The 55,847-nt window shown below is 60.8% G+C and carries 53 protein-coding genes (2 of these 53 cut by a window edge); 32 read left to right on the top strand and 21 right to left on the bottom strand.

Annotation, left to right across the window (positions count from 1 at the left end):
* The 4 genes from rarD to ACZ0AI_RS20925 all read right to left on the bottom strand — a co-directional run.
* On the bottom strand, positions 1-655 hold the 5' portion of the coding sequence (gene rarD / locus ACZ0AI_RS20910; RefSeq protein WP_463563508.1) for an EamA family transporter RarD. The gene continues 230 nt to the left of window position 1, outside the view; the window shows 655 of its 885 coding nt (coding positions 1-655); its start codon is at positions 653-655; its stop codon lies beyond the left edge, outside the window.
* Between the two features lie 89 nt (positions 656-744).
* Positions 745-1,719 (bottom strand): serine/threonine protein kinase, encoded by a 975-nt coding sequence (locus tag ACZ0AI_RS20915; protein ID WP_463563509.1) that lies wholly within the window; start codon positions 1,717-1,719, stop codon positions 745-747.
* Positions 1,720-1,931: 212 nt separating this feature from the next.
* Positions 1,932-3,896 (bottom strand): methyl-accepting chemotaxis protein, encoded by a 1,965-nt coding sequence (locus ACZ0AI_RS20920; protein WP_463563510.1) that lies wholly within the window; start codon positions 3,894-3,896, stop codon positions 1,932-1,934.
* 227 nt (positions 3,897-4,123) lie between these two features.
* Positions 4,124-5,737, bottom strand: a complete 1,614-nt coding sequence (locus ACZ0AI_RS20925) for a diguanylate cyclase (RefSeq protein ID WP_463563511.1) — start codon at positions 5,735-5,737, stop codon at positions 4,124-4,126.
* Positions 5,738-6,078: 341 nt separating this feature from the next.
* Here ACZ0AI_RS20925 and ACZ0AI_RS20930 point away from each other — a divergent pair, with 341 nt between their 5' ends.
* The 8 genes from ACZ0AI_RS20930 to ACZ0AI_RS20965 all read left to right on the top strand — a co-directional run bounded on the left by ACZ0AI_RS20930 (position 6,079) and on the right by ACZ0AI_RS20965 (position 12,477).
* On the top strand, positions 6,079-7,146 hold the full coding sequence (locus tag ACZ0AI_RS20930; protein ID WP_463563512.1) for a DUF2333 family protein: 1,068 nt from the start codon (positions 6,079-6,081) through the stop codon (positions 7,144-7,146).
* Between the two features lie 3 nt (positions 7,147-7,149).
* On the top strand, positions 7,150-7,683 hold the full coding sequence (locus ACZ0AI_RS20935) for an NUDIX hydrolase (RefSeq protein ID WP_463563513.1): 534 nt from the start codon (positions 7,150-7,152) through the stop codon (positions 7,681-7,683).
* 139 nt (positions 7,684-7,822) lie between these two features.
* The gene (locus tag ACZ0AI_RS20940) at positions 7,823-8,194 is read left to right on the top strand and encodes a translation initiation factor Sui1 (RefSeq protein WP_463563514.1); all 372 of its coding nucleotides are present in this window, start codon (positions 7,823-7,825) and stop codon (positions 8,192-8,194) included.
* Positions 8,195-8,329: 135 nt separating this feature from the next.
* Positions 8,330-10,243, top strand: a complete 1,914-nt coding sequence (speA, locus tag ACZ0AI_RS20945; protein WP_463563515.1) for an arginine decarboxylase — start codon at positions 8,330-8,332, stop codon at positions 10,241-10,243.
* 221 nt (positions 10,244-10,464) lie between these two features.
* On the top strand, positions 10,465-10,884 hold the full coding sequence (locus ACZ0AI_RS20950) for a DUF4174 domain-containing protein (RefSeq protein WP_463563516.1): 420 nt from the start codon (positions 10,465-10,467) through the stop codon (positions 10,882-10,884).
* Between the two features lie 96 nt (positions 10,885-10,980).
* A complete protein-coding gene (locus ACZ0AI_RS20955) occupies positions 10,981-11,430 on the top strand; it encodes a GNAT family N-acetyltransferase (protein ID WP_463563517.1) in 450 nt (149 codons plus the stop codon).
* Positions 11,427-12,041, top strand: a complete 615-nt coding sequence (locus ACZ0AI_RS20960; protein WP_463563518.1) for an FMN-dependent NADH-azoreductase — start codon at positions 11,427-11,429, stop codon at positions 12,039-12,041. Before ACZ0AI_RS20955 ends, ACZ0AI_RS20960 begins: the two co-directional genes overlap by 4 nt.
* 4 nt (positions 12,042-12,045) lie before the next feature.
* Positions 12,046-12,477 carry a carboxymuconolactone decarboxylase family protein gene (locus ACZ0AI_RS20965; RefSeq protein ID WP_463563519.1) on the top strand — a complete coding sequence of 144 codons (432 nt, stop codon included), beginning with the start codon at positions 12,046-12,048 and terminating at the stop codon, positions 12,475-12,477.
* Between the two features lie 191 nt (positions 12,478-12,668).
* Here ACZ0AI_RS20965 and ACZ0AI_RS20970 read toward each other — a convergent pair whose 3' ends face one another.
* A complete protein-coding gene (locus ACZ0AI_RS20970) occupies positions 12,669-13,379 on the bottom strand; it encodes an NUDIX domain-containing protein (RefSeq protein ID WP_463563520.1) in 711 nt (236 codons plus the stop codon).
* On the bottom strand, positions 13,376-13,957 hold the full coding sequence (locus tag ACZ0AI_RS20975; RefSeq protein WP_463563521.1) for an adenylyltransferase/cytidyltransferase family protein: 582 nt from the start codon (positions 13,955-13,957) through the stop codon (positions 13,376-13,378). The genes ACZ0AI_RS20970 and ACZ0AI_RS20975 overlap by 4 nt, the downstream gene beginning before the upstream one ends.
* 99 nt (positions 13,958-14,056) lie before the next feature.
* On the opposite strand from ACZ0AI_RS20975, the gene ACZ0AI_RS20980 reads away from it, so the two are divergent.
* Genes ACZ0AI_RS20980 through nadE form a run of 3 tightly spaced genes read left to right on the top strand, consistent with a single transcriptional unit; the run spans position 14,057 to position 16,752 of the window.
* A complete protein-coding gene (locus ACZ0AI_RS20980) occupies positions 14,057-14,710 on the top strand; it encodes an isochorismatase family protein (protein ID WP_463563522.1) in 654 nt (217 codons plus the stop codon).
* On the top strand, positions 14,703-15,908 hold the full coding sequence (gene pncB, locus ACZ0AI_RS20985) for a nicotinate phosphoribosyltransferase (protein WP_463563523.1): 1,206 nt from the start codon (positions 14,703-14,705) through the stop codon (positions 15,906-15,908). The genes ACZ0AI_RS20980 and pncB overlap by 8 nt, the downstream gene beginning before the upstream one ends.
* 16 nt (positions 15,909-15,924) lie before the next feature.
* Entirely contained in the window at positions 15,925-16,752 is an 828-nt protein-coding gene (nadE, locus tag ACZ0AI_RS20990) for an ammonia-dependent NAD(+) synthetase (protein ID WP_463563524.1), read from the top strand.
* Positions 16,753-16,810: 58 nt separating this feature from the next.
* Here the strand turns inward: nadE and ACZ0AI_RS20995 are convergent, their stop codons facing one another.
* On the bottom strand, positions 16,811-17,575 hold the full coding sequence (locus ACZ0AI_RS20995; RefSeq protein ID WP_463565989.1) for a TOBE domain-containing protein: 765 nt from the start codon (positions 17,573-17,575) through the stop codon (positions 16,811-16,813).
* A 57-nt stretch (positions 17,576-17,632) separates the two neighbouring features.
* On the bottom strand, positions 17,633-18,370 hold the full coding sequence (locus tag ACZ0AI_RS21000) for a double zinc ribbon domain-containing protein (RefSeq protein ID WP_463563525.1): 738 nt from the start codon (positions 18,368-18,370) through the stop codon (positions 17,633-17,635).
* Positions 18,371-18,452: 82 nt separating this feature from the next.
* On the opposite strand from ACZ0AI_RS21000, the gene bioB reads away from it, so the two are divergent.
* The 10 genes from bioB to ACZ0AI_RS21050 all read left to right on the top strand — a co-directional run bounded on the left by bioB (position 18,453) and on the right by ACZ0AI_RS21050 (position 29,387).
* On the top strand, positions 18,453-19,505 hold the full coding sequence (gene bioB, locus ACZ0AI_RS21005) for a biotin synthase BioB (protein ID WP_463563526.1): 1,053 nt from the start codon (positions 18,453-18,455) through the stop codon (positions 19,503-19,505).
* 68 nt (positions 19,506-19,573) lie between these two features.
* Positions 19,574-20,752 (top strand): 8-amino-7-oxononanoate synthase, encoded by a 1,179-nt coding sequence (gene bioF / locus ACZ0AI_RS21010; RefSeq protein ID WP_463563527.1) that lies wholly within the window; start codon positions 19,574-19,576, stop codon positions 20,750-20,752.
* Positions 20,745-21,464 (top strand): alpha/beta fold hydrolase, encoded by a 720-nt coding sequence (locus ACZ0AI_RS21015; protein WP_463563528.1) that lies wholly within the window; start codon positions 20,745-20,747, stop codon positions 21,462-21,464. The genes bioF and ACZ0AI_RS21015 overlap by 8 nt, the downstream gene beginning before the upstream one ends.
* Positions 21,448-22,239 (top strand): malonyl-ACP O-methyltransferase BioC, encoded by a 792-nt coding sequence (bioC, locus tag ACZ0AI_RS21020; protein WP_463563529.1) that lies wholly within the window; start codon positions 21,448-21,450, stop codon positions 22,237-22,239. Before ACZ0AI_RS21015 ends, bioC begins: the two co-directional genes overlap by 17 nt.
* Positions 22,236-22,919, top strand: coding sequence for a dethiobiotin synthase (bioD, locus tag ACZ0AI_RS21025; protein ID WP_463563530.1), 684 nt, complete (start codon positions 22,236-22,238; stop codon positions 22,917-22,919). Before bioC ends, bioD begins: the two co-directional genes overlap by 4 nt.
* A gap of 90 nt (positions 22,920-23,009) precedes the next feature.
* Entirely contained in the window at positions 23,010-23,276 is a 267-nt protein-coding gene (locus ACZ0AI_RS21030) for a hypothetical protein (protein ID WP_463563531.1), read from the top strand.
* 44 nt (positions 23,277-23,320) lie between these two features.
* Positions 23,321-24,064 carry a putative metalloprotease CJM1_0395 family protein gene (locus ACZ0AI_RS21035; RefSeq protein WP_463563532.1) on the top strand — a complete coding sequence of 248 codons (744 nt, stop codon included), beginning with the start codon at positions 23,321-23,323 and terminating at the stop codon, positions 24,062-24,064.
* Between the two features lie 159 nt (positions 24,065-24,223).
* A complete protein-coding gene (locus tag ACZ0AI_RS21040) occupies positions 24,224-26,029 on the top strand; it encodes a phenylacyl-CoA dehydrogenase (protein ID WP_463563533.1) in 1,806 nt (601 codons plus the stop codon).
* 183 nt (positions 26,030-26,212) lie between these two features.
* Positions 26,213-27,502 carry a GGDEF domain-containing protein gene (locus tag ACZ0AI_RS21045; RefSeq protein WP_463563534.1) on the top strand — a complete coding sequence of 430 codons (1,290 nt, stop codon included), beginning with the start codon at positions 26,213-26,215 and terminating at the stop codon, positions 27,500-27,502.
* Positions 27,503-27,608: 106 nt separating this feature from the next.
* A complete protein-coding gene (locus tag ACZ0AI_RS21050; protein ID WP_463563535.1) occupies positions 27,609-29,387 on the top strand; it encodes an acyl-CoA dehydrogenase C-terminal domain-containing protein in 1,779 nt (592 codons plus the stop codon).
* A 315-nt stretch (positions 29,388-29,702) separates the two neighbouring features.
* On the opposite strand, the gene ACZ0AI_RS21055 is transcribed toward ACZ0AI_RS21050, so the two are convergent.
* On the bottom strand, positions 29,703-30,263 hold the full coding sequence (locus tag ACZ0AI_RS21055) for an NADPH-dependent FMN reductase (protein ID WP_463563536.1): 561 nt from the start codon (positions 30,261-30,263) through the stop codon (positions 29,703-29,705).
* A 210-nt stretch (positions 30,264-30,473) separates the two neighbouring features.
* On the opposite strand from ACZ0AI_RS21055, the gene ACZ0AI_RS21060 reads away from it, so the two are divergent.
* From ACZ0AI_RS21060 to ACZ0AI_RS21100, 9 genes are all read left to right on the top strand, one after another.
* Positions 30,474-30,632: a YqaE/Pmp3 family membrane protein gene (locus ACZ0AI_RS21060; RefSeq protein ID WP_042553324.1), complete on the top strand. Its 159-nt coding sequence runs from the start codon at positions 30,474-30,476 to the stop codon at positions 30,630-30,632.
* A gap of 429 nt (positions 30,633-31,061) precedes the next feature.
* Positions 31,062-32,216: a mandelate racemase family protein gene (locus tag ACZ0AI_RS21065; protein WP_463563537.1), complete on the top strand. Its 1,155-nt coding sequence runs from the start codon at positions 31,062-31,064 to the stop codon at positions 32,214-32,216.
* Positions 32,217-32,285: 69 nt separating this feature from the next.
* Complete coding sequence (locus tag ACZ0AI_RS21070) at positions 32,286-33,899, top strand: ABC transporter substrate-binding protein (protein ID WP_463563538.1); 1,614 nt, start codon at positions 32,286-32,288, stop codon at positions 33,897-33,899.
* Positions 33,900-33,964: 65 nt separating this feature from the next.
* Entirely contained in the window at positions 33,965-35,002 is a 1,038-nt protein-coding gene (locus ACZ0AI_RS21075) for an ABC transporter permease (protein ID WP_463563539.1), read from the top strand.
* Positions 35,003-35,318: 316 nt separating this feature from the next.
* On the top strand, positions 35,319-36,929 hold the full coding sequence (locus tag ACZ0AI_RS21080; RefSeq protein ID WP_463563540.1) for an ABC transporter substrate-binding protein: 1,611 nt from the start codon (positions 35,319-35,321) through the stop codon (positions 36,927-36,929).
* Positions 36,930-36,987: 58 nt separating this feature from the next.
* Positions 36,988-37,902: an ABC transporter permease gene (locus ACZ0AI_RS21085; protein ID WP_225835499.1), complete on the top strand. Its 915-nt coding sequence runs from the start codon at positions 36,988-36,990 to the stop codon at positions 37,900-37,902.
* Between the two features lie 9 nt (positions 37,903-37,911).
* On the top strand, positions 37,912-38,751 hold the full coding sequence (locus tag ACZ0AI_RS21090; protein WP_463563541.1) for an ABC transporter ATP-binding protein: 840 nt from the start codon (positions 37,912-37,914) through the stop codon (positions 38,749-38,751).
* 10 nt (positions 38,752-38,761) lie between these two features.
* The gene (locus tag ACZ0AI_RS21095) at positions 38,762-39,526 is read left to right on the top strand and encodes an ABC transporter ATP-binding protein (protein ID WP_042553331.1); all 765 of its coding nucleotides are present in this window, start codon (positions 38,762-38,764) and stop codon (positions 39,524-39,526) included.
* A gap of 234 nt (positions 39,527-39,760) precedes the next feature.
* Complete coding sequence (locus ACZ0AI_RS21100) at positions 39,761-40,495, top strand: oligogalacturonate-specific porin KdgM family protein (RefSeq protein ID WP_463563542.1); 735 nt, start codon at positions 39,761-39,763, stop codon at positions 40,493-40,495.
* Between the two features lie 249 nt (positions 40,496-40,744).
* Here the strand turns inward: ACZ0AI_RS21100 and ACZ0AI_RS21105 are convergent, their stop codons facing one another.
* The 8 genes from ACZ0AI_RS21105 to ACZ0AI_RS21140 form a co-directional block, all read right to left on the bottom strand.
* Positions 40,745-41,488, bottom strand: a complete 744-nt coding sequence (locus ACZ0AI_RS21105; protein ID WP_225835494.1) for a FadR/GntR family transcriptional regulator — start codon at positions 41,486-41,488, stop codon at positions 40,745-40,747.
* 249 nt (positions 41,489-41,737) lie between these two features.
* Complete coding sequence (locus ACZ0AI_RS21110; protein ID WP_463563543.1) at positions 41,738-42,172, bottom strand: type IV pilin protein; 435 nt, start codon at positions 42,170-42,172, stop codon at positions 41,738-41,740.
* Positions 42,169-46,557 carry a pilus assembly protein gene (locus ACZ0AI_RS21115; RefSeq protein ID WP_463563544.1) on the bottom strand — a complete coding sequence of 1,463 codons (4,389 nt, stop codon included), beginning with the start codon at positions 46,555-46,557 and terminating at the stop codon, positions 42,169-42,171. Before ACZ0AI_RS21115 ends, ACZ0AI_RS21110 begins: the two co-directional genes overlap by 4 nt.
* A gap of 16 nt (positions 46,558-46,573) precedes the next feature.
* A complete protein-coding gene (locus ACZ0AI_RS21120) occupies positions 46,574-47,140 on the bottom strand; it encodes a pilus assembly PilX family protein (protein WP_463563545.1) in 567 nt (188 codons plus the stop codon).
* Positions 47,137-47,952, bottom strand: a complete 816-nt coding sequence (locus ACZ0AI_RS21125; protein ID WP_463563546.1) for a prepilin-type N-terminal cleavage/methylation domain-containing protein — start codon at positions 47,950-47,952, stop codon at positions 47,137-47,139. Before ACZ0AI_RS21125 ends, ACZ0AI_RS21120 begins: the two co-directional genes overlap by 4 nt.
* 6 nt (positions 47,953-47,958) lie before the next feature.
* The gene (gene pilV, locus ACZ0AI_RS21130; RefSeq protein ID WP_463563547.1) at positions 47,959-48,504 is read right to left on the bottom strand and encodes a type IV pilus modification protein PilV; all 546 of its coding nucleotides are present in this window, start codon (positions 48,502-48,504) and stop codon (positions 47,959-47,961) included.
* A 2-nt stretch (positions 48,505-48,506) separates the two neighbouring features.
* Complete coding sequence (locus ACZ0AI_RS21135; RefSeq protein WP_463563548.1) at positions 48,507-48,917, bottom strand: GspH/FimT family pseudopilin; 411 nt, start codon at positions 48,915-48,917, stop codon at positions 48,507-48,509.
* 79 nt (positions 48,918-48,996) lie between these two features.
* Positions 48,997-49,515, bottom strand: coding sequence for a GspH/FimT family pseudopilin (locus ACZ0AI_RS21140; RefSeq protein ID WP_463563549.1), 519 nt, complete (start codon positions 49,513-49,515; stop codon positions 48,997-48,999).
* A 109-nt stretch (positions 49,516-49,624) separates the two neighbouring features.
* Here ACZ0AI_RS21140 and thiO point away from each other — a divergent pair, with 109 nt between their 5' ends.
* Entirely contained in the window at positions 49,625-50,722 is a 1,098-nt protein-coding gene (gene thiO, locus ACZ0AI_RS21145) for a glycine oxidase ThiO (RefSeq protein ID WP_463563550.1), read from the top strand.
* A 60-nt stretch (positions 50,723-50,782) separates the two neighbouring features.
* Here thiO and ACZ0AI_RS21150 read toward each other — a convergent pair whose 3' ends face one another.
* The 4 genes from ACZ0AI_RS21150 to ACZ0AI_RS21165 form a co-directional block, all read right to left on the bottom strand.
* The gene (locus ACZ0AI_RS21150; RefSeq protein WP_463563551.1) at positions 50,783-52,123 is read right to left on the bottom strand and encodes a sigma-54-dependent transcriptional regulator; all 1,341 of its coding nucleotides are present in this window, start codon (positions 52,121-52,123) and stop codon (positions 50,783-50,785) included.
* Between the two features lie 4 nt (positions 52,124-52,127).
* On the bottom strand, positions 52,128-53,720 hold the full coding sequence (locus tag ACZ0AI_RS21155) for a two-component system sensor histidine kinase NtrB (RefSeq protein WP_463563552.1): 1,593 nt from the start codon (positions 53,718-53,720) through the stop codon (positions 52,128-52,130).
* Positions 53,710-53,952, bottom strand: a complete 243-nt coding sequence (locus ACZ0AI_RS21160; protein WP_463563553.1) for a PP0621 family protein — start codon at positions 53,950-53,952, stop codon at positions 53,710-53,712. The genes ACZ0AI_RS21155 and ACZ0AI_RS21160 overlap by 11 nt, the downstream gene beginning before the upstream one ends.
* Before the next feature lie 139 nt (positions 53,953-54,091).
* On the bottom strand, positions 54,092-55,093 hold the full coding sequence (locus ACZ0AI_RS21165) for an outer membrane protein assembly factor BamD (RefSeq protein ID WP_463563554.1): 1,002 nt from the start codon (positions 55,091-55,093) through the stop codon (positions 54,092-54,094).
* Between the two features lie 147 nt (positions 55,094-55,240).
* Between ACZ0AI_RS21165 and rluD the strand changes: the two genes are divergently transcribed.
* Positions 55,241-55,847, top strand: partial view of a 23S rRNA pseudouridine(1911/1915/1917) synthase RluD gene (rluD, locus tag ACZ0AI_RS21170; RefSeq protein ID WP_463563555.1) — the 5' portion only. 368 nt of this gene lie beyond the right edge of the window; the window shows 607 of its 975 coding nt (coding positions 1-607); the start codon lies at positions 55,241-55,243; the stop codon falls past the right edge of the window.

The following is a 55,847-nucleotide window of genomic DNA, read 5'->3' on the forward strand; positions in this document are numbered from 1 at the left end:
CCGCCATCAGCCACAAGGCCTCGGTGGTCGTCCAGAATGCCGGCTGGTTGCTCATCGCCGCGGGGTGCAGAAGAATCCAGCCGATGGCCAGCGGCAGCAGCAACCAGGTTTCCACCACCAGCCCCGGCAGTGCAGCGACGGGGGCTTTCTTGCGGATCAGGCCGTAAGCGGCGAAACTCAGAGCCAACGTCAGCGACACCCAGGGCAGGCTGCCGACTTGCCATAATTGTTGCGCGACGCCTGCGGCTGCCAGCGCGACGGCTACCCATTGCAAGCGACGCAAGCGCTCACCGAGGATCAGCATGCCGAGCAGCACGTTCACCAGCGGGTTGATGTAGTAACCCAGGCTGGCCTCAAGCATCCGTCCGTTGTTCACCGCCCACACGTAGACCAGCCAGTTACCGGCGATCAATGAGCCACTGATCGCCAGTACGGCGAAGCGTTTGGGGTGATCGATCAGCTCGCGCAGCCAGCCTGGGTGCTTCCATACCAGCAACAATAACGCGCCGAATACGGCAGACCAGAGCGCTCGGTGAACGATGATTTCCAGCGGTGGAACAGCCTGGATCGCCTTGAAATAGAGCGGAAAGAGGCCCCAGATGACGTAGGCACAAAGGCCCAGGATGTAGCCGCGGCGCAGGTCTGCGGTGGCCATGTAAGTCCTTGATAAGGCGGTGGAGGGTTGCACCATTCTAGTGCTTGAGTTGTCCGTGTGTTCAGCTTTTTATAGCTGGCGCAGGCGGCTCAAAACAATTTCAACGGCTCTTCGTTCAAGGCGGCGATCTGTTCGCGCAGCATCAGGATCTGCTCACCCCAGTACCGCTCGCTGCCAAACCAGGGGAAGCTCTGCGGAAAGGCCGGATCGTCCCAGCGGCGCGCCAGCCAGGCGCTGTAGTGCATCAGCCGCAGGGAGCGGAAGCCTTCGATCAGGGGCAACTCGCGCGGGTTGAAGTCGTGGAACTCCTGATAGCCGTCGACCAGCTCTGCGATCTGGCCAAGCCGCTCGTGGCGTTCGCCGGCCAGCATCATCCATAGATCCTGAATTGCCGGGCCCATGCGGCAGTCATCCAGGTCGACCATATGAAAGGTCTCGTCACGGCACAGTAGGTTGCCTGGGTGGCAGTCACCATGCAGGCGGATCGCTTTCACCGGATTTTCCGCGAACAGCTGATCCAGACGCTTGAGCAGATCACGCGCTACCGACTCGTAGGCGGGCAGCAGGCTCCGTGGTACGAAGTTGCCTTCCAGCAGGGTCGCCAGGGAGGCATGACCGAAGTTGTCTACCCGCAGGGATTCGCGATGGGCGAACGGGCGCAGTGAACCCACCGCATGCATTCGTCCGAGCAGTTGGCCGAGGCGATAAAGCTGATCCAGGTTGCCGGGCTCCGGCGCACGGCCGCCACGGCGCGGAAACAGCGAAAAGCGGAAACCGGCGTGTTCGAACAGGGTTTCGCCATCGCGCTGCAGCGGCGCCACCACGGGCACATCGCATTCGGCCAGCTCGGCAGTGAAGGTATGTTCCTCGCGGATCGCCTCATCGCTCCAGCGATCCGGCCGGTAGAACTTGGCGATCAGCGGGGTTTCCCCTTCGATGCCTACCTGGTAGACGCGGTTCTCGTAGCTGTTCAGCGCCAGCACGCGGGCGTCGCTGAGGTAGCCCAGGCTCTCGACGGCATCCAGAACCAGATCGGGGGTGAGGGCGGCGAAAGGATGAGACATGGGCAGCTCCGTCGGTTGGCCGCAGAGTGTAACGCCTGGGGCCATTCGGCACGGTCACTATTCGTATTGCTTTACCATGAGCACTGGTTTGTTGGGCTGAAACGAATCACCGTTCGGGAGCAATCTTTGCGCCTTTCGAGGCCAGCTGGGCCGTATCGGTAATGGCCCAGGTACCCATCAGGTGAGCTTCAGTCCGTCAGCGCTGCATTGCTCTACACGCGAAATGCCTGCACTGCCTGGTTCAGTTGGCCACTTAGCGCTTGTAGCTCGCCGCTTTGGGCGCGGCCCTGGCTGATGCGCAGCAGGTTGTCGCTGCCCAGTTGATGGATGCGTTCGCTATGGTCGCGAATTTCGCTTACCGCGCCGCCCTGATAAGCGGTGGCGTCGGCGATGCGCCCGGCCATGCTGGTGATGGTGCGGATTGCACTGACGATTTCATCCAGGGCACCGTCTGCCGTACGTGCCTGGTTGGCTGTTGCTTCGGCGTGTTCGACTTGGCTGCGCATTGCCACCAGCGACCCATTCGCCGCTTTTTGAAGGCGCCCGATCACATCCTGAATCTGCGTGGTGGCTGCGCTGGTACGCAATGACAGCGTTCGTACTTCGTCCGCCACTACGGCAAAACCGCGACCCGCCTCGCCGGCTCGGGCTGCTTCGATGGCGGCGTTGAGGGCGAGCAGATTGGTCTGCTCGGCGATGCTGTGGATAACCGTCAGCACGCTGCCAATAGTGCCCGTTTCCTCGGCTAGGCGCTCGATGGACTGGGCGTTGCTTTGCACTTCCTCAACCAGGGCATGCAAGCCAGTCAGGCTGTTGCCGATCACCTGCTGACCCTGTGCTAACGCTCTGTCGGCGTCGTGGCTGGCGGTCGCGGTCTGGCTGGCGTCGTCAGCGACCTGAAGGATGGTCGCTTCCAGTTCGCCAAGTGCGTCACGAATCTGTGCGGTATCGCTGGCCTGGCGTTCGGCGCCGTCGTGCAGGCCGCCGCTGAGATCGGCTAGCGTGTGGCTGGAGGCCGACACCTGGCCGGCGTGCTGGTGGATGGTACCGACCAGATCGACCAAGTAGGCGCGCAGGCGATTCAGCGACTCCTCGATATCACGCAGCTCGCGAGTGTTGGTGGCCAGGTGAATCTCGCGGCTGAAGTCGCCAGCTGCCCACGCCGAGAGTGCCGGCACCAGGCGCTCGAGCAGGCGGCTGAGGCGGCGCTGCAGGGTATCGATGATCAGCGCGATAAGCAGGATCAGTGCGACCATGGCACCAAGGATCAGGCGTACTTCGCCCTGGATACGGCCATGCTCGGCACGCACTTGCGGTTCCAGCGTGGTGAACGACTGCTGCACCGCATCCAGCCGAGTGCGGGTGGCGGCGGCCAACTGGCTGCGCTGCTCAATCAGCGTTCGGGTACGCGCCAGCTCGCCCGGGTAGCGCCCTATCAGGCTGTTGAGCTCACGTTTCAGGGCGATTCCGCGATCTTCCACTTCGTTCTCCTGGCTGTCAGTGTCCAGGCCCATCAGCGAAGCGAAGGCGTTACCGCCTGATGCCGCTTCATCGGTGACGCCGAGCAGTGCCAGGCTGTCGATGGTTTTCGCCAGCTCCTGCAGCGAAAGCACTTCGCGCTCCACGTCCGCGGCCAGTTCGCTGCGCCCGCTGCTGACCAGCTTGTCACGTGCCAGTGCCAGGCGGGCGAGGTGCTGGGAGGCCTCGAACAGCGGGCGGCCATAGGCTTGTGCCGCTTCGCCCTGAGCGTCATCGGCATACTTGGCGATTTGTGATAACGCGCCGGCTATTTCCCGCTCGGACTGGATCAGTAGCCCTTGGGGATCACCGGACAGTTTGCCGGCTGCGAGCAGTTCATCAGCCGTGAAGATTTTCAGGTCATTCAGGCTGTTACCGAGATCGCCTGCGAGGTTGGCAGGCAGTTGGGCGATGTTTTGCTGTAACGCATCGACGCCCTGCAGGGCGGCGCTGTGGCGCAAGGCGTCGCCGCTTTCCAGGTAGCCTAGGATGTTGCCTGCGGCCTCACGTTGGAATTGCTGGGAAAGGCTCAGGTACTGCTCCATCAGTACATAAGGGCGCTCCAGTGCCCGCTGTGACCACCATAGCGTGCAGGCCAAGGCGATACCGACGCCGACCAGCAGCAGGGTGTTGAGATTGGTAAGTGATTTAAGGCGCATGGGACTCGACCGACGACTGAACGGTGATGGCACTGCGCCATGCAGTGCTGCGGTGTCGGTAAGTTATTGCACCTTCATGACAGGGGTGTGACGCCGTGCGCTGGGTCACAAAGAGGGCGCCATCCACATGACGGGCGGCGGTGGTGATGATCCTGCAGGTGTGATCGCGTCAGCCGTTAGCGCGCCATGTGGGGCGTCGAACTGACGTGCCTGATCCAGGCATCACCTCAGTCGTACACCTCGACGCGGTTACGGCCGCCATTCTTGGCGCGGTACAGCGCCTCATCGGCGCGCTGTGACAGGTTCTTGCTATCCAGATCGTCACGTAGTTCGGCGATACCGCAGCTGAAGGTACAACTGAGATCCTGAGGATGCGCGGGGTAATGGATTTCGGCGAAGCGCTTGCGCACTTCATCGATCACCTTGGCGGCGGTGCGTGCGTCGGTATTAGGCATCACCACGGCGAACTCTTCACCGCCATAGCGGCCGATGCAGTCGCTCTTGCGTAGCCGCTGCTTGAGGAACAGCGCCAGGCTCTTGATCACCCGGTCGCCCATGGGATGGCCGTAGTTATCGTTGACCTTCTTGAAAAAGTCGATATCGATCATGGCGAAGCTCAGCGGCTGCAAGTCGCGCTGGGCACGGAAGCGCTCATCTTCGAGCAACTGCAGTGTATGGGTGTGATTGAACAGGCCTGTGAGGCTGTCACGCACCATGCGCGCCCTGAGGTTGCGGGCACGATCGGCACGGTTGCGTACGGTGGCGATCAGATGCCGCGGTTTGATCGGTTTGGTGAGGAAGTCGTCGCCGCCTTCGCTCATGGCATCGAGCTGCTTGTCGAGGTCGTCTTCGGCAGACAGATAAATGATCGGTACGCTGACGTAGCGGTCGTTGTGGCGAATCACCTTGGCCAGCTCGGTACCGCTGCAGGCCGGCATGTACATGTCGAGGATGATCAGATCCGGCTGAAATTCGGCCAGTTCGGCCATGGCCTGAATCGGCTCGGTGAGGGTACGGGTGACGATGCCGGCACTGTTGAGCACTCGCTCGGTGTGGGTAGCCTGGGCGCGGGAGTCATCGATGACCAACACGCGGTACGGTTCGTACTGGGCGACGTGGGTGAGCACCTCGATGCGTTCCAGCAGGCTTGAGGCGTCCAGCGTACCGGTGAAGAATTCGCGTCCGCCAACGCGTACGGCAGCCAGACGGGTTGGTGTGTCGGTATCTTCATGACTGTAGAACAGCAGCGGAATCTTCTCTTGTAGCCCTTCCTGGACATCTTGCGCCAGGAGCAGGCCGTTGCCGCTGCCGGCAAAGTCGATTTCCATCAGAATCGCCGCTGGGTGGCGTTCGAGCATGGCGGCGCGGAAGGCATTGGCGGTGTCCAGCGGCCTGGCGTTCATGCCGAAGAACTCCAGTTGTTGGGCCAGGCGCTCGGCTCGCTCCAGGTGTTGCAAAGCGAGGTAAACCGGTTTGCGCAGCGGCGGCAAAGTGGTTTGCTCGAAGCGGTCGCCGTGGCGCAGGCCCGTGCGCGAGAGGCGCTGCATCAACTGATTGAGCTCGCTGATCACCTCACTGTTGAGTCGCCCACGATTGGCATCCACTGCGCTCAGGCAGGCGACGATGCGTTGCGCCAACTGGCGGTGCTCGACCTGCTCGAAACGCTCGGCATAGCGCTGCAGCAGTTGTGCCGCTTCATGCAGCTCCTGCATACCCGCATCGTTCCATTCGGCGTGCTGCAGGCGCTGCCAGACTTCCAGAACCTGGCGAGCCTGGTGGATGACGCGCTGGGCGAAGTGCTGCTTGAGCCGGTCGCGGCTGGGATCTTCGTGCTCGGTCATGGGCCTTTAATCTGCGTGGGGCGGCGAATCGCTACCGAGTGGTGGCGTCATGCTATCACCGGGTGATTATTTTGCCATTCCTTTGGCATTAATGCTGTGAATCGCCCCGCACGATGGGTCATGTTGAACAAACAGCTTTATGCCGACCTACTGGTGTGGTGATGGTTCCTGCGCGTTGTCACGTCGTGAACAGGTTGCGACGCTGCGCAGCGCAACAGCCTTCCCTTATAGTGAACAGCGTAGGCTTGCTAGGGAGCTCGTTGGGTCGCAAGTATTAGCGCAACCCTCCTTTCGGCCTGTGGTCGAAGCTCTGATATGTTGCAGATCAAAGGATAATCGCCATGCTTGATTGGAAGAACCGCACCTCCGGTACGCACAGTGCCAACGATGGCGCTACCGCTGGATCACGCCGCCGTGTCGGTGGTCGACTAGGCGGGATCATTGCCGTCCTGCTGGGTGTTTACCTGCTAGTGACGCTGGTCGTCGGCTGGTACTGGAGCCAGGAACCGGACATGTTCCCGGTGCAGCAACGCGTGCAGGCTGCAGCCGAAAGCAGTCAGCGTCAGGTGGTCAACGGTTATACCTCGGTGGAAACGCTCAAGCAGGTCGCCGAGACCCTGCTCGACAAGCCGGGCGGCTTCCTGTCCAACGACCTGGCGCCGCCGGGCCTGTGGCTCGACAACATGCCGAGCTGGGAGTACGGCGTGCTGGTGCAGGTACGTGACTTCTCCCGTGCGCTGCGCAAGGACTTCGCGCGCTCCCAGTCGCAGTCCACCGAAGATGGCGACCTGGCCCGCGCCGAGCCGCGCTTCAACTTCGATCATCGCAGCTGGGCACTGCCTGCCGCTGAGTCGGAATATCGCGACGGCATCAATTCTCTGGATCGCTACCTGGCTCGTCTGTCCGAGCCCGGTCAGGGGGGCGCGCGCTTCTACACCCGTGCCGATAACCTGAACAACTGGTTCGGTGATGTCGCCACTCGCCTCGGCTCGCTGTCGCAGCGGCTGTCGGCCAGCGTTGGCCAGGTGCGTCTGAACACCGAGATCACCGAGACCACCCAACTGGCGGATGGTCAGGTGCCCGAGGTGACCGAGCGCAGCTACGAAACGCCATGGCTGCAGATCGACAACGTGTTTTACGAGGCGCGCGGTCAGGCCTGGGCGCTGTCGCACCTGCTGCGTGCCATCGAGGTGGACTTCGCCGATGTGTTGGCGAAGAAGAACGCGACCGTCAGCGTGCGGCAGATCATCCGCGAACTGGAGGCGGCTCAGGCTACGCTGTGGAGCCCGATGGTGCTCAATGGCAGTGGTTACGGCATTCTCGCCAACCACTCGCTGGTGATGGCCAACTACATCTCGCGTGCCAACGCCGCGGTGATCGACCTGCGTCAGCTGCTGTCGCAGGGCTGAGCCATGGCAATTGCTGAAACTGAGGTGGCGCACCGCGCTGCCTCGGATGCCGAGCTGATCGCCTGGGTCGACGAGCATGATCAATTACTTGGCCAGCTCCCTCGCGCCGAACTGCGCACCCGCAGTCTGATCGGCCGCGGCACCTTCATCTTGCTGTTCAATTCTGCCGGTGAGCTGTGCGTGCATCGGCGCACCCTGAGCAAGGCGGTGTATCCCGGTTATTGGGATGTAGCGGCTGGCGGCATGGTCGCGTCCGGCGAGAGTTATGTGCAGTCGGCCGAGCGCGAGCTGGCGGAAGAGCTGGGCATCCGTGATGCCGTTCTGCGTGATCAAGGCCGATTCTTCTTCGAGCAGCCGGACAACCGCTTGTGGTGCGCAGTGTTCTCGGCGGTATCCGATGCGCCCTTGATACTGCAGCCTGAAGAGGTGCTGGAGGCCCGTTTCGTCACGGTGCAGGCCGCATTGCTCGATACGCAGAGCAAACCGTATTGCCCCGACTCGCTACAGGCCCTGCAGCACTATCTGGCCAATCGATAGCAAGGCGATGAGGGTTGCTCGCGCTACTGATCGGGCGCGGGTCGCCAATCCATCAGCCTGTGGCGCATTTCGGTTCTTAGCATGGGCCGGCTTTGTCGTTACACTGCGCCGCTTCGCCAATCCACTGAGGAAAAATGCGGTGGCCAATAAAACCTCTTCATTCGCTGGGCTCGGTGGCCTGGTGTATTCCACTGACGCCGGCCGGCATTGTCCGGATTGTGGGCAGCCAGTGGATGCCTGCATCTGCTCGCGCACGGCGATCCCTGAAGGCGATGGCATTGCTCGGGTACGCCGCGAGACCAAAGGCCGCGGTGGCAAAACGGTGACCACCATCAGTGGCGTGCCGTTGGCCGAAGAGCCGCTCAAGGAGCTGGCGTCTGTGCTGAAGAAGCGTTGTGGCTGCGGCGGTTCTCTGAAGGACGGGGTAATCGAAATACAGGGCGACCACGTGGAGCTGCTGCTCGCCGAACTGCTCAAGCGCGGCTTCAAGGCGAAGAAATCCGGCGGCTGATGGCCGCCGACAGGCAACTTTCTAAACTTACCGATGGCTCGGCCAGTCCACTGCCGAGCATTCGTCATTTCCAGGCTTTATGCTCGCTCGACTCTATTCGACAGCATTAGCTCATTTGCAACAAGGGAGACCTCAATGGCCGCACGACGTACACGCAAGGACGATGGGAGCCAATGGACGGTGGCCGACAGCCGCAGCGTCTATGGTATTCGCCATTGGGGCGCGGGTTATTTCTCCATCAATGAAGCCGGCCGTGTCGAGGTGCGCCCCAACGGGCCGGGCAGCACGCCCATCGACCTCCACGAGCAGGTCGAAGAGTTGCGGCAGAGCGGTTTGTCGCTGCCATTGCTGGTGCGTTTTCCGGACATTCTGCAGGATCGTGTGCGCAAGCTGACCGGCGCTTTCGACGCCAGCATCGCGCGCCTGGAATACAACAACCGCTACACCGCGCTGTATCCGATCAAGGTCAACCAGCAGGAAGCGGTGGTGGAAAACATCATCGCCACGCAGAACGTCTCTATCGGCCTTGAGGCCGGTTCCAAGCCGGAACTGCTGGCGGTACTGGCGTTGGCGCCGAAGGGCGGCACTATCGTTTGCAATGGATACAAGGATCGCGAGTTCATCCGCCTGGCGCTGATCGGCCAGAAGCTCGGCCACAACGTATTCATCGTCATCGAGAAGGAATCAGAAGTCGCCCTGGTGATCGAGGAGGCCGCCGAACTCAAGGTGGCGCCGCAGATCGGTCTGCGCGTGCGCCTGTCGTCCCTGGCATCCTCGAAGTGGGCTGATACCGGCGGTGAGAAGTCCAAGTTCGGTCTGTCTGCGGCGCAGCTGCTGTCGGTGGTCGAGCGCTTCCGCCAGGCCGGGCTGGATCAGGGCATCCGCCTGCTGCACTTCCACATGGGCTCGCAGATCGCCAATATCGCCGACTACCGCAAGGGCTTCCGTGAAGCCATCCGTTATTACGGCGAGCTGCGCGCGCTCGGCCTGCCGGTCGATCATATCGATGTCGGCGGCGGCCTGGGTGTGGACTACGACGGCACCCATTCGCGCAACGCCAGCTCCATCAACTACGACATGGAAGACTACGCCGACGCCGTGGTCGACATGCTCAAGGAGTTCTGCGACCGCCAGGAAATCCCCCATCCGCACATCTTCTCCGAGAGCGGCCGGGCAATGACTGCGCATCACGCGGTGCTGCTGGTGCAGGTGACCGATGTCGAGCGCCACAACGACGAGGTGCCGGAAATCGACCGCAGCGTCGAGCAGCCGGAAGTGCTGCAGGTGCTGATTGACCTGCTCGGCGACAGCGATCCGGAAATGGTCGCCGAAAGCTACTGGCGCGCCACTCACTACGTCAGTGAAGTGGCTGCGCAGTATTCCGCCGGCAAGCTCGACCTGCCGCAGAAGGCCCTCGCCGAGCAGTGCTACTTTTCCATCTGCCGCCGTCTGTACAACCAGTTGAAGGCGCGTCAGCGTTCGCACCGTCAGGTGCTCGACGAGCTCAACGACAAGTTGGCCGACAAGTATATTTGCAACTTCTCGGTATTCCAGAGCCTGCCTGACACCTGGGCGATCGGCCAGATCCTGCCGATCCTGCCGCTCAATCGCCTCGACGAAGAGCCGCTGCGCCGTGCCGTGTTGCAGGATCTGACCTGTGATTCGGATGGCAAGATCAACCAGTACGTGGACGAGCAGTCCATCGAAACCAGCCTGCCGGTGCACGAACTGCGCGACGGTGAAGATTACGTGCTGGGTATCTTCCTGGTCGGTGCTTATCAGGAAATTCTCGGTGACATGCACAACCTGTTCGGTGACACCGATTCGGTGAACATCTACCAGAACCAGGACGGCAGCGTTTACCACGCCGGTATCGAAACCCACGACACCATCGAGGACATGCTGCGCTACGTGCACCTGTCGCCCGAGGAACTGATGACTCATTATCGCGACAAGGTCGCCAGCGCCAAGATCAGTGTGCGTGAGCGTACCCAGTTCCTCGACGCCCTGCGTCTGGGCCTGACGCGCTCCTCGTACCTGTCGTACTGAGAACCGGCGATTTGCCGCGGCTCGCTTGCGAGTGGCGGCTGTTCTGCAAGCCGACGTGATGGTGACCAATCGCCGGCAAGCCGGCTCCTACGGGACCGTATAGGTTGCGAAACTGTAGGAGCTCGCTTGCGTGCGAGGCGATGGTAGCCGTTCTGCGCAAATGGTCACTGATCCCGCAGTCGGGCGCCTGTATTCCGATCACCTGTAAAGGAGGCATCGCGATGAAAGCCATTCTGGCTCTACTGCTGTCGGCACTCGCCATCACTGCTCACGCTGCCGACGATCCTCTCCAGGCCGAGCTCTGGAAAACCCGCCCGTTGATCCTGCTCGCCGACGATGCCAGCGATCCATTGCTCGTCCGGGTGCGAGAAGCCTTGGCGCAGCCTGCCAACCGTGAAGCTTTCGTCGAGCGCGACATGGTGCTCTACACCGTTGTGGGCAAGCAGGGGCAACGCAATGACCAGCCCCTGGATGCCATCGCCACCAAGCGCCTGCTGCTGGCGCTGAATGCCGGCAGTGAGCGGCCACAGATCATTCTGGTCGGCAAGGATGGTGGTAAGAAGATCCAGCAAGGCGCCGATGCGGACTTGCAGAAAATCTTCGCCACCATCGACCGAATGCCCATGCGCCAGGGCGAATGATCCTCTGATGGATCAATGATTTTTACCTGTCTTGGCTCTATGGGTAGGGCCAAGCCGCCTTTAAGGTAGCGTCCATCTGATGCAGAGGACGCCAGCATGTCTCAACCTGTCACCCTTCGTACTGTGCAAGGCAATGCCGAGTGCCTGGCCTGCTTTCCTGTCATGCGCGCACTTCGGCCGCACCTTGACGACGCCCATGCGTTTGCGTGTCAGGTGCAGCGTCAAGCTTCCCAGGGGTATCGCCTGCTCGCCGCTTGGCGAGGAGATCAGGTCGTTGCGCTGGCCGGCTATCGGCTGCAGGAAAACACCCTCTACGGACGTTTCGTCTATATCGATGACCTGATTGCACTGCCCGACGAGCAGCGTGGGGCCCTCGGCCAGTTGCTGATCGAGGCGGTGCGGGCGCACGCCATCAGTACGGGCCATGCCTACCTGGTTCTGGACACCGCGCTGGGCAATGCCCTGGCCCAGCGGTTCTATTACCGCCATGGCCTCCTGGCGCGCGGCATGCACTTCGTTCAACCGCTGTTAGAGGAGGTCGTATGAAACGTATTTTGCTGCTTGAGTGCAGCCCGCATCGGCAGAAGGCCAGCGGCAGCCAGGTGGCGCGGCAACTGATAGCGCGGCGCTGGCCAAGTGCTGACGTAATAGAGCGCGATCTGGCCGGTGAGCCGCTGCCACCGCTCAGTGCCGAATATGCATCGGCGCTGACCGGCTCCGCACCTTTCGATGATCCTGCCTTCGCCTGCTCCGAGGCCTTGATTGCCGAGCTGGAGGCCAGCGACTGCCTGATCATCGTCACCCCGATGCACAACTTCAGCGTGCCCGCAGCGCTAAAACTGTGGATCGATTACGTGCTGAGAATCCACCGCAGTTTCACCACTTCGGCGCAGGGCAAGGTCGGTTTGCTGCAGGATCGGCCCACTCTGGTGCTGGTGAGTGCCGGCGGCTTCTATCATGGTGAGCAGGCACGTCAGTCGGATTTTCTCACTGCTTACCTGCGCCATGTGCTGAGCACCCTGGGTATCACTCAGGTTGAGTTCATCCATCAGCAGGGCATGGCCCTGGGTGCCGAGTCGTTGCAGGCGGCCCTGACCGGGGTGCTGCCACAGTTGGAAAAATCAACAAATTTCTTCTCGAGCCCTCCACGGAGATAGCGCTATGACCACCCTGCGCCTGCCCTACAGCCAGCTTTCACCCGACGCCTACAAAGGCCTGCTGGCCACCAAGAACGCCCTGGCTGCCAGCAGTCTGGGGCTGCCGCTGATCGAGCTGGTGTACCTGCGAATTTCGCAGATCAACGGCTGCGCCTTCTGCCTGGAGATGCACGCCAAGGCGCTACGCCAGGGCGGAACGCCCGATGTGAAACTCGACAGCCTGGCCGGCTGGCGCATCAGTGGGCATTTCACTGATGCCGAGCAAGCGGCGTTGGCCTGGGCCGAATCGTTGGCCGACATTGCGCAGACTCACGCACCGGATGAGGTCTTCGAGCCGCTCAAGGCGCATTTCGATGATACGCAGATCAGTGACCTTACCTTCGCCATTTCGCTGATGAACGCCTTCAATCGGCTGGCGATTGGGATGCGGCAGTAGCCCGCAGACGCTAAAAGGCAGAAGCGGCCGGTCGCGATCTCGTGGGAGGGGCTTTAGCCGCGAGCTCTTTACGCCTAACTAGGCAAAATCGAGGCTAAAGCCTCTCCCACAAAATCCTCTGCTCACCGTCCGCTTTCGCCACCCTGCCGCCCTTCATATAAGCAGCATCCCAGCCGCTCCGAGCAGCAGTATCAAATACCTGTCCGATCCGCCAGCAGGCTGCGGTCGAACACGAACACGCCGTCGGCCTGTTCGGTCAGTTCCCAGAGCTGCTGGGGGCGGCCCATTTTCGGGAAGTTCTTTTCCCCGGTGTCGCGAATCCAGCCGGCCTCCTTCATGCGCTCCAGACGTTTGCGCAGCGAGGTGTTGTTGATCGTCGTACCCAGGCAGGCCTGGGCTGCATTCAGGGCGTCGAGCACGGTGAAGCGTGGCGGGGCCAGGTACAGGGGCAGGCTGGTGTATACCGATTTGCCCGCCAGGCGCTCCAGGCTGAGGCGCACCAGATCCCCGTGGTCGAAGGGCAGGGCGATGCGCCCGTCCAGCACCTCGTCCAGTGGCACGAAACGCAGGCCATCATCGGCCGTTTCAGTGTCCGGGGCCAGCAGCGCCAGGTAGTAGGTGCTCATCGACCAGCCGCGTGGATCACGGTTGGCGCTGCCCTCGGTACCGACCTGTTCCAGGTGCCGTGGTACAACCTGGGCCTTGTCGCGCAGTACGCGGTGGGCGGCGGCCTCCAGGTTCGCATCCCGGGTGCTGCCATTGACGATCACCCCCGGTAGCGCCCATTGCCCGATGAAGGGCTCACGCTCGCGGCGGTGCAACAACAGGTGCAACTGCCGGCTCTCGGCATCCATGCGCAAGGCGATCAGGTCGACACTCGCCAGTACTTCAGCAGAACTCACATCGCCCTCCTGTAAATTGTCATGTCGGCCTGGATTTCCGGCAGTTTCCAGGCCTCAGGGATCGTTTGCCCGGCAGCGATCATCGCGCGAATTGCGCTGCTGTGCACGGTCATCTCCTCATCTGCCACCAGCAGGCCGAATTGCTGGCGCAGGTCTGCTGCGCGGTAAAAGGTGGTCAGCCGATCGAGGTTGTCTTCGCCGATTACTAGCGCCAGGCGCTGCGGTGACTGGTGGTGCTCTTGAGCGATGTGGCTCATCAGGTCGTAGCTGTAGACCACCTTGCCGTCGGCACCCAACTGACGCTCCACGGCCGAGCACACCACGCGTTCGCCGAAGCGCTCCGCCAGCCGTTCGACCCAGGTGCAACGCATCTCGAAGTCCGCCATGCGCTTGGCATCGGCGTGCCGGTAGCTGGGCACTACCACCACTCGATCCGCCACTTCCAGCGTGCGCTGGATGACGCTGGCGTGACCGGCGTGGGGCGGATCGAAGGCACCGCCGTATACAGCCAGGGCGAAATGCTGCGGCGTTGGCTCGGCACCTGCGGCGGCGTAAGTCTGGAGTGATGACGACAGCATCGTGAATCTCCGCGTGGGTGGGTGTTGACAGATATAATACACCTGGTGGATTATGTGTCCACCCCGCAGCGATGCGGCTCCACCAGCAGGAGGTGTCAGATGAAGATCGCCACGTTCGATGTCGATGCGCAAAAGGGCTTCACCAGCCTGTGCCCCGATGAACTGCCTGTGACCGGCGGTCACGAGATCGCCGCGCCGCTCAACGACATGGCGCGTCGTGGCACCCTGCGCCTGGGCAGCAAGGACGCCCACGCCCCCAACTCCATCTGGGTGGTGGAAAGCCATGCCCAGATGCTCCAGCCGCTGAGCCATGCCAACGCCGACCTGACCTGGGTCAGCCACTGCGTACCGGGCACGCCTGGCTTCGAGCTGCTGGACGAGCTGCCGGCGCCGATCGACTACGACTTCTTCGTCTGGAAGGGCGTCGAGCCCGATCTGCACCCTTACGGCGCCTGCTTCCACGACCTGGCTGGCAAGCGCAGTACGGGCGTCATCGAATACCTCAAGGTCGCCGGTGTGGAGGCGGTGGTGGTCGGCGGCCTGGCCCTGGACTTCTGCGTGCAGAACACCGCATTGCAATTACGCGGCGCCGGCTTCCAGGTGTTGCTGTATCTTCCGGCTTGCCGGGCCATTTCCGAAGCCGGCGCAACGCAAGCCATCGACCAGATGCGCGCGCAGGGCATCACCATCTGCGCCGACAGCGGAGCGCTCGACAGCGAGCTGGCCCGCTTCGAGGAGAATGACCATGAGTGAGAGCGTATTCGCCCCCAGCATCATCCAGAATCTGCTGGATACCGACTTCTACAAGCTGACCATGATGCAGGCGGTGCTGCACAACTACCCCAACGCCGAAGTGGAGTGGGAGTTCCGTTGCCGTAGCAGCGAGGATCTGACGCCGTATCTGGCGGAAATCCGCTATCAGATCGAACAACTGGTCAACACCTCGATCACTCCGGATCAATTGGCTTATCTGGAGAAGATTCCCTTCATCAAGGCTGACTTCATTCGCTTCCTCAGCCTGTTCCGTTTCAACATGCGCTACGTGCACGTCGGCACCGACGCGGCCGGCCAGCTGGCGATCCGCGTGCGCGGGCCCTGGTTGCATGTGATCCTCTACGAGATCCCGTTGCTGGCCATCGTCTCGGAAGTTCGCAACCGCTACCGTTACCGCGAAGTGGTGATCGAGCAGGTGCGCGAGCGGCTTTACGAGAAGCTCGACTGGCTCAAGGGTGAGGCATCGGCCGCTGAGCTGGCAGACTTTCAACTGGCTGATTTCGGCACCCGTCGGCGCTTTTCCTACCGCGTGCAGGAAGAGGTGGTGCACATCCTCAAACGTGATTTCCCGGGCCGCTTCGTGGGTACCAGCAACGTGCACCTGGCCCGTGAATTCGACCTCAAGCCGATCGGCACCATGGCCCACGAATGGTTCATGGCGCACCAGCAACTCGGCCCGCGGCTGATCGATAGCCAGAAAGTGGCGCTGGAATGTTGGGTCAAGGAATACCGCGGTCTGCTCGGCATCGCCCTGACCGACACCATCGGTATGTCCAGCTTCCTAGAAGATTTCGATCTGTACTTCGCCAAGCTGTTCGATGGGCTGCGCCACGATTCCGGTGATCCGCTGCAATGGGCCGAAAAGGCCATCGCGCACTACGAAAAACTGGGTATCGATCCGCAGGGCAAGACGTTGATCTTCTCCGATGGTCTGACGCTGCCCAAGGCGCTGGAGCTGTATCGCGCGCTGCATGATCGTATCAATGTCAGCTTCGGCATCGGCACCAACCTGACCTGCGACATTCCCGGTGTGGAGCCGATGAACATCGTCATCAAGATGATCGACTGCAACGGCCAGCCGGTGGCGAAGATCTCCGATACACCCGGCAAGACCCAGTGCCGCGACCCGAACTTCGTGACCTATCTCAAACATGTTTTCCGCCTCGACGCGAACTGACCAAGGGAGAGACACCATGAGCAACCTACAAGCCGAAATCGCCACCGCCCTGGGCGTCATCGCCCCGTTCTCCTCGCCGGCCGATGTGGACGCCGAGATCGCCCGGCGTATCGCCTTCATCAAGGCTACCCTGGCCGCATCGCACACCAAGGTGCTGGTGCTGGGCATCAGTGGTGGGGTGGATTCTTCTACCGCCGGGCGCCTGGCACAGCTCACCGTCGAGCAGTTGCGCAGCGAAAAGCAGGATCAGGGCTACCGTTTCGTCGCCATCCGCCTGCCGCACAACGTCCAGCACGACGAAGCCGATGCCCAGGCCGCGTTGGCCTTCATCGCCGCGGACGAAGTGCTGACCATCGATATTGCGCCTGCAGTCGCTGGCCTGGCCGGGCAGATTCCCGAGCTGGGCGGGCTGGCCTCATCGCGTCGTGACTTCGTGCTCGGCAATACCAAGGCGCGCATGCGCATGCTGGCCCAGTACACCGTGGCCAACGCGCGCAACGGCCTGGTCATCGGTACCGACCATGCGGCGGAAGCGGTAATGGGCTTCTTCACCAAGTTCGGTGACGGCGCCTGCGACCTGGCGCCGTTGAGCGGTCTGGTCAAAGGCCAGGTACGGCAGATCGGCGAGCGTCTTGGCGCCCCGGCGGCGGTGTTCGCCAAGGTGCCGACTGCGGATCTGGAAGACGAACGCCCGGGCATTCCCGATGAGCAGGTGCACGGCGTCAGCTACGACGATATTGATGCATTCCTGCAGGGCAAGCCCGTCAGCGAATCGGCCTACCAGGCCATCGTGCAGACCTACGACAAGACTCAGCACAAGCGCGAGTTACCGCTGGTGCCTTGAGCTCAGGCCGGCAAACCAGCCCGCTGCCCTGTCAGCGGGCTTTTATGTGCGCCCGTTGTTAGGCCTGTGTGCCCAGCAACACATGGCTGGCGGCGAACTGCGCACGTACCAGGCTGCCCACCATCAACCCCTGTTTGGCTAACTGCTCGCTGGGAGCCAGGGCGCACAGCGTTTGCCCGTTAGGCAGAGCGATGCGTACTTCGCTGGGGCCATCCGTTTCGCTCAGAATCTGCTCGATGGTTCCTTGTAGTTCGTTGAGTTCTGCATCAGCGTTTTGGCTAGGTGGACTGAGCTGTAACCAGCCAGCCTTGATCAACACCATCAAAGGCGCGCCGGGCTGCAGCTGCAAATGCTGGGTACTGCTGCGGGTGATCTGTGCCTGGATCGGCGAGCCGCCGGGCAACTCGATAGTGATCAGGTCATTGCACCCTTGGGGCTGGATGTTGCGTACGCGCCCGCTCAATTGGTTACGCGCGCTGGTGCGCAGCATCAGGCGGCCGAGCACCTGCAGGTCGGCATCATGTTCGGCGGCGTTCAGCACGTCAGCCTGAATCGCCTGCAGGCGCTGGTGCAGGTGCAGCAAGCGCTCGCCGGCCGGAGTCAGCCGCGCGCCACCACCGCCTTTTCCGCCGACGCTGCGTGCCACCAAGGGCTGCTCGGCCAGGTTGTTCAATTCGTCGATGGCATCCCAGGCCGCTTTGTAGCTCATGCCTGCCGCCTTGGCTGCACGGGTGATCGAGCCTTGCTCGGCGATCTGTTCGAGCAGGGCGATACGTTGCGGGCGGCGGGTGACGTGCTGGGCGAGCAGGGAGAGGTTGGTCATTGGCTGGGCGGCGGAATTCACGACGGCCGCTCACTGTGCGTGACGCTCCAGCCTCCGTCAATGATCGCCCGGCGCAGGTGTACGGGCCAGGCAGTAGACGTCCACGCGCGTTGCCCCAGCTCTGATTAACAGGCGTGCCAGTTGCTGCGCGGTGGCGCCGGTAGTTAGCACGTCATCGACGAGCGCCACATGCCGTGCGGCGATCTGCGCATTGGGCTGGATCGCAAAGGCGCCGCGCAGGTTACGTCGGCGCGCTGCCGCATCGAGTTTCTGTTGCGCCGGGGTTTCGCCGATTCGCTGCAGCCAGTCGCTGTGCCGAGGAAGTTGTAGCGTTTTGCCGACCACCTCGGCGAGCATCTGCGCCTGATTGAAACCGCGCTGGCGCTGACGTTTGGGTGACAGCGGCACAGGCAGTAACAGGTCTGGTCGGGGCAGCCCTTCGTTAAAGGCATGGGTCAGGTGGCGAGCGAGCAAATCGCCAAGCAGGCGGCCCGTGGGCCAACGAGCCTGGTGTTTGAAACGATTGATTAGCGCATCGACAGGAAAGCCATAACGCCACGGTGCCTCGACCCTGCTGAACGCAGGTGGGCGTTTCAGGCAGTTGCCACAGCTCAGTCCGTCGACAGCCAGGGGCAGGGCGCATATCTGGCAGTGCGGGCCGAGCCAGGGGAGTTCGGCATCGCACTCTGCGCATAGCGGTAGGCAAGAGTCGACCGGGTCAGAGCAGAGCGAACAGGTTTGTTTTATTTTTAACCAGTTGTAAACCTTTAAAAATGCTGAAGGTTGACAGCGCATAAGGCTTCCTTAACTATGCCGCACATCCGTGTTGGGTCTGCTTGGACTGTAGCAGGCCGCCTGTAGATAAGGACTTGCCCCCATGAGCGCTAGTACCGCCGCCCTGCGTCACGATTGGAGCCTGAAAGAAGTTCGGGCGCTGTTCGAGCAGCCGTTCAATGACCTGCTGTTCCACGCCCAGACCGTGCACCGCGCGCATTTCGATGCCAACCGTGTGCAGGTCTCGACGCTGCTGTCGATCAAGACCGGGGCTTGTCCCGAAGACTGCAAATACTGTCCGCAGTCCGGTCATTACAACACCGGCCTGGACAAGCAGAAGCTGATGGAAGTGCAGAAGGTGCTGGAGGCCGCCGCCGAGGCCAAGGCTATCGGTTCGACCCGGTTCTGCATGGGCGCGGCCTGGAAGCACCCGTCCGCCAAGGACATGCCTTACGTGCTGAAGATGGTCGAAGGCGTGAAGGCCCTAGGCTTGGAAACCTGCATGACCCTGGGCAAGCTCGACAAGGAGCAGACCGCTGCCCTGGCCGAGGCAGGCCTCGACTACTACAACCACAACCTCGATACCTCGCCGGAGTTCTACGGTAGCATCATCACCACCCGCACCTACTCCGAGCGTCTGCAGACCCTGGCTTACGTGCGCGACTCGGGTATGAAGATCTGCTCCGGCGGCATCCTCGGCATGGGCGAGTCGCTGGATGACCGTGCCGGCCTGCTGATCCAGTTGGCCAACTTGCCGGAGCACCCGGAGTCTGTGCCGATCAACATGCTGGTCAAGGTCGAGGGCACGCCGCTGGCCAACGAAGAGGACGTCGATCCCTTCGACTTCATCCGCATGCTGGCGGTGGCGCGCATCATGATGCCGAAGTCCCATGTGCGCCTTTCCGCTGGGCGTGAGGCGATGAACGAGCAGATGCAGGCCCTGGCGTTCTTCGCAGGCGCCAACTCGATTTTCTACGGCGAAAAACTGCTGACCACTGCCAACCCTCAAGCCAGCAAGGACATGCAGCTGTTCGCACGCCTGGGCATTCAGCCCGAAGCGCGCGAGGAGCACGCCGACGAGGTGCACCAGGCCGCCATCGAGCAGGCGCTGGTTGAGCAGCGCGACTCGCGGCTGTTCTACGACGCCGCGGTCTGATAGTTGCCGCAGGTCTCGGGCCGGCAAAGACGTTGCCTGCCCGACGCCTGCCGCCCGGAGCTTTTCTGATGCCTTTCGATCTTGCCGCTCGCCTGGCCGAGCGTCGTGCCGCCGATCTCTATCGCCAGCGCCCCCTGCTGGGCAGCCCGCAAGGGCCACTGGTGGAGGTGGATGGTCGCCAGTTGCTGGCGTTCTGTTCCAACGATTATCTCGGCCTGGCCAACCATCCGTTGGTGGTCGAAGCCTGGCGTGCCGGTGCCCAGCGCTGGGGCGTCGGCGGCGGCGCCTCGCATCTGGTGATCGGCCACAGCACGCCGCACCATGAACTGGAAGAAGCCCTGGCCGATTTCACCGGGCGACCCCGTGCATTGCTGTTTTCCACCGGCTACATGGCCAACCTCGGTGCCGTCACGGCGCTGGTCGGCAAGGGTGACACGGTGCTCGAAGACCGCCTCAACCATGCCTCGTTGCTGGATGCGGGCCTGCTCAGCGGCGCGCGTTTCTCGCGCTACCTGCACAACGACCGCGGCAGCCTCGCCACGCGCCTGGACAAGGCCCAGGGCAATACTCTGGTGGTTTGCGACGGCGTCTTCAGCATGGATGGCGATATCGCGGATCTACCTGCGCTGTGCGCCGAGGCGCGTCGCAAGGATGCCTGGCTGATGGTCGATGACGCCCATGGCTTCGGCACCCTGGGCGCAACGGGCGGTGGTGTGGTCGAGCATTTCGGCCTCGGCATCAGCGACGTGCCGGTACTGGTCGGCACCCTTGGCAAGGCGTTCGGTACCGCTGGCGCCTTCGTCGCCGGCAGCGACGATCTGATCGATACGCTGGTGCAGTTCGCCCGGCCGTACATCTACACCACCAGCCAGCCGCCGGCGTTGGCTTGTGCCACCCTGAAGAGTCTCGAACTGCTGCGCAGCGAGCACTGGCGACGTGAGCACCTGGCCGCGCTGATCCGTCGATTTCGCGAAGGGGCGGGGGGCATCGGCCTGCAACTGATGGACAGCGACACGCCGATCCAGCCGATCCTGATCGGCGACAGTGGCCGCGCCGTCGCTTTGTCTCAGGCACTGCGCGAGCGCGGCATTCTAGTCACCGCGATTCGTCCGCCCACCGTGCCAGCAGGCAGCGCGCGGTTGCGGGTCACCCTGTCGGCTGCCCACGAACTTGCCCAGGTCGACCGGCTGCTGGAAGCGCTCGCCGATTGTTGGGCGCAGATGCCGGGAGAGCGCGGTGATGGCTGAAAGACTGATTCTGCTACCCGGCTGGGGGCTTGGCAGTGCGCCATTGCAGCCGCTTGTCGATGCACTCGGCTCGCAGTTGCAGGTCGATATCGAGCCGCTACCACCGCTCGGACATGGGCAACTGGAGCTGTGGCTCGACCTATTGGACGAGCGCCTGCCCCAGGGTGCCTGGCTGGGTGGCTGGTCACTGGGCGGCATGCTCGCCAGCCTGTTGGCTGCACGACGCGCTGCGGACTGCCCTGGCCTGCTGACACTGGCCAGCAATGCCACCTTCATTGCCCGCGAGGGGTGGCCGGCAGCGATGCCGACGGCTACCTTCGAGGCGTTTCACGAGTCGTATCGCCAGAACCCGAGCGCAACCCTCAAGCGCTTCTCCATGCTCTGCTGCCAGGGTGCTGCCGATGCGCGGGGGCTGTCCCGTACATTGCTGGCGCAAGCTGGCGGCGTCGACTCGCTGGCCGGGCTCGACCTACTTGCTAGCCTCGATACCCGACCCGCACTGCTGCAGTTCCAGGGGCCGCAACTTCACCTGTTCGGCACTGCCGATGCGTTGGTACCGGCGGCTGCCGCTGCTGCTGTTCAGGCATTGCAGCCTGCTGCCCAGGTGCTCAGTGTCGAGGGCGCGAGCCATGGGTTCGCTGTGGAGCAGGCCGAGCACGTAGCGGCCATGCTGCTCGGTTTCATGGAGGCGCAAGGTGAGCGAGCGGCCTGACAAGCGCCGGGTGGCGGAGTCTTTTTCCAGAGCCGCTGGCAGTTATGACAGCGTCGCCGAATTGCAGCGCGATGTGGGGCGCCGGTTGTTGTGGCGGCTGCCATTGTCCACGCAGCCGGGGCGATGGCTCGACCTTGGCTGTGGTACTGGCCACTTTAGCCGGGCGCTGGGCGAATGGTTCCCCCTCGCACAAGGTATCTCTCTGGACATCGCCGAAGGCATGCTGCAGCACGCCCGGCAGCAGGGCGGCGCGCAGTGTTACGTGGCCGGAGACGCCGAGCAGTTGCCACTGCGCGATCAGAGTTGTGATCTGATTTTCTCGAGCCTGGCCTTGCAGTGGTGCGCCGACTTCCAGGCTGTGCTCAGCGAGGCACGCAGGGTATTGCGACCAGGCGGTGTGCTGGCGTTCAGCAGCCTGTGTGTCGGCACCTTGCAGGAGCTGCGTGATAGTTGGCAGGCCGTTGACGGCTTCGTGCACGTCAACCGCTTCCGCCGCGTCGAAGACTATCAGGCGCTATGCGCCGCCAGCGGCTTGCAGGTACAGGCGTTGCAGCTTCAGGCGCACCGCCTCCACTACCCGGATCTGCGCAGCCTCACCCACGGCCTCAAGGCATTGGGCGCACACAATCTCAACGATGGTCGCCCGGCCGGGCTGACCGGGCGCGCTCGCTTGCGCGCGCTCGCCGATGCTTACGAACAGCTGCGCCAGCCCGAGGGGCTGCCCTGCACCTATCAGGTCATCTATGGCGTACTGCAAAAGGAGCAGCGCTCATGAGTGCAGCCTATTTCGTCACCGGCACCGATACCGAAGTCGGCAAGACCACCATTGCAGCCGGCCTGTTGCACGCGGCTCGCCGCGCCGGGCTGTCGACGGCTGCGGCCAAGCCGGTAGCCTCCGGCTGCCTGCTTACCGCAGAGGGGCTGCGCAACGACGATGCTTTGGCACTGCTTGCCCAATGCAGCCTGCCGCTGCGCTATGACGAGGTGAACCCCAATGCCTTCGCTCCGGCAATCGCGCCGCACCTGGCGGCGCGCGACGAAGGGGTGCAGCTCGAGGTGCCAGCGTTGAGCGCGGCGGTTCGGACGGTTCTGGGCAAGGGTGCCGACTTCACCCTGGTCGAAGGCGCAGGAGGTTGGCGTGTACCACTTACCGGCGCGGCCAATCTGTCGGATCTGGCTCGCGCGCTGGAGCTTCCGGTGATTCTGGTGGTAGGTGTGCGCCTGGGTTGCATCAACCATGCGGTACTGACCGCCGAGGCGATCCTGGGTGATGGCCTGCCGCTTGCTGGCTGGGTGGCCAATATCATCGATCCGCATATCGCACGGCTGCAGGACAACCTCGATACGCTGAGCGAGCGTCTGTCTGCACCCTGTATCGGCCAGGTGCCGCACTTGCAATCGGTGTCGCCGGAACAGGTGGCGCAGTACCTCGATTTATCGCGAATGATGCTATAAAGCCACCCCGTGCAGTATTTTTGGCTGTACATTTTTTAAGCGGCTTCTGCTTAAATACACGCCATGTAGTTGCTGCGGCAGGAGACGTCCATGCAGATTTCATCCACCAGTGCATTTACCTCTGGTATCAACACCATTCAGTCCGGGCAGCGCCGTGTCGAACAGGCCGCCGGCGAGATCGCCAGTGCTCCAGTGAATGCCGAGCGTGCCCAGGCCAACGAGCCGTCCGCCGCCCGTGCCGATATTGCCGACAACATGGTCGAGATGCGCGTGGGTCAATATGAAGCCCAGGCTGGTGCTCGTGTCGTGCAGACTGCGGACAAGGTGCTCGGCACCTTGATCGACGTCACCGCCTAATCGCAGCGCCTTTTTAGGCGCTCGACTCCAGGAGGGAGAACGACATGCAAGTTGCTGGTTTTTCCTCCTCTTACTATCCCTCCCTGCCGTTATCGGCTGCCGCACCTCGCCCTGTCGAATCCGCCAGTTCTCCTGAGTTGGCCCGCGCCGCTTTCGCGCCCGTGGCGCCTGGCGCTGAGCCTGAATCATCCAACGCTGCAACGGCGCAGGAAGAGCAGGACAAGCCGGAAGAGTCATCGACCACCACCGCGCCAGGCGAGCCTCGTACCCCTCAGGAAGAGCAGGAGTTGCAGCTCGTCATCTCCGAGCTTTCCAATCGTGATCGTGAAGTGCGTACCCACGAGCAGGCACATGCTGCAGTGGGCGGTGTGCATGCCGGGGCGCCCACCTATACCTACACCCGCGGGCCGGACGGCAAGCGCTACGCCTCCGGTGGCGAGGTAAGCATCGACGTTGGTGCGGTCGCCAATGATCCGCAGGCTACGCTGAGCAAGATGCAGATCGTGATACGGGCTGCATTGGCGCCAGCGGAGCCTTCGGCTCAGGATCGCAGCGTGGCCAGTCAGGCCCAGGCGCAAATGGCCGTGGCTCGCGCCGAACTCGCTGCCATGCAGCGTAGTGAGGTGGAGGAGTCGAAGGCGCCTGCCGACGAAGAGGCTAAGGAAAGCGACGACCCGTCAGTCACGGCGGACGCTCCAGCAAAGCCACCAGCGCCAGCTGGCATCAGCCTTTATGCCGCATCAGCGGCTGATCAAACGCCATCCGGGTTGCTCGATCTTCGCGCTTGAGTCAGCAGAGGCGGCCTTGACAGTGATTGAGCGTAAACGTATGTTTCAAACATGTGTTTGAGTCGCTGCACTGGCAGCCGACTCCATATATGGCCATCCTGCACACGACCGCCCATCGGTCATCCCAAACATAAGAGACCACCCGCAGAGGTACCCGCTATGCCTGAATACAAGGCCCCCTTGCGTGATATCCGTTTCGTTCGTGACGAACTGCTCGGCTATGAAGCGCACTACCAGAGCCTGCCCGGCTGCCAGGACGCCACGCCAGACATGGTCGATGCCATCCTCGAGGAAGGCGCCAAGTTCTGCGAGCAGGTGCTCTCTCCACTGAACCGCGTGGGCGATACCGAGGGCTGCACCTGGAGCGAGTCCGGTGTGAAAACGCCGACCGGTTTCAAGGAAGCCTACAAGCAGTTCGTCGAAGGTGGCTGGCCGAGCCTGGCGCATGACGTCGAGCACGGCGGCCAGGGCCTGCCTGAGTCGCTGGGCCTGGCTGTCAGCGAAATGGTCGGTACCGCCAACTGGTCGTGGGGCATGTACCCGGGCCTGTCCCATGGCGCGATGAACACCATCTCCGCTCACGGCACGCCCGAGCAGCAGCACACCTACCTGACCAAGCTGGTCTCCGGCGAATGGACGGGCACCATGTGCCTGACCGAAGCCCACTGCGGCACCGACCTGGGCATGTTGCGCACCCGTGCCGAACCTCAGGCGGACGGCTCCTACAAAATCTCCGGCACCAAGATCTTCATCTCGGCCGGTGAGCACGACATGGCCGATAACATCGTGCACATCGTGCTGGCTCGCCTGCCGGATGCACCGGCTGGTACCAAGGGTATCTCCCTGTTCATCGTGCCGAAGTTTTTGCCCAGCGCCGAAGGCGGCGTCGGTGAGCGCAACGCGGTGAACTGTGGCTCCCTCGAACACAAGATGGGCATTCACGGCAACGCCACCTGCGTGATGAACTTCGACGCGGCCACCGGCTTCCTGATCGGCCCGCCGAACAAGGGCCTGAACTGCATGTTCACCTTCATGAACACCGCCCGCCTGGGCACTGCTCTGCAAGGTTTGGCGCATGCCGAACTGGGCTTCCAGGGTGGCATCAAGTACGCCCGTGATCGCCTGCAAATGCGCTCGCTGACTGGCCCGAAAGCGCCGGAGAAAGCCGCCGATCCGATCATCGTGCACCCTGATGTTCGCCGCATGCTACTGACCATGAAAGCCTTCGCCGAGGGCAATCGGGCGATGGTTTACTTCACCGCCAAGCAGGTGGACATCCTCAAGTACGCCCAGGATGAAGAACAGAAAAAAGCAGCCGACGGCTTGATGGCCTTCCTGACCCCGATTGCCAAGGCGTTCATGACCGAAGTGGGCTTTGAATCCGCGTCCCACGGCATGCAGATCTACGGTGGTCACGGCTTCATCAGCGAGTGGGGCATGGAGCAGAATCTGCGCGACTGCCGTATCTCGATGATGTACGAAGGCACTACCGGCGTTCAGGCCCTCGATCTGCTCGGCCGCAAGGTACTGATGACTCAGGGCGAAGCGCTCAAAGGCTTCACCAAGATCGTCCACAAGTTCTGCCAGGCTAACGAAGGCAACGAAGCGGTCAAGGCATTCGTCGAGCCGCTGGCCAAGCTGAACAAGGAGTGGGGCGAGCTGACCATGAAGATTGGCATGGCCGCCATGAAGGATCGCGAGGAAGTCGGTGCTGCCTCGGTGGATTACCTGATGTACTCCGGTTACGTCTGCCTGGCTTACTTCTGGGCCGACATGGCGCGCGTGGCTGCCGAGAAGATCGCCTCGGGCGAGGGTGACCAGGCTTTCTACAAGGCCAAGCTGCAGACCGCGCAGTTCTACTACGCGCGCATCCTGCCGCGTACCCGCACTCACGTTGCGACCATGCTCTCCGGCGCAAGCAGCCTGATGGACATGAACGAGGAAGACTTCGCTCTGGGTTACTGATCGTCCATGCGTTGAAAGAGCCGCGGCCCATTGGGTCGCGGTTTTTTTATGGCTGCCTTTCGGGCTGCATTGCCTGAGGTATCGCTGCCGCAACTGCACAGGTGAGACGCTCGCGGATCTCGTGCGTAGCTAACCAAATACAGGCAGAATGCCAGTCTATTTCTGGTCACTGCGGAGCTCGTCTTGTCGCGCCTAACCGCCTTGCGCCTGGGGCACTTCCTGCCAGCGTTACTGCTGCTCGGTGGTGGCTTGCTGGCCGCCACCCTGCCAACGCTGACCGACTTCTTCACGTCCCTCTTCAATGTGCTGCCTACCTTGTTGCTGCTGCTGGGTGGCACGTTCTGCGTGGTCTATGGCCGGCAACGCGAGCTGTTCCTGCTGCTGGTGCTCTACCTGGGCTACTTCGTGCTCGACGAGCAGGCTGATCATTACCGCGATTTCGGTCAGGTACGCGATGATGCAGCGTTGGTCTTTCACCTCAGCAGCCTGCTGTTGCCGCTGCTCTACGGGTTGTTCGCACTGTGGCGCGAGCGCACCCATCTGATCCAGGATCTGATCGCCCGCGTTGCGGTACTGCTGGCGGTTTGCGCCGTGGCTGCAGCGCTCGCGCGGCGTTATCCACAGGCGCTCGAACAATGGTTGTCGGTGATCCGCTGGCCCGCGCTGCATGCCGAATGGATGAGCCTGGTGCAGCTGGCCTATCCGCTGTTCCTGCTGGTGATCGTCGCGCTGCTGGTGCAGTACCTGCGCACGCCTCGCCCGGTACACGCGGTGCAGTGCGTCGGGGTGATCGCCCTGTTGTGGATGCTGCCCAATACCTTCATTCAGCCCCATGCACTGCAGGTGATGTCCAGCGTGGTGATGTTGATGATCGTCGTCGGCGTGGCGCACGAGGCCTACCAGATGGCCTTCCGAGACGAGCTCACCGGGTTGCCGGGGCGTCGGGCGCTTAACGAGCGACTGCAGCGGCTGGGGCGCAGTTACGTGCTCGCCATGGCGGATGTCGATCACTTCAAGAAATTCAACGATACCCATGGTCACGATGTCGGCGATCAGGTGCTGCGTGTGGTCGCCAGCCAGCTGAGCAAGGTCGGCGGTGGCGGCAAGGTCTACCGCTACGGTGGTGAGGAATTCACCCTGGTGTTTCCCGGCAAGACCATCGAGCAGTGCCTGCCGCATCTGGAGGCCATACGTGAGGCCGTCGAGCGCTATCAAATTCAGTTGCGTGATGGTCAGCAGCGCCCGAGTGATGACCAGTTGGGGCGTCAGCGTCGCCGGGGTTCTGCAGCTACTCATGTGTCAGTGACGGTGAGTATCGGCGTAGCCCAGCGCGGTGATGAACAGCGCAGTGTGGAAGAGGTGCTCAAGGCTGCCGACAAGGCGCTTTACGGCGCCAAGAGCGCGGGGCGTAATTGCGTAAGCAGCCAGGTGCAGCGGCGCGGAGCCGTCAAGCTGAAGGCTGGTCGCGCCTGACTGTATGTGTGATCGATCAGTGGCTGATCGGTCACGACACGACCCTATGTGTCTGAAAAGTTGTTGGGCTAGACTCGGGGTCTGAACGTGCTACCGAGGATTTCCCATGGCCGATTACAAAGCTCCCCTGCGTGACATGCGCTTCGTGCTCAACGAGGTTTTACAGGTTTCAACACTGTGGGCGCAGCTGCCGGCCCTGGCCGATGTGGTCGATGAAGAGACCGCCAATGCGATCCTCGAGGAAGCCGGCAAGATCACCGCAGGCATGATCGCGCCATTGAATCGGGCGAGCGATGAAGAAGGCTGTTCCTGGGCCGATGGTGTGGTTACTACGCCAGCGGGATTCATCGAGGCCTACAAGGCGTATGCCGAGGGCGGCTGGGTCGGTGTCGGTGGTGATCCGCAGTTCGGCGGCATGGGCATGCCCAAGGTGATCTCTGCCCAGGTCGAGGAAATGGTCAACTCGTCGAGTCTGTCGTTCGGCCTGTATCCGATGCTGACCGCGGGCGCCTGTCTGTCGATCAACGCGCATGCCAGTGAAGAGCTGAAGCAGGCTTACCTGCCGAACATGTATGCCGGCGTCTGGGCGGGCTCCATGTGCCTGACCGAGCCGCATGCCGGTACCGATCTGGGCATCATCCGTACCAAGGCCGAACCTCAGGCCGATGGCAGCTACAAGGTCAGCGGCACCAAGATCTTCATTACCGGTGGTGAGCATGACCTGACCGAGAACATCATTCACCTGGTGCTGGCCAAGCTGCCCGATGCACCAGCTGGGCCCAAGGGCATTTCGCTGTTTCTGGTGCCCAAGTTCATGGTCAATGCCGATGGCTCGCTGGGTGAGCGCAACGCGCTGTCCTGTGGCTCGATCGAGCACAAGATGGGTATCAAGGCGTCGAGTACCTGTATAATGAACTTCGATGGTGCCACTGGTTACATCATCGACGCGCCGAACCGCGGCTTGGCCGCCATGTTCACCATGATGAATTACGAGCGCCTGGGTGTCGGCATTCAGGGCCTATCCACCGGTGAGCGTTCCTACCAGAGCGCCATCGAGTACGCCCGCGAGCGCATTCAGAGCCGTGCGCCAACTGGTGCCGTGGCCAAGGACAAAGTGGCCGACCCAATCATCGTCCATCCGGACGTGCGCCGCATGCTGCTGACCATGAAGGCGCTCAACGAGGGCGGGCGTGCTTTCTCCAGCTACGTTGCCATGCAGCTCGACACCGCCAAGTTCAGTGAAGAGCCGACCACCCGCAAGCGTGCCGAAGACCTGGTGGCGCTGCTGACCCCGGTGGCCAAGGCGTTCCTCACCGATCTCGGACTGGAAACCACCATTCACGGCCAGCAGGTGTTCGGTGGGCACGGTTACGTGCGTGAGTGGGGCCAGGAGCAGCTTGTCCGTGACTGCCGAATCACGCAGATCTACGAAGGCACCAATGGTATCCAGGCGCTGGATCTGGTCGGCCGTAAGGTGGTTGGCAGTGGTGGCGCCTTCTCCCAGCATTTCACCGATGAGATTCGTGCCTTCGCCAGCGCTGCGGATGCACCGCCTGCCGAGTTCAGCGAGCCGCTACTGGCTGCGGTCGCCATCCTGGAGGCGCAAACCACTGCACTACTCGAGCGTGCCCGCAGCAATCCCAACGAGATCGGCGCAGCCTCGGTCGAGTACCTGCATCTGTTCGGTTACACCGCCTACGCTTACATGTGGGCAATGATGGCCAAGGCCGCACTGGGCAAGGAAGGGCAGGAGGATTTCTACGCCAGCAAGCTGGGCACCGCACGTTTCTATTTCGCTCGCCTGCTGCCACGCATCCATTCCCTGAGTGCGTCGGTGAGCGCTGGCAGTGAAAGCCTGTACCTGCTCGATGCCGAACAGTTCTGACAAGCTGTAGGCCTCGGATTTACTGGAGTGCCGCGTGTAGGTGATTGCTTACGCGCGGTTCTGCTTTTAGCCACTATTGGCACTCAGAGACGGAGCGTAATCTTCACTTCAAGGACTTCGCGCAGGAAGCGCACTGAAACAGACAGGGATACGTGGGACGCTGCCAGGATGCTGCGCTGATCAAGGATGTCAGAATTGAGTCTGTAAAAACCCCGCCTCGGCGGGGTTTTCTTTTTGTGGCAGATAAGCGTGCTGTGCCTTGTGAAGCGTTCTCGCCCGCCAGGAACCGACAGTCTGGTTCCTGGCTGACGCCGATCAGCCTTTGGCGGTCTTCTCGACCCAGGCGGCATAGGTGTCGATGAATTTCTGCAGGAACGGCTTGATGCCGTCGCTCAGCTTGCCGCTTTCATCGAAGAAATTACCGGCTCCGCCCAGGTAGGCTTCCGGCTGTTGCAGCAGCGGCATGTCGAGAAACACCAGCGCCTGGCGTAGTTGATGGTTGGCACCGAAGCCGCCCACGGCACCCGGCGAGGCGCTGACCACGCCAGCTGGCTTGCCGCTAAACACGCTCTGGCCGTAGGGGCGCGAGCCCACGTCAACGGCATTCTTGAGAGGGGCGGGGATCGAGCGGTTGTATTCCGGGGTGATGAACAGCACGGCGTCCGCCGTCTTCACCTGGGCGCGGAAGCTGCTGTAGGCGGCCGGTGCCGGGTCGACGTCGATGTCTTCGTTGTACAAGGGAAGATCGCCAATTTCGACGATTTTCAAACTCAGGTTCTGTGGCGCCAGATCGGCTAGTGCCAGTGCGAGTTTGCGATTGATAGACGCCTTACGCAGGCTGCCGACCAATACGGCGACGTTATAGGTCTTGCTCATAAGGATTCCCTTGATCAGGAGTGGAAGAGGGGGTTGGCAAGCCAGAACACTATAGCTGCCTCTTGGTTACTACGTGGTGCCTGCTCAAGGAGGCGTTGCCAATTTTGTGTGGAATTGATGGCAATGTGATTTTCCTTGAACCGGATGCCGGTGAAGCCAGTCGATTGTGGGGTATCGCCCAGCCGGGCCCACTTCAATAGGACGTACACCATGGATCTGATCCGCATTCTGATCGCCATTCTTCTTCCGCCTCTCGGCGTTTTCCTGCAGGTCGGCTTCGGCGGTGCCTTCTGGCTGAACATCCTGCTGACACTGTGCGGCTACTTCCCGGGCATCATTCATGCGGTGTACATCATCGCCAAACGCTGATTCCAGGCTGCACCAGAAACCGCGCTCTGCGCGGTTTTTTTGTGCCTGCGATTCCCAGCATGTGAGTCCTTGCTGTACGACAACCTGTCTAGGTTGTCCTTTTTCGGCGGACTTCCTTAACCCTGCTTTCTCGATGGAAAGCCCGCTTTTACAAAAAAATGTTGGCAGGCAGGCGTTGCAGTTTACTTGCCAGTAGCCGCTTTTTATTCAGGGTTATAGATAATTAAATTATTGAATTTATTGTATTTTATATTTTTTATATCAATGGGGCTCTGTTTCCATGATGGCCATTTCGCATGATTGTGAGCGGTGATTTTCTTCTTTACAGGTTCTTGACAGCGTTTTGGATTGGCGCAATTATCGCCTCATTCGCTGTATGACAACATACATCGGGCCACTCAAATAATCACAAGATCCAAGGCGCGCTCAATGAAGATCACTCAGGTCAATGTCGAGGTTTTCACCTATCCCACCCGCCGCAGCGTCGACGCTGCCGGCCATGCTCATCCGGGCGAAGAATCCCTGGCAAAAATGGCGTTGCTGCGCATCGCCACTGAAGACGGCACCGAAGGTTATGCCTTCGGCGCTCCCGAACTGATTCGTCCGCACATCATCGACAGCTTCGTGCGCAAGGTGCTGATCGGGCAGAACGTCATGGATCGCGAGAAGATCTGGCAAGACCTCGCCCACTGGCAGCGTGGCAGCGCCAGTCAGTTGACCGACCGCGCGCTGGCGCTCGTCGAGCAGGCGTTGTGGGATTGGGCAGGGCGCAAGTTCAAGCAGCCGGTGCACAAGCTGATTGGCGGCTACCGCGACAAGGTGCTGGCCTACGGGTCGACCATGTGCGGCGACGACCTGCCGGGCGGTTTGTCGACTCCCGAGGAGTACGGCCGCTTCGCCGAGCAACTGGTCGCCCGTGGCTACAAGGCGATCAAGCTGCACACCTGGATGCCGCCGATCTCCTTCGCGCCGGATCCGAAGATGGACGTGCGTGCCTGTGCCGCTGTGCGTGAGGCGGTTGGCCCGGATATCGCTCTGATGCTCGATGGCTATCACTGGTACAGCCGCACCGACGCGCTGTACATCGGCCGCGAGCTGGAGAAGCTCAACTTCGCCTGGTTCGAAGAGCCGATGATGGAAGAGTCCGCCGAGTCCTATGCCTGGCTGGCGGCCAACCTCGATATCCCGGTGCTTGGCCCGGAATCCCTCGGTGGCAAGTACATGAGCCGTGCCAGTTGGGTCGGGCAGGGCGCCTGTGACATCCTGCGCGCCGGCGTGGCCGGGGTCGGCGGTATCGCGCCGTGCCTGAAGGTCGCGCACCTGGCCGAATCCTATGGCATGCACTGCGAGATTCACGGCAACGGCGCCGCCAACCTGGCGGTGGTCGGTGCGATCAAGAACTGTGACTGGTACGAGCGCGGCCTGCTGCACCCGTTCCTCAACTATGACGATGTGCCTGCCTACCTGAATAGCATCGTCGACCCGATGGACAGCGACGGCTACGTGCACCTGCCGGATCGTCCGGGTCTGGGCGAGGACATCAACTTCGCCTACATCGAGACGAACACCGTCAACCGGTACTGATGCACCGGCGCGCAGCCGCACGCGGCTGCGCTGTTTCTGAGAGTCGAATAACTATAAGAAGGCTATCTCATGATCAAACCAATTCCGCATCTGGTAGCGGGCCTGCTGGCCGCTACCCTGGCCCTGGGCTCCGTGACCACGGTGCAGGCCAAGACACCTGCCGATCAGCTCATCGTCGGCATGAGCATGATCAATCTGCTCTCCCTCGATCCGGCTGCCGCTACTGGCCTGGACGTGTCCGAAGTCAACGCCAACCTGTACGACATGCTGCTGGTACAGGACGCCGCCGCGCCGGACAACCTGGTGCCGGCACTGGCCGAGCGTTGGGAAATCAGCGATGACCACAAGACGCTGACCTTCCATCTGCGCAGCGGCGTCAAGTTCCACTCCGGCAACGAACTGACTGCCCAGGACGTGATCTGGTCGCTGCAGCGCGTGCTCAAGCTCAATCTGGCGCTGGCGTCGACCTGGAAGGCCTACGGTTTCACTGCCGATAACGTCGAGCAGCAGATCCGCGCCCCCGATGACCACACCGTGGTGGTCGAGCTGGCTCGCCCGACCGATCCGATGCTGGTGCTCAATACCCTGGCCACCTCGCCCAGTGCGTTCATCCTCGACAAGAAAGAGGTGCTCAAGCACGACAAGAATGGCGATATGGGCGGCGCCTGGCTGACCACCAACGCAGCAGGCAGCGGGCCATTCGTGCTCAACGCCTGGCGCGCCAACGACGTGATCCTGATGACTCGCTTCGAGGATTACTGGGGCGGCCCGGCCAAGCTCAAGCGCGTGGTGATGCGCAACATGACCGAGTCGCAGTCGCTGCGCCTGATGGTCGAGCGGGGTGATCTGGATATCGCCCGTGGCATGTCGGCGCCGGACATCACGGCCCTGAGCAGCTCGGACAAGGTCAAGACCCAGACCGTGCAGCGCGGCACTCTCTACTACGTGGCGCTGAGCACCAAGCAGCCGATGTTCGCCGACGCCCGCGTACGCAAGGCGGTTCGCTCGCTGATCGACTACCAGGGCATCAACGATGTGGTGATGCCGCATTACGGCACCATCAACCAGCGCCCGATGCCGCTCGGCCTGCCCGCGCGTCTGGATGATCCTGGCTATCGCCTGAACGTCGAGGAGGCCAAGAAGCTGCTGGCCGAAGCCGGTTACCCGGACGGTTTCCAGACCACTATCCGTGTACTTGCGGAACCACCGTTCATCAACATCGCCTCCAGCGTGCAATCGACCCTGGCTCAGGCCGGCATCAAGGCGCGCATCGTCACCGGCACCGGCACTCAGGTGTACGGCTCGATGCGTGAGCGCACCTTCGACATCATCGTCGGTCGTGGCGGTGGTGGCGCTGAACGTCACCCGCATTCCAGCCTGCGCACCCTGGTTTACAACCCGGACAACCGTGACGAAGCCAAGCTGAGCAACTTCCAGGGCTGGCGTACCTCGTTCTACAGCTCCGAGCTCAATGCGCTGATCGAAAAGGCCGAGGTAGAGCCGGACAAGCAGACCCAGATGGATCTGTACCACCAGTTTCAAAACCTCTACGACGAGCAGGTCGGCGCCATCATGCCGATCTCGCAGATGACCGACACGGTGGTGATCTACCACGACGTCGTCGGCTACATCGGTCACAGCGCGGCGACCACGCGCTACAAGGATGTGCACAAGGATCGTTGAGCCGCCGGGCGGCGTAGCGCCGCCCCTGCTTAAACGAACGAGCTGCGATCAATCGGGAGCCTGTTATGTTTGCTTCAACTGCGTCTTTCTTCGGCACGCGGATGGGCGGTACTTCACGCCGTTTCGGTGCGGTGCTGATGACCCTGCTGGGCTTGCTGGCGATGACCTTCTTCATCGGCCGCGTGATGCCACTCGATCCGGTGCTGGCGGTGGTCGGCCCGGATGCCGACAGTTCCACCTACGACCAGGTCTATCAGGCCATGGGCCTCGACCGCCCGCTGCTGGTGCAGTTCGGCTACTACCTGCGCGATCTGGCCCAGGGCAATTTCGGTAATGCGCTGCTCACCGGTCACCCGGTCATCGAGGACATCGCCCGGGTGTTCCCGGCGACCATCGAACTGGCCACGCTGGCGATCATCTTCGGTGTGGTGCTTGGCCTGCCGCTGGGCGTTTTCGCGGCGGCCAACCAGGGCCGTATCGGTGACCATCTGGCACGTGTGGTGACCCTGTTCGGTTACTCCACGCCGATCTTCTGGCTCGGCATGATGGGCCTGCTGGTGTTCTATGCCTGGCTCGGCTGGGCGGGTGGTGCCGGGCGCATCGACCTGGCCTACGACGGCATGGTGCCCTCGGTGACCGGCATGCTGCTGATCGACAGTGCCATCGCTGGCGACTGGGAGGCCTTCTCCAGTGCCCTCAAGCACATCCTCCTGCCGGCGCTGATCCTGGGCCTCAACTCGGTGGCCTACATCAGCCGCATGACCCGCAGCTTCATGCTCGAGCAGCTTTCCCAGGAATACATCCTCACCGCTCGGGTCAAGGGCCTGTCGCGGCGCAATGTGATCTGGGGCCATGCCTTCCGCAACATCCTCGTGCAACTGCTCACCGTGGTGGCGCTGGCCTATGGCTCGTTGCTCGAAGGTGCGGTGCTGATCGAGACGGTGTTCGCCTGGCCCGGCTTCGGCCAGTACCTGACCAGCAGCCTGCTGCTCGGAGACATGAACGCGGTGATGGGTTGCGTGTTGGTGATCGGCTTCATCTTCGTCGGTCTCAATCTGCTCAGCGATGCGCTGTACAAGGTGTTCGACCCGCGCACCCGATGACTGGGGTCTGTAGATGTTTCACTCACGGCCGCGCCGGAGCCTGTTTTTCCGCGACGCAAGGCACGAGATGCGAAGTTTGGTGGGCCAAATGAGCCATCGAGTAACGCCACGTCGCGCAAAAACAGGCCCGGCCCTGCGGGTTGCGCGAGAAATCTCGCCACGCGTTGTTGGAGGACTTGGCAAGGGAGCAACCATTACCGGCGTCCTCCGCCTAGCCTGGCGAGATTTCTCGCGGCAACGCGGCTCGTGATGAAACGTCTACAGACCCCAATCCAATCGATTGCAGCCCTTCAATAATTACAATAGGGACATCCGCATGAAATCGTTTCGCTCCACGCTGCTCTGCGGCGTGCTCGGTGCGCTGCTGTGTACCGCTCCGCTGCTGACCGCCCAGGCCAAGACCCCGGACGATCAACTGATCGTCGGCATGAGCATGGCCAATCTGTTCTCCATCGACCCGGCCAACGCGCCTGGGCTCGATGCCTCGGGCATCAACGCCAACCTGTACGACACCCTGGTGTTGCGCAAGGACGGCAGCCCCGATGCGCACATCCCGCAATTGGCCGAGCGCTGGGACGTCAGCGAAGACGGTCGCCGGCTGACCTTTCACCTGCGTGATGACGTGCGCTTCCATTCCGGCAATGCGCTGACCGCCGAAGACGTCGCCTGGTCGCTGTATCGGGTGCTGAAACTCAACTTTGGCCTGGCCACCACCTGGAAGGCCTACGGCTACACCCTGGACAACATTGGGCAACTGATCCGCGCCGAGAACGATTCGACGCTGGTCATCGAACTGCCGCAGCCGACCGACCCGCTGCTGGTGATCGACACCCTGGCCACTTCGCCAAGCGCCGTGGTGCTGGATCGCAAGACCGTGCTCGAACATGAAAAGGACGGCGATCTGGGCGCTGCCTGGCTGGTCACCAACGAAGCGGGCAGCGGCCCGTTCACCCTCAGCTCCTGGCGTGCCAACGACACCCTGGTGATGACCGCATTCGCCGATTACTGGGGTGGCGCCACTAAGCTCAAGCGCGTACTGATCCGCCATATCACCGAATCGCAATCGCTGCGCCTGATGCTCGAACGCGGTGACCTGGACATGGGCTACGGCATGGCCGCCTCCGACGTCCAGGCGCTGGCCGCCAAGGGCAACATGCAGATCCAGACCCTGCAGCGCGGCACCATGTACTACGTCGCCATGAGCATGAAGCAGGCGCCGTTCGACGACATCCGTGTGCGCAAGGCCGTGCGTTCGCTGATCGACTATCAGGGCCTGGACAAGGTGGTCATGCCTTATTACGGCAAGCTCAACCAGCAGCCCATGCAACTGGGGCTGACGGCGCGCCTGCCGGATCCTGGCTACACGCTCGACGTCGACGCCGCCAAGGCGCTGCTCGCCGAGGCCGGTCACCCGCAGGGGTTCAAGACCACCATCCGCACCCTGGCCGAGCCGCCGTTCGTCAACATCGCCTCGAACCTGCAGTCGACCCTGGCCCAGGCCGGCATCCAGGCGAGCATCGTCACTGGTACCGGTAATCAGGTGTACGGCGCCATGCGTGCGCGCAACTTCGAGATCATCGTGGCACGCGGCGCCGAGCGTTATCCGCACCCGTACTTCAGCCTGCGCACCTTCGTTTACAACCCGGACAACCGCGATGACGCCGGTATCGCCAACTTCCAGGGCTGGCGCGCGGCGTTTCAGGACGACGAACTCAACAGCCTGATCGACAAGCTCGGCGTGGAGCGCGACGAAGCCGCCAAGCTGAGCATGTACCACCGCGTGCAGCAGCGTTACGACGAGCTGGTGGGGCCGATCATGATGATTTCGCAGATGACCGATCCGGTGGTCAGCGCGGCTGACGTCAAAGGATTCCAGGGTGCCGACGCCGAGGCGACGCGTTACCTGGGTGTGTACAAGCAGCGTTGAGTGATCGGGCGCGGCAGCGCGCCCGGCATCAACCCGAACCGAGTTCCGGAGGCATACGATGATTGCCAACATCTCTTCATCTTCATCCATCAAACGCACGGGCGAGCAGACGCCAGTCTCGGCGTTCCAGGCGTTCTGCCACAGCAGCGTGCGGGTGATGCAGCACCTGCTGCGCAACCCCATGACGCTGATGGGTTCCAGCGTGGTCATGCTGTTGATCCTGGTGGCCGCCTTCGCGCCGTGGATCGCCACCCACGACCCGATCGTGCAGAACCTCAGCAATGCCCTGAAGGCGCCGAGCGCCGCGCACTGGTTCGGCACCGACGAGTACGGCCGCGACGTGTTCAGCCGGCTGGTCTACGGCTCGCGTATCACCCTGTACATCATCGGTCTGGTGACCATCATCGTCGGCCCCATCGGCTTGCTGGTTGGCACCATTTCCGGTTACTTCGGTGGCTTCGTGGATGCGTTGTTCATGCGCATCACCGACATCTTCATCTCGTTCCCCAGCCTGGTACTGGCGCTGGCCTTCATCGCTGCACTGGGCCCAGGCCTGGAGCATGCGGTCATCGCCATCGCGCTGACTTCCTGGCCGCCCATCGCGCGTCTGGCCCGGGCGGAAACCCTGTCGCTGCGCAACGCCGATTTCGTGGTCGCGGTGCAACTGCAGGGCGCCTCGTCGTCGCGCATCATCTTTCGTCACATCATGCCGATGTGCATGTCGTCGGTGATCATCCGCCTGACCATGAACATGGCCAGCATCATTCTCACCGCCGCCGCGCTGGGCTTCCTCGGCCTCGGTGCCCAGGCACCGCTGCCGGAGTGGGGCGCGATGATTTCCACCGGTCGCCGCTACATGCTCGAGTGCTGGTGGCTGGTAGCCGTTCCGGGGGCGACCATCATGCTGGTCAGCCTGGCGTTCAATCTGTTGGGGGACGGTCTGCGCGACGTTCTCGATCCGCGCAGCGAATAAGGAGGCCCCATGTCCGCTATCAAACTGGAAGTAAACGACCTCTGCGTACGCTTCACCAGCGGCCGCAAGGAGGTCGACGCGGTGCGCAATGTGTCCTTCAGCCTGGGCCGCGAAAAGCTGGCCATCGTTGGTGAGTCCGGCTCTGGGAAGTCCACCGTGGGGCGTAGCCTGCTGCGCCTGCATCCGGCCAGCGCGCGTATCACCGCGAAGACCATGACGCTTGGCGAGGTCGACCTGCTCGGCGCCAGCGAAAAACAGATTCAGGCGATTCGCGGCAAGCGCATCTCGATGATCATGCAAGACCCCAAGTACTCGTTGAACCCGGTGGTGCGCGTCGGCGAACAGATCGCCGAAGCCTACCTGGCGCATCACCGCGCCAGCCGTGCCGACGCTCGCGAGCGGGTGCTGGACATGCTCGACAAGGTGCATATCCGTGATCCCAAGCGGGTCTACGGCCTCTATCCGCACGAAGTATCCGGCGGCATGGCGCAGCGCATCATGATCGCCATGATGGTGATCACCGACCCGGAAATCATCGTCGCCGACGAGCCCACCTCGGCGCTGGACGTTTCGGTTCGCCGCCAGGTGCTCAGCGTGCTCGATGAACTGGTCGGGCAGCGTGATCTGGGCCTGATCCTGATCAGTCACGACCTCAACATGGTGCGCAGCTTCTGCGACCGGGTGCTGGTGATGTACGCCGGCCGCGTCGTCGAGGCGCTCGACGCCGCTGACCTGGATAACGCCAAGCATCCCTATACCCAAGGCCTGCTGGCCGCTTTGCCGAACATCGACAAACCTCGTCCGCGCCTGCCCAACCTGCAGCGCGATCCCCTCTGGCTGACCCATTGAGTACGCACCCATGGCCATGATCGAAGTGGATTCACTAAATCTCAGTTTCGGCGTCAGTGCGGCGCGCAATCAGGTGCTCTACGACGTCGCCTTGCGCGTCGAAGAGGGCGAATCGTTCGGCCTGGTCGGCGAGTCCGGCTCAGGCAAGACCACGGTGCTGCGCTGCCTGGCCGGTCAGTACCGGCATTGGGAAGGGCACCTGAGCGTTGCCGGGCGGGGCCTGCGGCACAAGCTGGATCTGGCACATTTTCGCCAGGTACAGATGGTCTTCCAGGATCCCTACGGCTCGCTGCACCCACGTCACACCATCGACTCGGCTCTGAGCGAGCCGCTCAGCGTGCACGGCATCGGTGATCGCGGGGATCGAGTCACCTCGATCCTCAACAAGGTCGGCCTCAACGACAGCTTCCGCTACCGCTATCCCCACCAGTTGTCCGGTGGCCAGCGTCAGCGGGTTGCCATCGCCAGGGCGCTGATCCTCGAACCGCGAGTGCTGCTGCTCGACGAACCGACCTCGGCCCTCGACGTGTCGGTGCAGGCGGAGATCCTCAACCTGCTCTCCGACCTGCGCGAGCAGGAGGGGCTGACCTACCTGCTGGTGACCCACGACCTGGGCGTGGTCGCCCACCTCTGTGACCGGGTTGCCGTGATGCAGCACGGGCGCATCGTGGAAACCCTCGACACCGGCCTGCTGGCGCAGAACCGTGCCGAGCACGCCTATACCCAACTGCTGGTCGATGCCAGCCGTGACATCGGTGCCGTTGCACCGCCTTGATGACGTAACCCGCAAGCCTCAGGTGCCCACCGACACCTGAGGCTCTGCACCGCGCAATAGCGCGAGCTCCCCTGCTGATTTTCTGAAACGGGCTTCCAGGCCCGCGGCACGGGCTCGCCTGCGCGATGGCAAACACAGCAATTCGAACATGCGGACAAAGCGCTGCAGGGCGGCGCTTTGCCTGAAAACCGGGCAACACAAACTCAACCCATAGAAAACAACAAGAAGATCATCATGAATAAAAATACTCTCACTCTGCGTCTACTCGTTTGCCTGCTGTCCACTGCCGCTGCGGGCAGTGCATTGGCTGATAGCGCCTCGATCAACTATCGCCACCAGTTTCTCGACGATGACCGCATGCATTCCGACCGGGTCAAGCTGTCCTACCGCATGGACAACGGCCTGGGCTTCGAAGGCGAGCTCAAGTACCGCACCGCCGGCGATCGTAAGGACGTCGCCTTCGATAACACGGTGTCGAGCGGCCACGAGCTGACCACCAGCTACCAGTACAAATACAGCGCGGTGTCGACCTGGCAGCCGGCGATCCAGCTGGACAGCAACGAGAACGGCACGACCTACAAGTTCGGCCTCAAGTACACCCGCAAGCTCAGTGATCAGTTCTATGTCGCTGCGCGCTACCGCTTCGATGCGCTGAAGCTGAATCGCGACCGGATCGATGAAGACGTGCCGGATCGCGGCTCCGACAACCGCAATACGCAACGTTACGAGGGTTGGCTCGGCTACACCCCGGCCGGCAAGCTGTCCTACGAATACCAGTACATCTACTTCGACACCGACTACATCCGCTACGACAACAAGAAGAGCGACTACGAGCAGAACCTGGCTGTGAAGTACAAGCTAGATAAGTCCTGGGCGCCCTTCATCGAAATCGGTGATATCAAGGTCAGTGCCACAGACGATGATCGCCAGCTGCGGTTCCGGATCGGGGTGCAGTACAACTTCATGTAAATGAAAAACGCGCCTAGGTGCGAATAACGGACGCCCGAGGGCTCGGCATCGCGAGGTGAAGAGTTCGGAGGCGTCCGTTTTGCGTTTTGCCCGTGATGAGCTGGGCGTATAGCCGCCAGTGTAGGAGCCCGCTTGCGGGCGAGGCGATGGTGGCTGCGCCCAGATATCGAGGTTGCCGGTTTATTCGCCGTGGGGCGCGGAACCTTGATTCAGAGGCCGGCCGCCGTTTTGTACAGCAGTCGCGGCGTATCAGCCCCGACGCTGAGCCTTGAGCAGGCGCTCACGGCTGTTGATCAGGTGCAATTGCATGGCGGCACGGGCGCAGTCGACATCGCCACGGGCGATGGACTCGTAGATCATCTCGTGCTCGATGCTCAGGTTGTCCTTGTACGCCTCGCCGTCCTCGTGAGCCTTGTAGGCCGAGTTGAACTTGTTGCGCGGGATCTGCTTGGCCCCGAGGTGCTTCATGATGTCGAGCAAGTGAGAGTTCTGCGCTGCCTTGGCGATCTTGATGTGAAATTGAAAGTCCGCGCTGATCGGCAGGCCAGCCGGCAATTGCACAGCGCCCTGCTGCAGGGCATCCAGTGCGATACGGATCTCCAGGAGTGACTCAGGCGTGCGTCGTTGCGCAGCCAAACCTACCGCGGCCACCTCCAGGCTCATGCGCAACTCCAGCAGTTCCAATACATCCTGGGCAGTACTGATAGTTGCTGGCCCAAGCTGCAGCTCTGGCGCTGCCGGCATATCGCAAACGAAGGTACCGACACCCCGGCGCGTCTCCACCAGCCCCGCCACCTGCAAGCGCGACAGCGCATCACGCACCACCGTGCGGCTCACCCCCTCGGCCCTCATGATATCCAGCTCGGCCGGCAGTTTCTCGCCACGCTTGAGCGTACCGTCACGCATATGCTGGGAAATTTTTGCCACCAGGTCTTCAGCCAGGCGGCTGCGCTGCTTGCGCGGTGGAAGCGTCCAAATCGGGTTGTCCTGCATCATCGATCCGTTGTTGTTTCGTTATCGGCATACGACCCCAATACTGGCGATTTGGTCGCATCGAATGACAGGCGGAGATAGTAGCAGTTGTGCTTAACGCAGTGATGGCGGCTCGTAGTGAAAAGCCTACTATCGACGCTTCGCTGGGGGGGATTATGCGGCGAAGAGGATGAGTTTTATAAACTCTATAATCGAATTAATGGCATCCACAAAAAAACGCCCCGACCTCAATGGTCGGGGCGTTCTGTTTTAACGCCAGCAGTCAGTGGTGGTGGCACCCTCGGCGCCGACACCTCGCACACCCTTGGCGTCGAGTGTCAAATCACCGCATTTGGAGTCATTGAACTGCTGCTCTGCCGTCAGGGTATAGCCCCCGTCGTTATCGACCTTACTCAGTGAAAGGCTATATTTTCCCGTTTCCGATGAGCCGTCATCCCTCAAACTCAATTTGCCCACGTCATCATCTGACGTGACGTACTTGTTGGTCTGAGTGAAATAACGCTCCTGCCGCGCAGCGACATCATTAAGGAATGCCTGGCCCTCTGCTCGGTAGCCTCGCTTCACATAAGCGTCATAACTTGGGTAGGCCACCGCAGCCAGGATGCCGATGATAGCAACCACCACCATGAGTTCTATCAGGGTGAATCCCACCTGATAGCGGCGAATATTATTTGGCACGATCATTCCTCTTCTACGGTGAGTTGACGCCAAGTTTGCCGACCTTCGGACACGCCAGGATATACGCGTTTGTCCTCTGTCCCGCCATCCTTGTTCACATAGACCTTCCCGCTATGCAAGCTGAAGTCGCCTCCAGTGGTCACGAAGCCTGAAAACCCTCCGTCGTACACACCGTCACCATCCAGGTCGAATGTGGCATAGCGTGTCGAGCCACCTGTGCGAGGGTTTAAGCCATACACCGTACCGGTGACTCCAGCGCCACAGGCGTTGGCATCAGGCTTGATGGTGCTGAGGATCAGCGTATTACCGTACAGGTTCATGTTATAGACCAGTCGCTCACCGTCCTGGATAAAGTCCATGTACCAGCCCCATTGGTCTACATCCGAGTCTGCAGTGCCTGTTGTATCGCTGCCGTACCACTGGACATTGTTGCTGCTCAGCGTGAAGGTTGTGGCGCCGTTGAACGTGCTCTCCCCGAGCTCCTGCTCTGTGAGGTCTGAGCGTTCTTTATTGCCACTCAGTGAGGCGTTGACCGCTTCGCCAGCTGTCTTGCGATCCCATATTCCATAAAGGCTCTGCTGGGCCTCCGAGTTCTTGTCGGTGGTGGTTACATAGCGACCCGTGCCGACAATAGCCAGGTAGCCGATATTGCTCGGATGCTTGATCAGTGTCGGTGCGGCAGTAATGGGTTGGCGCTCTCCGTCGGCATTGCGAGCGACATACAGTGGGTCACCCCCAAATGAGACTGCGAAATCGTCTTTCGAGGCATCGTCGGTGAGAGGATTATCAGCGCTGGTATTGAGCAAGTCGAAGCGCCACAGGTTGCCAAGCAGGTCGCCCGCATAGGCATAGTCAGCGATACCATCGCCGTTGAAGTCCGAGTCGGTAACTCGAGAAAGACCGTTACCCAGGCCATCAGCACTCTCACCGTCATCCAGCGTAGGCGTGGCTTCGAGCTTGCTCAGTATTTCTCCAGTCTCGATGTCCAGCACGAACAGCACTGCTTTCAGGTTATTGCCACTCTCATAGCCATTCGGCACCAGCGCCACCCACTTGCCATTGTGCAGGCGTGCAATGTTTGGCTTGGGAATGCTGTACCCCATGTCTGCGTCATCGGTTTCGTTGAATTCCCACAGTAGCGATGGCTCAGTTGGGTCGGTAATGTCTAGGGCAAAGATGCCCTTTCCGCCAGCACCCAGGCTACCAAGCAATACTTTGCGCCAGCTACCATCGAAGTAAACATCGCGGGCAACTTGGCTGCCGTCTACATAGTATTGGTGCTCTGTCCCGCCTTCTTCACCATAATCGCTCGCCGTCAGAGCCGGGAGGTTGGGAATGACCGCTGTAGGAATGAATGCGAAAAGCTCGGCTCCGTTCGCGGTGTTGAAAGCGTGCAGCATGCCATCGTTGGCGCCCACGTAGATCACATCCGGTTGCTCGTCCTGCGCACTCTTGAAGTCCGCATAATTGGTGCTGCCTTCCAGGTTATTAGCCCGCGCTATGTCGTAGTCGGCGCCGGTTACCAGCAGTGGGGACGAGTTGATGATGTCGCCCAGCAATGAGCTGCGGCGGCGGAGCGACGAATCGCTGTTGCCTCGCAAGAAGCTGACTCGCCGCTCGCCCAGGCTGTCTGTGGCACCTGCAGCGGTACGGTTCAGCGACGCCCGTTGGGCTTCAGTCAAATTGCTCCAGGTAAACGAGGCTATCGAGCCGTTTGCACCTGCAAAAAAAACTTTCCGATCTGTAGCCGTTAGAGTGGTTGATGCCTGCCAAACTAACTCGGAAGTCGATGTGTTGATCTTTCTGAGGTCGCCAGCCCAACCATTTACGTCGAAGCTGGTGGTGTAGCTATATGTTATGTCTGCTGCATTCACATCACGTGCCGCTTCCGATGTCACGCTAGGGGCAGTAACACTGCTGTTCAATTGCAATGCGTCATCAAAGGCCGATTTCAATTGTGCCTGTAATTTTGCAGGGTTGCTTACAAGGAAGTAGTTGTCTGGCACGCCATCACCATTGGTGTCCCAAGTGGTAAGGTCGCTTTTGCCATATTTGGCTGCATACCACATGGGATTCTGCAGCGTAGTCACGTTCGTCGTGCCCGAAACGTCGAACAGGCGTGTAGTTGACGTACCTGAAGTCAATGCAACGTTATTGCCAGAGCGTCCTGGTAGCTGGGCACAATTGGCGGTATTGGTCATGCAGTAGCCCGGGTCTCTACCTGGAGGCGTATCAAACTTGAATCTACTCGAAGCCGAGTTCTGGCCACCTCCCGTTCCGCCGGCACCACCCGAGACTTCAAGGTAGATGCCGTCTTTGGTTGTGCCTGCAATGGTATAACCCATGTGGGATTCCGAGCCAGACCTGGCGTAGTCAGTTTCGGTCGTGATGGAAACTTTATTGTCAGCGGTTCTTTGTACGGTATACAGGACAATAGAGTCCATGTCGTAGTCAGCTTTCTGACCCGCATCGTCATATACAACACGAAACTTGTAATAAGGGCGGCCACCATTAACGGTGATGTTGGTATTGCCCGTCGTTGTGTTGGCCATCGTATCCATGTAGAAGCCGGTGAGCTGCATGATGATGCCAGAAGTTCCCGTCACCATGCCGTATGGCTTGAACGTAACCGTGTTGTTGCCAACTGGAATCTGGATGTTGGGCATTGTGGACGATAATGCAACGGAAAAGCTCTGTACTGGGTGGCTTCCGGATGAAGTAATGGGGGTCTGGCTACCGAAATAAGTTACTGCCGCTGTTCCATAGCTGCCTTGGCGCGTTGGCTCTTCTGGAAGACCTCGAATGGTGGCGAAACTGGTCGCAGTCTTTGCTGTCGGTGCTTGGTCGTTAGTAGAGCCAGACTGCCCAATATTGATGAGAGCGTCTTTTCTTATCTCTCTAGCCCAAAGATCGTCACCTGCTGTAGCGTAATTGAAGCCGATATCGCTACTAGCCGGCTTTGCATCCGTACCTAAGCTGCTGCCCGGCAGGTCGGAGTCGTAACTGGGGTTAACGTCGCTGACCAGTGTCATAAATGGCACGGTACACGTTTTTATATTGTCACTGGCGTAAGGGTTGCTCCAGGTGGCAACTCGCGTCAGGCCCAGGGTGCTGTCGGTAACTGTTTGTCTGGTTGGGGACGACAGGTAGTTTGTGTTTGCAACTTTACCTGCGTAATAGCGCAGGGTCTCATAGGTCATCTCGCCTAGTGGGTTTCCCCAGTCATTGCAGTCGCCATTGCTGAATGCAGTATTGTATGAGTTGGTGCATTCATTTGTGTAGCGCAGTCTATCAAGGTTGGCAACGATGCCGTTGGTGTTGACATAAGTGCGGTTGGCGTTGTTGTTGGATGCATTGCTGGTAAGGAAGCGTCCATCCTGAGATCTGAACTCGTCGGTGAAGCTGGTGATAGGCTCCTTGCGAACAACCCCGCCGCGCAAGTTGTCTGTATAGCTTCCTGTCAGTAAACCAAAGTACATCTTGTCTGACGCGCCATATTCATGGAGCAGTCCAGTAGGCTTGTAGCTGCTGCCATACTGCGTGCAATTCGCCTCTCTTAGCCCAGTCACACAGGTTTTCACCCGCACGGTATAGTCGGTCGGTGTGAGAGGAGTGTCGGTTCTGCTAGTATTTGTAAGCGTGTTGGTTCCCTGGTCTACTTCCCGAGATACCCAGCCCCAAATTCGAAAGTTACTGGTGCCTTGCGCGGTGCTGGTAATGACCCGCAGTTTAGGTAGTGCTCCATTACTATAGCTTTTTATACTCGCTGTACCGCTGGCCGGTCGTGAGGTGTTTGCAAACAAAACATATTTGCCGTTGGTCGGTATGGCGATCGGAGTGTAGTCCGTGAGTTTATAGCCGTCGCGGGCCTCACTCAGATACTCCTTGCCCCAAGTGTGTGCGTCATTGGGGATGAATACGCGCTCAAGCACCGTCTCGGTAGTGGTATCGCTATAGCGATAACCGCCGTATAAAACTTTACGTAATACGTCAATCCGCGACATGGTCAGATAATTGAGGTAGTCGCCGCTCCAGCGAGCGCTAGCTGCTTGGCCAGAGCATTTTTTATTTTCTGTGGCTGCAACGGGTGTAAACACATCACTGGCGTAGCTGTAGCACATGTGTGAGTTGAAGTAGCCGGTATAGTCAATGCTCGGCTTGTAATAAATATCCAGAACGCCGTCTTCATCGAGATCCGAAGCATCGTTGTAAGCCGGCGAGTAAAGCTTGTGATCCTTGGCGACCACCAGCATGTTCATCGGCGGGGTGGATTCGCTGACGAACAAAGGAGTTTGAGAGAGAACGGACGTTTGCGCTGCCGAGGCAGTTGGTACGCCAACCGAGAGACCCAAGGCAATGCCGAGGGCGAAGGAGGGGATTCGTTGTAGCATGGTGCTCTCCTGGCGCTTATTCGACAAGCAGGGTGAGGGTTGAGGTCAGGCACAATGTGCCGGACGTACAGGTATCGTTTTCATTGCCGTCCTGGTAGGACTGCGAATTGATTTCGTAATAGAAGGTAGTGCCTGCCTGTGCGGTTTCTGGCGAGGCGAGGGCGTTGCTAGCACCGTTGGCACTTGCTCCAGTACCGCCCACGGTATAGGGGCCGCCGATCAGGCGAACGTACCAGCGAGCCTCTCGTTCCAGTGTGGTGTCACCATCCAAGCCGCTGTAGGCCAGTGCTCTGTCAAACGAATAGTCCAGGTCTGTGGCATTGCTGATGTAGCAAGGCGCGGTCGTGGTATTGCCAGAGCATTGGTCGACGTTTGCACTTGCACTGATGCGTCTTTCGCCCTCTCGCAGTGCCGATTCTGCGGCGTTCAGTAGCCGCTTTTGCTCAATCAAATTACCCGTAATACGACCCTCGAGTGTGACCTCGCGCATACTGCCTATACCTAATACGGTAATGACCAGCAGCATGATCAGCGCAATGAACAGTACGGCCCCAGATTGTTGGCGTGGAAATGAATAAGTCATGGCATCAGGTTCCTCAGGGTCGCGCTACCGCTGACCATCTGGTAAAGCTTTCCATCCGCGCAGTCGAATTGCTGGCCGGTGAGTTTTTGCCAGTCGCCTACGTTTTCCGGATTATCAGTATTTTCACAAAGCCGGTTGGTGGCCCCCCCGGTCAGGTTCTTTGGTGTGGCCATCAGTAAGAGGGAATAGCGCAGGCTGCGAACATATTCGCCCGAGGCGGGGCTGCTGGTGTATTTCTCAACCGCGCGGTCATCAAGTGAATCGTTCACGCCGTAATCAAAATATATTGCCTGCAATCCCTCGATCAGCTCCGCAGCGCTGTTAGAGGAGACCGTCTGGCATTTCAAAGCACTGTCGCTGAATGTGATTTTCTGGATGACATTCTCGGCAGTGCTGAATGTTTCGGCGTAGGGGTCATCGAGGCTGGTGTGGCTGGCGAATGGATGATTGCCCACGCAATCCGTTTCATCTTTGTCTCGAGGCTGATAACGCGTGCATATGGTGCTGTCATCGACTCGTGCAACGGTCTGGCCTTCTTCAAAGCCGCAATCAAGCTGGTTGTTCGCTGGGAATGCACCACCAAGGTCACTTCTTGGGTCACGTCGATAGCCTGCCCGGGCGAGCTCTTTTTCCAGGAACATCAGCGCGAACCGGCCATTCTCCTGGTTCTCTCCCTGGCCTTGCTGGAACAGGTAATTGCGCTTGTTATCGATGTAAATCTGCGTCACACCCAGAATCAAGAATGAGCTAAGCAGCAGCGCCACCATCAACTCGATCAGCGAGAGGCCTCGTTGTTTATAGAGTGAGTTCATTAGGTTCTAGAGCTCCACGCGAATGGTGTAAGTGCAGAAGTCGTTTCCTTGTCCATCCAAGCACTCACCGCTCTTGACGCTCCAGGCCACGCGAACTTCTATGGTCGAGCCACTTGAGCTACAGCCACTGCTATCGTCTGGGCCGGATGACGAGGCGGCCCTGCAAATATGAAACTCCTCGTTCATGAGGGCGGCTGCACCTGGCAGGGCTTTGGCGCTATCTGCCCAGCAACCGAGGCGTTGACTGGCATTTAGTGTTGCGAGGGAGCTGCAATCGTCTGGAACATCAGGGAAATCGCTGCCGGCAGCCTTGAGGTAGTCAGAGTCTCCGTTGGGTAAGCCGTCGGTTAGCACCTTGCCGAGGTCGGCGCGCATCAACTCAACTACATCATCTGCCAGCATTGCAGCGGTATTACGCTGAACCGAGTCTTGCGTATAGGAGATGGTGCGGCCTTGCAACGCGACCATGCCAAGTACGCCGATACAGATCAGAACCATGGTGACCAGCACCTCGATCATGCTGAAACCGCGGGATGAAATCATCGGACTCATACTCAATCCTGTGTTTTCTTTATGAGCCCAACCAGTTTGGTCTCAATGGTGTACGAGGTGCTTTCGTCTTCATTTGCGAAGATGGTCGAAGACTCTGTAGCGGTGCCGTCTGGGTTGAACGTGATGGTGGTTTTGTTGGGGGTCACCTCCACGCTGCCAGGAATGCTGAGCTGGCGATCCTCGGTGCTCCAGACGCTGTCGTTCTGGCTAATGGTGACGGGCGTCCGACGCGTCACCGCATCGCTGCGGGCAGACATCAGCAGTGCTTGAAATTCGTTTGCAGTGCTACTGACACGATTGTTTTCGATCATGTTGTTGAAGGCAGGTAGGGCAAAACTGACGAAGATGGCGAGTACGCTAATGACCACCATCAATTCGATCAGCGTAAACCCTGCATTTTGGTTTCTGTACATTGAGAATGCTCCTTTGCGCGTGCATATATGCCCGAACGATCAGGAGATTACGTGTGAGGAGAGACGAACGGAGTTTCGGTCAGGATGGCCGGTCAGCCCTCTCGCATGCACCGGCATTGGCTTGGTTTCCCTTGGCTGTGCGCGCTCTACCCTGGCGATTCAATACGATTTGCCATTTAGGTTTAGCGTCATGGCTGCAGAAGGTAAACGTGCCATTGCTAGTGCCTGAATGCCCGGTCGGCTGAAAGCGTATCGGTCTGGAAAAGCCTTTCCAGGTCAGCTGTTCTTGTTGAGTCAGGCTTATTATCTGGATCGGCTTGGAACTGCTCAGCTCCCGAATCATCCAGCCTTTTTGCCACATATGATCACAAGTAGTGCCCTGGCTTGAGCCGCACACCTCAACGCGCTTGCCGTGACTTATGCTGTGTGTTCTCGCCAGATGCAGGCTTGCCTTGAGTTGGTCGTGGACGGATTGGCTCCGATTCGCCTGTATTAGGCTTTGAAATGTTGGCAAGCCAAAACTAAGCACGACTGCTACTAAGGTGATGACAGTAAGCAGCTCCACAAAGCTAAACGCCTTCTGTTGATCTCTATTCATGGCCCAATTCCCTTTGCGCGTATGATTGGCGGCCTTCCTGGCCTGCCTTTTCTGTTTAGACCCTGAGGTGTCGCTGTCAAGGTTTGCCATTCACGCGATGGGGTGAGTTGTGCGTTCGGATGTGATCGTTATCGGCGGTGGGGTCATCGGGCTGTTGTCGGCGTATCAGTTGGCGACGGAGGGCAAGCGGGTCACGCTGCTCGATCGCGGCCCTGTTGGTGGCGAGGCCTCCTGGGCGGGGGGCGGGATCGTGTCGCCGCTTTACCCCTGGCGCTACAGTCAGGCGGTGACGGCGCTGGCCCATTGGTCTCAGGATTATTACCCGGGACTCGGTCAGCAGTTGCTGGTGCGAACCGGACTGGATCCCGAGGTGCACGTCACCGGCCTTTACTGGCTGGATTTGGACGATCAGGCTGAAGCATTGGCCTGGGCTCAGCGCGAACGACGCCCGCTTCATGAGGTGCCCGTCGATGTAGCCTACGCTGCGGTACCATCCTTGGGCGCAGGCTTTCAGCGCTCGATTTATATGTCTGGTGTGGCCAACGTACGCAATCCGCGCCTGGTAAAAGCGCTGCGGGCTGCGCTGCTCGATATGCCTGCAGTTACGCTGCATGAACACAGCCGGGTTGAAGGGTTCGTGCACGAAGGCGCGCGGATTCTCGGCGTGTGCACAGGCGCTGGCGATTTGTTGGCCGATCAGGTGGTGGTCGCGGCTGGCGCCTGGAGTGGCGAGGTGCTGCAGAGCCTCGGTCTCACGCTGCCGGTAGAGCCGGTCAAGGGGCAGATAATTCTGTTCAAATGCGCTGAGGATTTTCTGCCAAGCATGGTGCTGGCCCGCGGGCGCTATGCCATTCCGCGTCGCGATGGCCATATTCTGATTGGCAGTACCTTGGAACACGTTGGCTTCGACAAAACGCCTACCGAGGGCGCGCTGGCCAGCCTGCGCGCGTCCGCCGAGGAGTTATTGCCGGCGCTGAAGGAGGCCGAGGTGGTGGGGCACTGGGCGGGGTTGCGGCCTGGATCGCCCGAGGGTATTCCCTTCATCGGCGAGGTGCCGGGCCATGAAGGGCTTTGGCTGAACTGCGGACATTACCGCAATGGGTTGGTGTTGGCGCCGGCGTCCTGCCAGTTACTGGTGGATCTGATGCTGGGGCGGAAGCCGATCATCGATCCTGCTCCTTATGCACCGTCCGGGCGGTTGGCGTAGCGCCGTCAGGCACGATCGTCCTGGGTATCGCTGCGCTCAATCGCAGGCTACGGTCGTTAGCTAGTCGATCCCCAGCTTCTTCAGTCGATAGCGCATCGAGCGGAAACTCAGGCCCAGGCGCTGGGCGGCGGCCGTGCGGTTCCAGCGTGTTTCCTCGAGGGCCTGCATGATCAGTTTGCGCTCGACGTCTTCCAGGTAGTCTTCGATGTTGTCGATCTGCGCCAGGCTGGCATCGCCGTTTTCGCCTGCCGGTGCGGCGTCGGCCAGGCGCAGGTCGTTGGCGCAGATTACGTCGCCCTCACACAGTGTGTAGGCGCGCTCCAGCATGTTTTCCAGTTCGCGCACGTTACCGGGAAAGCGGTAGCTCTTCAGCTTGTCGAGGGCTGGGCCATCGAGCTTCACGGGGGGCAGGCCAATGCCTTCGTTCAGGCGTTTGAGCATCACATCGGCCAGCAGCGGAATGTCCTCGCGACGTTCGCGCAGTGGCGGCACGCGCAGTTCGATGACGTTGAGGCGGTAGTACAGATCCTGACGGAAGCGCCCGGCCGCCACTTCGGCGGCCAGATCCTTGTGGGTGGCGCAGAGGATGCGGGTATCGACCACGACCTCCTGCTGGCCACCGACGCTGCGGATGGCTTTCTCCTGGATCGCGCGCAGCAGCTTGACCTGCATGGTCAGTGGAAGGTCGGCCACTTCGTCGAGGAACAGGCTGCCGCCGTTAGCAGCCTGAAAGAGGCCCTGCTTGTCTTCGATGGCGCCAGTGAAGCTGCCTTTCTTGTGACCGAAGAACTCGCTTTCCATGAGCTCTGAAGGGATGGCGCCACAGTTGACCGGTACGAAGGCGCGTTCGCGGCGTGGCCCTTGTTCGTGAATCAAGCGGGCTACCAGCTCCTTGCCGCTGCCGGACTCGCCGCTGATATACACCGGTGCCTGGCTGCGTGCCAGTTTCTGGATCTGTGCCCGCAGGGTGCGCATGGGAGGGGATTCGCCGAGCAGCCTGCTGGCGCCGGGTTGTGCGTCGTCATCGTCACCTTCACGCAGGCGCAGGGCAGTGGTCACCAGTTCGCGCAGGCGGCCGAGATCGACAGGCTTGGTGAGAAAGTCAAAAGCGCCAGCCTTGAGGGCGTTGATCGCGGTATCCAGGCTGCCGAAGGCGGTGATCATGGCCACAGGTGTTTGCGGATAACGCTGCTGGATGTGTAGCACGATATCCAGGCCAGTACCGTCCGGCAGGCGCATGTCAGTCAGGCACAGATCGAAGGGTTCCTTGGCCAGCCATTCGCGCGCCTCCTTGACGTTACGGGCGCTACGCGTATCAAGCTTCATGCGCCCGAGGGTGATCTCCAGCAACTCGCGGATATCGGGTTCGTCGTCGACGATCAGGGCTCTCTGGCGGTTCATCGGTTCAGCTCATCTTTCGCGGATGCGCGAAGGTAATGCGGAAACATGCACCGCTGCCTTCGCGTGATTGGTAGTGAAGGTGAGCCTGATTGCTTTCGCAAAGCTCGCGGGAAATATACAGGCCTAGGCCGGTGCCTTTGTTTTCCGTGGTGTAGAAAGGCTCGAAGATGTGATGCAGTTGGTCTGGCGGCACGCCCGGGCCGTCATCGAGCACCTCGAGCACGGGCAGATCACTGCGCTGATCGCGGAACAGTTTCAGCCATACCTGGCCCTTGGGATTGTGCTGGGCGCTGTAACGCAGGCCGTTTTGTACCAGATTGGTGATTACCTGAGTCAACTGGTTGGGATCCATGCGGGTCTGGATGCTACTGCCTTCGATGGCCAGGTGGAGGACTTTCGAGGCCGGCGCCGTGCTGCGAAACTCCGCGGCGAAGCGATGCAGCCAGTATTTGAGATCCAGCAGTTGTGGCTCTGCCTGACGCCGCCGGGACAGCTGCAGGACGTTCTCGATGATCAGGTTCATGCGCCGGGAGTGATCCTGGATGATCTGTGCCAGACGCAGATCCGGCCCATGCAGGTCTTCGGATTCCTGCAGCAGTTGTGCGGCGTGGCTGATGGCGCCCAACGGGTTGCGAATTTCGTGAGCGATACCGGCGGTCAACCGGCCCAGGGCGACCAGTTTGAGCTGTTGGGCTTGCTGGGCGATCTGTGAAATATCGTCGAGCAGGATCAGCGTATGGCGCTGCCCGCCTCGTTGCAGGGCGATGAAACTGGGTTGCAGAGTCGGGCCGTCGGCGCGCGCCTGCAAGCTGGCCGGGCGTAGGCTGGTGTTTTCCAGCCAGTACTGCAGGCGTTTGACCAGCTCGGTGCAGTGCGGGTCGAGAATCTTGCCGGACAGGTGTTCTTGTCCAAGCAGATCCAGGGCGGCCTGGTTGGCCAGCAATACGCGATGCTGTTCGTCCACCACCAGAATGCCGGTACGCATGCGCTGCAGGATCAGGTTGTTCAGGGCTTCGAGATCGGCTACATCCGCGGCACGTTGCTCGGCGAGGTTCTCACTGACTTGCAGGCGCCGGGTCACACCTTGTACGAACAGCGCTGCAGTGAAGCACAGAGCACCCAGTGCGCCAGCTTGTACGTACTGACTGCTGGCCTGCGGGTGGCCGAGGCTGAGATAGAAGGTCAGGTAGATCAGGCCTATTGCCGCGCTTGCCGCGATCAATATGCCGATTCGGCCACGCAAGAGGATATTGGCGATCGCCACCGCAACGATCAGCAGGTTGCCAATACCACTTGGTGTTCCGCCGCCTGCATAGAACAGGGCGGACAGCAGGATCACGTCGGCCAGGGCTACGCCAAACACTTGAACCAGGCTGCGTGGGTTATGAGCGATCAGCGCGACAAAAATGTTTAGGATTAGATACAGCCAGCTAGCGCCCCGGAATAGCGGCACGTGCGCGAGCTCGAGCAGTTCTGCATCCAGGTCTGCGGAGACAAGCAGAACCAGCAAAACGCCGATCAACAGCCGATAAAAGTGATACAGCCTGAAAATACGCCGGCCCTGAAGGCCGCTTAGCGCAAGAGCTCTAGTGGGCACCGGGCTTCGGGCCTTGTTCGAGGTGAGCCTGGCTGCAGTACCAGCGCTGTGCCAGTTGTATCGCGTGTTGCTGCGGCGTGTGCACGCCGCAGTGGGCGCAGCGCACCATGGGTGCCGTGGTTTCTGTGGGCGGAGGCGTCTGGCGCCGACGTCCACCACTGACGTAGCGGCGCCACACCCAGATAGCGGCAAAAATGATGGCAATCCAGAACAGCAGGCGGAAAAGGCCCATGACGCTCTCTTTATGTAGAGGAAGGCGCCAGTTTAGCTAAGGAAGGGAAGGGCGGACAGTTGCTTGGTCAGCGTTTTTGCGCTGCCGAAATGCAAGATGCCAGTCTGTTGACTGGCATCTTGCTGCATATGGCGCTTATTTAGTCGAACAGGCCGAACGTCATGTAGCTGAACCAGGAGCGCTTGCTGCCTTGTGGCTCTTCGTTTTGCTCGCCCTGATTTTCTGGCTTGAGTTCAGACGGAATCTGATCCGCAGCTTCTTCGTACTGACGAATCACGTCCTGGCTCGCCTGGGTTTGGCTCGGCGGCGGCGGTACGTCGCTTTCGATCAGGCCCAGCGTGGCCTTGGCCAGCCAGGAACGGTTGTCGGCATCTTCTTCGCGTGGCACGAATTGACCGTCGACCAGGCTCGAATGATCCGGATAGTTGAGCTTGAGCGTTTCCAGGCTGGTAGCGGCCAGGTCGTCCAGGGTCAGGCGCTGATAAGCCTCGACCATGACTGCCAGGCCATCGCCGACGGAAGGGGTTTCCTGAAAATTCTCCACCACGTAGCGGCCACGGTTGGCGGCGGCGACGTAGGCTTCACGGCTCAGATAGTAGTGGGCCACGTGAATTTCGTAGGCAGCCAGCAGGTTGCGCAGGTAGATCATGCGCTGCTTGGCATCCGGCGCGTAGCGGCTATTCGGGTAGCGGCTGGTGAGCTGGGCGAACTCGTTGTAGGAGTCGCGGGCGGCACCTGGGTCACGCTTGGTCATGTCCAGCGGGAGGAAGCGCGCCACAATGCCGCGATCCTGGTCGAACGAGGCCAGGCCCTTGAGGTAGTAGGCATAGTCGACATTCGGATGCTGCGGGTGCAGACGGATGAAACGCTCAGCGGAGGCGCGCGCGGCTTCCGGCTCGGCGTTCTTGTAGTTCGCGTAGATCAGCTCGAGCTGCGACTGCTCGGCATAGCGCCCGAACGGGTAGCGGGACTCCAGGGCCTTGAGCTTGGTGACGGCGCTGGTGTAGCTGCCGTTATCCAAATCTTGCTGAGCCTGCTGATAGAGTTCTGCCTCGCTGAGGTTTTCATCCAGGACTTCCTTGGACGAACAGGCGGCGGTGAGTGCGAGGATGGCGATCAGCAGCAGGTGTTTCACTTGCATGGCGGCTTGCGTCCCTGGGACGGCGGCTGTCTTGGGCAGGGCCGTCCTGTTATGATGAGCGCCCCCGGTACCCCTGGGGCAAAGACGCCGTATTTAACCACAAGCGTGTAGCTGAAACCAAAGGCTATGCCCCCTCCGTTGCCGAGCATGTCATCTATTAATAAGCAGGCTATTCAGTTATCCGCCGAGGTGCCCTACGATCTGGGCGGTCAACGCCTCGACCAAGTCGCCGCCCAGCTGTTCGCCGAGCACTCGCGCTCGCGCCTGTCCGGCTGGATCAAGGAAGGCAACCTAACCGTCGATGGTCAGGTGCTACGCCCCCGTGACATCGTTCACGGGGGCTCCGTGCTGGCCCTTTCTGCCGAGCAGGAGGCCCAGGGTGAATGGGTCGCCCAGGACATTGCGCTCAATATCGTCTACGAGGACGAACACATTCTGGTGATCGACAAGCCCGCAGGGCTGGTCGTGCACCCGGCTGCCGGTCATGCCGATGGCACCTTGCTCAATGCGCTGCTGCACCACGTACCGGACATCGTCAACGTGCCGCGGGCGGGCATCGTGCATCGCCTGGACAAGGACACCACCGGTCTGATGGTGGTGGCCAAGACCATCGAGGCGCAGACTCGCCTGGTCGATCAGTTGCAGAAGCGTACGGTCAGCCGCATTTACGAATGCATCGTGATCGGCGTGATCACTGCAGGCGGCAAGATCAACGCGCCTATCGGTCGTAGCTCCTCGCAGCGCCAGCGCATGG

Source organism: Pseudomonas sp. AC355 (genome assembly GCF_979258205.1).

What these genes read in the sequence shown, in the direction of transcription:
- ACZ0AI_RS20915 (WP_463563509.1), bottom strand. Translation starts at nt 1,719, where the DNA reads ATGTCTCATCCTTTCGCCGCCCTCACCCCCGATCTGGTTCTGGATGCC.
- ACZ0AI_RS20920 (WP_463563510.1), bottom strand. Translation starts at nt 3,896, where the DNA reads ATGCGCCTTAAATCACTTACCAATCTCAACACCCTGCTGCTGGTCGGC.
- ACZ0AI_RS20925 (WP_463563511.1), bottom strand. Translation starts at nt 5,737, where the DNA reads ATGACCGAGCACGAAGATCCCAGCCGCGACCGGCTCAAGCAGCACTTC.
- ACZ0AI_RS20930 (WP_463563512.1), top strand. Translation starts at nt 6,079, where the DNA reads ATGCTTGATTGGAAGAACCGCACCTCCGGTACGCACAGTGCCAACGAT.
- ACZ0AI_RS20935 (WP_463563513.1), top strand. Translation starts at nt 7,150, where the DNA reads ATGGCAATTGCTGAAACTGAGGTGGCGCACCGCGCTGCCTCGGATGCC.
- speA (WP_463563515.1), top strand. Translation starts at nt 8,330, where the DNA reads ATGGCCGCACGACGTACACGCAAGGACGATGGGAGCCAATGGACGGTG.
- ACZ0AI_RS20950 (WP_463563516.1), top strand. Translation starts at nt 10,465, where the DNA reads ATGAAAGCCATTCTGGCTCTACTGCTGTCGGCACTCGCCATCACTGCT.
- ACZ0AI_RS20955 (WP_463563517.1), top strand. Translation starts at nt 10,981, where the DNA reads ATGTCTCAACCTGTCACCCTTCGTACTGTGCAAGGCAATGCCGAGTGC.
- ACZ0AI_RS20960 (WP_463563518.1), top strand. Translation starts at nt 11,427, where the DNA reads ATGAAACGTATTTTGCTGCTTGAGTGCAGCCCGCATCGGCAGAAGGCC.
- ACZ0AI_RS20965 (WP_463563519.1), top strand. Translation starts at nt 12,046, where the DNA reads ATGACCACCCTGCGCCTGCCCTACAGCCAGCTTTCACCCGACGCCTAC.
- ACZ0AI_RS20975 (WP_463563521.1), bottom strand. Translation starts at nt 13,957, where the DNA reads ATGCTGTCGTCATCACTCCAGACTTACGCCGCCGCAGGTGCCGAGCCA.
- ACZ0AI_RS20980 (WP_463563522.1), top strand. Translation starts at nt 14,057, where the DNA reads ATGAAGATCGCCACGTTCGATGTCGATGCGCAAAAGGGCTTCACCAGC.
- pncB (WP_463563523.1), top strand. Translation starts at nt 14,703, where the DNA reads ATGAGTGAGAGCGTATTCGCCCCCAGCATCATCCAGAATCTGCTGGAT.
- nadE (WP_463563524.1), top strand. Translation starts at nt 15,925, where the DNA reads ATGAGCAACCTACAAGCCGAAATCGCCACCGCCCTGGGCGTCATCGCC.
- ACZ0AI_RS20995 (WP_463565989.1), bottom strand. Translation starts at nt 17,575, where the DNA reads ATGACCAACCTCTCCCTGCTCGCCCAGCACGTCACCCGCCGCCCGCAA.
- ACZ0AI_RS21000 (WP_463563525.1), bottom strand. Translation starts at nt 18,370, where the DNA reads ATGCGCTGTCAACCTTCAGCATTTTTAAAGGTTTACAACTGGTTAAAA.
- bioB (WP_463563526.1), top strand. Translation starts at nt 18,453, where the DNA reads ATGAGCGCTAGTACCGCCGCCCTGCGTCACGATTGGAGCCTGAAAGAA.
- bioF (WP_463563527.1), top strand. Translation starts at nt 19,574, where the DNA reads ATGCCTTTCGATCTTGCCGCTCGCCTGGCCGAGCGTCGTGCCGCCGAT.
- ACZ0AI_RS21015 (WP_463563528.1), top strand. Translation starts at nt 20,745, where the DNA reads ATGGCTGAAAGACTGATTCTGCTACCCGGCTGGGGGCTTGGCAGTGCG.
- bioD (WP_463563530.1), top strand. Translation starts at nt 22,236, where the DNA reads ATGAGTGCAGCCTATTTCGTCACCGGCACCGATACCGAAGTCGGCAAG.
- ACZ0AI_RS21030 (WP_463563531.1), top strand. Translation starts at nt 23,010, where the DNA reads ATGCAGATTTCATCCACCAGTGCATTTACCTCTGGTATCAACACCATT.
- ACZ0AI_RS21035 (WP_463563532.1), top strand. Translation starts at nt 23,321, where the DNA reads ATGCAAGTTGCTGGTTTTTCCTCCTCTTACTATCCCTCCCTGCCGTTA.
- ACZ0AI_RS21040 (WP_463563533.1), top strand. Translation starts at nt 24,224, where the DNA reads ATGCCTGAATACAAGGCCCCCTTGCGTGATATCCGTTTCGTTCGTGAC.
- ACZ0AI_RS21050 (WP_463563535.1), top strand. Translation starts at nt 27,609, where the DNA reads ATGGCCGATTACAAAGCTCCCCTGCGTGACATGCGCTTCGTGCTCAAC.
- ACZ0AI_RS21055 (WP_463563536.1), bottom strand. Translation starts at nt 30,263, where the DNA reads ATGAGCAAGACCTATAACGTCGCCGTATTGGTCGGCAGCCTGCGTAAG.
- ACZ0AI_RS21060 (WP_042553324.1), top strand. Translation starts at nt 30,474, where the DNA reads ATGGATCTGATCCGCATTCTGATCGCCATTCTTCTTCCGCCTCTCGGC.
- ACZ0AI_RS21065 (WP_463563537.1), top strand. Translation starts at nt 31,062, where the DNA reads ATGAAGATCACTCAGGTCAATGTCGAGGTTTTCACCTATCCCACCCGC.
- ACZ0AI_RS21070 (WP_463563538.1), top strand. Translation starts at nt 32,286, where the DNA reads ATGATCAAACCAATTCCGCATCTGGTAGCGGGCCTGCTGGCCGCTACC.
- ACZ0AI_RS21075 (WP_463563539.1), top strand. Translation starts at nt 33,965, where the DNA reads ATGTTTGCTTCAACTGCGTCTTTCTTCGGCACGCGGATGGGCGGTACT.
- ACZ0AI_RS21080 (WP_463563540.1), top strand. Translation starts at nt 35,319, where the DNA reads ATGAAATCGTTTCGCTCCACGCTGCTCTGCGGCGTGCTCGGTGCGCTG.
- ACZ0AI_RS21085 (WP_225835499.1), top strand. Translation starts at nt 36,988, where the DNA reads ATGATTGCCAACATCTCTTCATCTTCATCCATCAAACGCACGGGCGAG.
- ACZ0AI_RS21090 (WP_463563541.1), top strand. Translation starts at nt 37,912, where the DNA reads ATGTCCGCTATCAAACTGGAAGTAAACGACCTCTGCGTACGCTTCACC.
- ACZ0AI_RS21095 (WP_042553331.1), top strand. Translation starts at nt 38,762, where the DNA reads ATGGCCATGATCGAAGTGGATTCACTAAATCTCAGTTTCGGCGTCAGT.
- ACZ0AI_RS21100 (WP_463563542.1), top strand. Translation starts at nt 39,761, where the DNA reads ATGAATAAAAATACTCTCACTCTGCGTCTACTCGTTTGCCTGCTGTCC.
- ACZ0AI_RS21105 (WP_225835494.1), bottom strand. Translation starts at nt 41,488, where the DNA reads ATGCAGGACAACCCGATTTGGACGCTTCCACCGCGCAAGCAGCGCAGC.
- ACZ0AI_RS21110 (WP_463563543.1), bottom strand. Translation starts at nt 42,172, where the DNA reads ATGATCGTGCCAAATAATATTCGCCGCTATCAGGTGGGATTCACCCTG.
- ACZ0AI_RS21115 (WP_463563544.1), bottom strand. Translation starts at nt 46,557, where the DNA reads ATGCTACAACGAATCCCCTCCTTCGCCCTCGGCATTGCCTTGGGTCTC.
- ACZ0AI_RS21120 (WP_463563545.1), bottom strand. Translation starts at nt 47,140, where the DNA reads ATGACTTATTCATTTCCACGCCAACAATCTGGGGCCGTACTGTTCATT.
- ACZ0AI_RS21125 (WP_463563546.1), bottom strand. Translation starts at nt 47,952, where the DNA reads ATGAACTCACTCTATAAACAACGAGGCCTCTCGCTGATCGAGTTGATG.
- pilV (WP_463563547.1), bottom strand. Translation starts at nt 48,504, where the DNA reads ATGAGTCCGATGATTTCATCCCGCGGTTTCAGCATGATCGAGGTGCTG.
- ACZ0AI_RS21135 (WP_463563548.1), bottom strand. Translation starts at nt 48,917, where the DNA reads ATGTACAGAAACCAAAATGCAGGGTTTACGCTGATCGAATTGATGGTG.
- ACZ0AI_RS21140 (WP_463563549.1), bottom strand. Translation starts at nt 49,515, where the DNA reads ATGAATAGAGATCAACAGAAGGCGTTTAGCTTTGTGGAGCTGCTTACT.
- ACZ0AI_RS21150 (WP_463563551.1), bottom strand. Translation starts at nt 52,123, where the DNA reads ATGAACCGCCAGAGAGCCCTGATCGTCGACGACGAACCCGATATCCGC.
- ACZ0AI_RS21160 (WP_463563553.1), bottom strand. Translation starts at nt 53,952, where the DNA reads ATGGGCCTTTTCCGCCTGCTGTTCTGGATTGCCATCATTTTTGCCGCT.
- ACZ0AI_RS21165 (WP_463563554.1), bottom strand. Translation starts at nt 55,093, where the DNA reads ATGCAAGTGAAACACCTGCTGCTGATCGCCATCCTCGCACTCACCGCC.